Origin of the sequence: Streptomyces sp. NPDC093221 (genome assembly GCF_044753885.1) — a bacterium.
Taxonomy (GTDB): Bacteria; Actinomycetota; Actinomycetes; order Streptomycetales; family Streptomycetaceae; genus Actinacidiphila.
Map to the genome: position 1 here is coordinate 225,010 of NZ_JBIVOA010000007.1, position 56,760 is coordinate 281,769.

The window sequence follows — 56,760 nt, forward strand, 5'->3', positions numbered from 1 at the left end:
CTCCAGCGGCACCGACCGTTGGGCCGTCGCGCAGGCCGCGCCCTTCCGCCGGATCGACGTGCACGGCGGGCTCGCGCTCTACCCGGCCAGCTACGGCTACGCCAGCGGCGGCTACATCGCCGACACCAAGGTCAGCGGCCAGGCCGCGTCCGTCTCGCAGCAGCAGTGGTACACCCGCGACAGCAACCTCGGGAGCTGGGCGGGCGGCGTGTGGAACATGGTCTTCTCCGGCGTCAACGGCGCACCGGCCAACACCTTCCCGAACCCGCCGGAGACCACGCTGGCCACCACCCCGGTCTCCCGTGACGTGCCGTACCTGTACGTCGACAGCGCGGGCAAGTACCGGGTCTTCCTGCCGTCGCTGCGCACCAACGCGTCCGGACCGAGCTGGGCCAACGGCAGCACCCCCGGCACCTCGCTGCCGATGAGCCAGTTCTACGTGGTCAAGGCCGGGGACACGGCCGCGACCATCAACACCGCCCTGTCCCAGGGCTGCAACCTCTTCGTCACCCCCGGCGTCTACCACCTCAACCAGACGCTCAACGTGACCAAGGCCAACACCACCATCCTCGGCATCGGCTACCCGACGTTCGTGCCCGACAACGGCGTCAACGCCATGCAGGTCGCCGACGTGGACGGCGTACGCCTCAAGGGTCTGCTCTTCGACGCGGGCACCACCAACTCCGCCGCGCTGCTGACTGTCGGCCCCTCCGGCTCCACCGCGAGCCACGCCGCCAACCCGACCACCATCCAGGACGTCTTCTTCCGGATCGGCGGCCAGGTCGCGGGCAAGGCCACCACCAGCCTCATCGTGAACAGCGCCAACACGATCATCGACCACATCTGGGCCTGGCGCGCCGACCACGGCAGCGGCGTCGGCTGGACGTCCAACACCGCCGACACCGGTCTGATCGTCAACGGCGCCAATGTGCTTGCGACCGGTCTGTTCGTCGAGCACTACCAGAAGTACGAGGTCGTCTGGAACGGTCAGGGCGGCAAGACGATCTTCTTCCAGAACGAGATGCCGTACGACCCGCCGAACCAGGCCGCCTGGGTCAACCCCAACGGGCAGAACGGATACGCCGCCTACAAGGTCGGCGCGAACGTCACCACCCATGAGGCGTGGGGGCTCGGCAGCTACTGCTACTTCAACGTCAACCCGGCGGTGAACAGCTACCACGCGTTCGAGGTGCCCAACACCTCCGGCGTGAAATTCCACAGCGCGCTGACCGTCTCGCTCGGCGGCGTGGGCACCATCACCCACGTCATCAACGACACCGGAGCGGTCACCGCGTCCAACACCACCCCCAGCAATGTCGTGTCCTATCCCTGACCCGCTGATCCCCTCACCGTGAACCCACGGTGACGGCGGCCCGGTGCTCCCGCGCAGGCGGGAGCACCGGGCCGCCCCCGCGAACGGGTGAAGCAAGGCCCGTGACCCCCACCCGCGTGTGCGTCGGCGCCGCGCGCCGCCTACGCTGCGCCAGGGGAGTTACGTCACGGGAGGCCGACCCTGCTGGTGCTGTGTGTGTTCTTCGCGTTGCTCGGTGCGGCCAGCAACGCGGTGGGAACCGTCCTCCAGCGCAAGGCCGCGCTCGCCGTGCCGCCCAACGACGCGATGCGCCCGCGTCAGATGCTCGCGATGATCCGGCAGCCGGTGTGGCTGCTCGGCATCTGCGGAGTGGCGGGCGCCGCGGCCTTCCAGGCCCTCGCCCTGGTGGCGGGACCGCTGGCCCTCGCGCAGCCCGTCTTCATCCTGGAACTTCCGCTCGCCCTGCTCTTCAGCGTGCCGCTGCTCGGGCGCGCCCTGCCGCGCGCGGGCTGGAGCGGCGTCGCCTGCATGGTCGCGGGTCTGGCGCTCGCCCTGGGTGCCGCGGCGCCGGGCGGCGGCGGCGCGCAGGCGTCCATGGCGCACTGGGTGCCCGCCGTCCTGCTCTGCGTGGGCGCCATCGGCTGGGCGGTCGTCATCGCCCGCCACCGGCCCTCCGGTGCGCCGAGGGCCGCCCTGCTGGGCGCCGCCTCCGCGGTGGCCAACGCGCTCACCGCGGCGCTGATGAAGTCCGCCGCCGACACCTTCTCCGCGCACGGCGGCGTCGCCTTCCTGACCGCCTGGCAGACCTACGGCTTCGCGCTGTGCGGCGTCACCGCGATCTTCCTGCTGGAGAGCGCCCTCCAGTCCGGGCCGATCATCGCCTCGCAGCCCGCCCTCACCCTCGGCGACGCCACCGTCAGCCTGGCGCTGGGCATCACCGTCTACGGCGAGCACATCCGTACCGGCTGGTGGGTCGTGCCGCAGTTGGCGGCCGTCGGCCTGATCGCGTACGGCACCGTCCGGCTCTCCCGCGCGGTCCCGCTGATCAGGGAACTGGCGGGCTGACCGCACGGGCCGCCCGGCACCGACCTGACATCTGCCCGGCACCGGCTCGACAACGGCCCGGCAGCGGCCCGGCAGCGGCCCGGCAGCGGCCCGGCCCTGGCGCGGACCGCGAAGGGGAGCTTAAGAGAACCGGTAGCCGCTTCGGCTTCATCCCCGGAGCGGTTCGCCCAAGCATGGGGCCGTGACCGAACGATTCCTGCACCTCAACGTCAACGCCAACGGGCTGGCGAAACCGCCGAACAGCTGGCGGCACAGCTCTCCGCCCACCTGGTTCCTCGACGTCGCCTCCTGGGAGAAGCTCGGGCGGATCGCCGAGCGCGGCCTGCTGGACGCGGTCTTCCTCGCCGACCACCTCGGCGCCACCGACTTCAGCAAGCCGTGGCACGCCTTCGACCCGTTCATGCTCCAGACGGCGGTGGCCCGCGCCACCCGCCACATCGGTCTGGTGACGACCCTGTCCGCGACCTTCTACCAGCCGTGGGACATCGCGCGCCGCGCCGCGACGCTCGACATCGCCTCCGGCGGCCGGGCGGCGGTCAACATCGTCACCTCCGGCGAGGACGCGGCCGCGGCCCTGTACGGGCGGGGACCGCTTCCCGCACGCGAGGTCAGGTACGGGCGCGCCGAAGAGGTGCTGAACGCCGTCAAGCGGCTGTGGGACTCCTGGGACCCGGACGCCCTGGTCGCCGACCCCACGACGGGCGAACTGGTGGACGACGGCCGGGTCCCGACGGTGGACTTCGACGGCGAACACGTGGGCTTCAGGGGGCGGTTCCAGTTCCCGCGCTCCGTGCAGGGGCGGCCGGTCATCGTCCAGGCCGGAGCGTCGCCCCTGGGCATCGAACTGGCCGCGCAGCACGCGGACGCCGTGTTCTGCGCCTCCAACACCCTGTCGACCGGGCAGGAGTTCTACCGCGGGCTGAAGGCCCGCGCCGCCGCCCACGGGCGTGACCCCGACGAACTCCTGGTCCTTCCCGGCCTCAACATCACCCTCGGCGGCACCGAGGCAGAGGCGATCCGGCGCCGCGCCGAACTGGTCGGCCCCGTGGAGGCGGACGACGCCGCAGTGCGCGCGCTGGCCGTCCAACTCGGCGTCCCCGTCGACCTGCTGAGCCTGGACAAGGCCCTGCCCTGGGACTACATCAACTCGCCGCGGTGGAGCCCGCGCAGCGTCGGCGCCGCCAACGGCGTGCTGTCCGTGGCACGCCAGGGCGACCTCACCGTGCGCGAGGTCCTCGAACGCCGCGCGAACGCGCAGAACGCGATCGTCGGCACGCCCGAGCAGGTCGCCGACGAGATCGAGAGCTGGTTCACCCAACGCGCCGCCGACGGCTTCAACATCAACTTCGACATCTTCCCCTCCGGCCTGGAGCAGGTCGTCGACCACCTGGTGCCGGAGCTCCAGCGGCGCGGGATCTTCCGCAGGGAGTACGAGTCCACCACGCTGCGCGGCCACTACGGGCTTCCGCCCCTGGTGACCGACGCGAGCCGCGCCACCGCGCGCACGGCCTGATCAGGAGACCACCACCAGTGAGCACACGCCGACTGCACTTGAACGTCAACGCCAACGCGCTGGGCCGAGCACCGGGGGGCTGGCGCCTGCGCGACGACCCGCTCGGCTTCCTCGACATCGACGAATGGGAGAACCTCGGCCGGACCGCGGAACGCGGCCTGTTGGACGCGGTGTTCCTCGCCGAGACCCTCGGATTCTCCCAGCAGGACTTCACCAGGCCGTGGAACGCGATCGACCCGTTCGTCGTGCTGACCGCGATCGCCCGCGCCACCACGCACGTCGGCCTGGTGGCGACCGTGTCGTCCACCTACCGCCACCCGTACCACATCGCCCGGCTGGGCTCCTCGCTCGACCTGGTCTCGGGCGGCCGGGCCGCGGTCAACGTCGTCACCACGCAGTCGCCGCGCGCCGGGGCCCAGTTCGGCCTCGACGCGCACCCCGACCGGGACGCCCGCTACGGCCGCGCGGACGAGGCGATCGCGGTGATCAGGGCGCTGTGGGAGTCATGGGACCCCGACGCGCTCGTCGGTGACAAGGCGTCAGGTGAGCTGACCGACCTGACGAAGGTGCGGGAGGTCGACCACGTCGGCGAGCACCTGCGGGTCAAGACCTGGTACCAGGTGCCGCGTTCGCCGCAGGGCCACCCCGTCGTCCTGCAAGCGGGCGCGTCGGAGCAGGGCATCGACCTGGCCGCGAAGTACGCCGACGCGGTCTTCTGCGCCGCGCACAACCTCCAGCAGGGCAAGGACTTCGCCGCCAAGGTGAAGGCCCGGGCCCGCGACGTTCACGGCCGCGACCCCGACGACGTTCTGATCCTGCCCGGACTGTGGCCGGTCATCGGCAGCACCGAGGCCGAGGCGCGCGAGCGCCGCGACCTGCTGGCCGGTCTGAGCACCGACACCACCGACGCCCTGACGTCGCTGGCGGCGCAGCTCGGCCTGCCGGTGGACAGCCTGGAGCTCGACCGGCAGCCGCCCTGGGACCTGATCAACTCGCCGGAGTGGAAGCCGAGCAGCTACGGCTTCGCCAACTCCGTGCTCCAGTCCGCCCGCAACGAGAACCTGACGGTGCGCGACCTGCTCGACCGGCACATCGCCGGCGGCGGTCACCGCATGGTGGTGGGCACCCCGGAGCAGATCGCCGACGAGATGGAGGCGTACTTCACCGAGGGCGCCGCGGACGGGTTCAACCTGAACCACGACCTCTACCCCGACGGCCTCGACCTCATCGTCGACCACCTGGTGCCGGAGCTCCAGCGGCGCGGGATCTTCCGCAAGGAGTACGAGGCGAGCACGCTGCGCGGCAACCTCGGCCTGCCTGTCCCGGCGGCCACCCCGGTCTGAGGCCGCAGGGCAGCACGGCGCGACGGAGCCGCCCGGCGTACCGACCCCCATCCCACGGGGCCGGTACGCCGGGCGGCTCTTCGGGCTGCCGCCGGATCAGGAACCGCCGGCGTCCGGCAGGCGCGCCTCGGCCCCGATGGCGCCGGGCCGCAGCGCCCTGTCGCCCTCGACCCGCTCGGCGATACCGGCCAGCCGCGCGGCCTGCTCCGGTGTGAGCGTGACGTCGAACGCGCCGACGTTCTCCCGCAGATACGCGGCGTGCCGGGTGCCGGGGATCGGCACGACGTCCTCACCCCGCGAGAGCACCCAGGCGAGGGCCACCTGACCGGGCTCGGCGCCGAGTTCGGCCGCGACGGCGACGACCTCGTCGGCCAACTTCACATTCGTGTCGAAGACCTCCTCGGCGAACCGCGGGTGCTCCAGCCGACGGCCCGTCAGGTCCGCGCGGCTGCGCAGCCGACCGGTCAGCCACCCGCGGCCCAGCGGCGAGAACGGCACGATGCCGATGCCCAACTCCCGCGCGATGGAAAGCGTTTCGGCCTCGATGTCGCGGGTGAAGAGCGACCACTCGTTCTGGATCGCGGTGACCGGATGTGTGGCATGGGCGCGGCGCAGGGTCCGCGGACCCGGCTCCGACAGACCGATCCAGCGGACCTTGCCCGCCTCGACCAGCTCCTTCAGCGCGCCGACCGTCTCCTCGATCGGCACCGCCGGATCGACGCGGTGCTGGTAGTAGAGGTCGATGCGGTCGACGCCCAGGCGCCGCAACGAGCCCTCCACCGCCGACCGTACGTACTCCGGACGGCCGTCGATGGGGCGGGCGTCGGGGTTGGTGGCCCGGTCGAGCGGGTTGCCGAATTTGGTGGCGATGACCAGGCCGTCACGGCGGCCCTTGACCGCCTGCCCGAGCAGCGTCTCACTGATGGCCGGGCCGTAGATGTCGGCGGTGTCGAAGAAGTCGATGCCGAGGTCGATCGCCTCGCCCACCAACGCCGACGCGCTGTGCCGCTCGTCGGCGTCGGTGGAGCGCGCGAAGCTCATGAAGCCCAGGCCGAGGGCCGAGACCTCCAGCCCCTCGGTGCCGAGCCTGCGTCGAGTGATGTCGGTCAATGGTTACTCCTCAGCCGGTGGTTCGGGAGCGGCGCCGTGTCAGCCGGTCGTCACGTCGTCCAGCGCCGTGGTGTAGTTGAACCCGAGCTTGGACGTGACATTGGTCTTCAGCCCGCCGTACTTGTACGCGGCCTCGACGGTCGCCTGCTGGATCCGCAGGAACTCCGGGTCACCGATCTTGTAGAAGGTCGAGTGCCGGGCGTTCTCCCAGTTGACCTTGGCCACGTCGGGCGTCTGGCTGAGGACCTGCTGCTCGACCTTCTCGTACGCGGTCTCGTGACCGGGAATCCACTGCTCGTAGAAGGTCCGCAGCCGGCCGTAGAAGTCCTTGAGCGCCGCCAGCTTGGCCGGGTCGTCGAGCACCTCGGTCCTGGCGATCCAGCCGCTGCCGCCGAGGATGCCGAGCGTCGCGTTGTCGGCGATCTTGATCGCCTTTCCGGCGTCGACGGGCTTCTTCACGTTGCTGTAGCTGGTCACGACCGCGTCCAGGCGCCCGGCGTTGAAGGCGTTGGCCGCGGCCTGGTTGCTCGGGAACTGCACACCGTGGACGTCCTTGGGGCCGAAGCCGCCCTTCTCCAGCGCGACGACGTAGGCGGCGTAGATGTTGCCGCCGTAGTTGTAGCCGATCTTCTTGCCCTTCAGCTCGGCGAGCGTCGTGATACCGGAGCTCTTCGTCACGTACACGGCGGCCGGGTAGGGCGCGTCGGGCGTCCAGGTCACCGCGAAGCCCTGGATCGGGGCGCCGGTCTTCGTCCAGTCGGCCGAGGCGTTGGCGGCCTCGAAGGCGGCGGTGTTCTCACCGACCTGGCCGACGTCGATCTGCTTGCCGTACAGCGCCGCCAGTTGGTTCGCCGGGCCCGCGATGATCGGGACCTTGTACTTGTACGGGGTGTCCTCGAACAGGCCCGACTCCTTCAGCAGCGCGGGGAAGTCGGCGGTCTGGTAGCTGATCGTGAGGTTGACGCCGGACAGGTCGACCGCGGCGGCGGAGGAGGAACCGCCCGTCGAGCCGCCGTTCGACGCGGAACCCGCGTTCTTCGCGGAGGTCGAGGCGCCGCCGGAACCGCCGCAGGCGGTGGCGACCATGGCGAGGGCGACGGCCGCGAAGGCGGTGAACGTGCGCTGGACGAAGGGGGAGTGCTTGCCGGTGCTGTACATGTGCGATGACTTCCTCGGGATGTGTCGGGTGAAGACGGTTCGTGGTGCTCTGATCTGACGGGCCGTCAATGGCCGGCGGCCACCTCCTCGCCGCCGCCGCCGACGGTGCGGGCCACGCCGAGCTGGTCGAGCAGCGCCGCCCGCAGTTCGAGGAACCGCGGATCGTCGCGGTGGCGGGGCTTGTCGATCTCGACCCGCTGGTCCAGGGCGATCGAACCGCGCGAGAGGACCAGGACACGGTCGGCGAGCAGGATCGCCTCGTCCACGTCATGGGTGACCAGGACGACGGCGGGCTCGTGCTTGGCGCACAGCGCCGCCAGCAGGTCGTGCATCTTGATCCGGGTCAGCGCGTCCAAGGCCGCGAAGGGCTCGTCGAGCAGCAGCAGATCGGGCTCGGTGACCAGCGCGCGGGCGAGCGCGACACGCTGCGCCTCACCGCCGGACAGCGTCCGGGGCCAGGCTTTGGCGTGGCTCTCGATACCGACCTCGGCCAGCGCGTCGAGCGCTTTGCCGTACGCGGCTCGCGGACGCCGCGCGCCGAGCACGACATTGCGCCACACCTTCTGCGCGGGAACCAGCCGCGGCTCCTGGAAGACGGTCGACCGCACGCGGGGCACGACGACATTTCCCTCGTCGGCGGTGTCGAGTCCGCCGACGATACGGAGCAACGTCGTCTTACCGGTGCCGGACGCTCCGAGCAGCGCGACGAACTCCCCCTTCCGCAGCCGGAGATCGACCCCGTCGAGCACCGCACGGCCGTCGAAGACCCGTCGGACCCCCAGCGCGGTGACGGCGTATCCCGCGCTGTCCGCGGCGAGGTCGCCCGGCGATTCAGTTGATACCGACACGGGCCCTCCAGGGCAGGACGAGACGCTCGACGCCGCGCATGACGAAGTCGATGAGGATGCCCAGCACGGCGTAGATCCAGATGCCGGCGATGACGATGTCCGGGCGCTGGTTGTTCTGGGCGTTGATGATCAGATAGCCGATCCCGGCGGTGGAGTTGACCTGCTCGGCCAGCACCAGCGACAGCAGCGAGAAGGAGCAGGCGAAGCGCAGACCGGTGAGGATGCCGGGCAGCGCCGTCGGGAAGATGATCCGGCGGGCGATCCGGAAGCCGCTGAGCCCGAAGGTCCTGCCCGCCTCGATGAGCTTTTGGTCGACGCCCTTCACGGCGTGGAACGTGTTCAGGTAGAGCGGGAACAGCGCCGCCGCGGTGATGAGGGCGAGCTTGGACGGCTCGTCGATGCCGAACCAGGTGACGAACAGCGGGACCAGCGCGATGAACGGCACCGTCCGCAGCATCTGGAGGGTGGCGTCGAAGATCTCCTCGCCGATCTTCCACAGACCGGCGAAGATCCCGAGCACCAGCCCCGCGCTGCCGCCGAGCAGCAGCCCCTCACCGGCCCGCCGCAGCGACACCGGTACGGCGGCCTGGAGCGAGCCGTTGTTCCACAGGTACTGGTACGCCTCGACGATGGTCTTCGGCGAGGGCAGCACGTCCTCGGTGGTCCAGCCCCAGGTCAACGCGAGCTGCCAGAGGGCGATCAGTGCGACGGGCACGCCGACGCGCAGGGTCCAGCCGCTCCAGAAGCGGACCCGCTTGCGCACGCTCTCGCGCCCGCGGTTGCGCGGGCTGAGGTCGATGAGCCCCGCCGCGCCCCGCGGAGTCCTCGTGGCGGTCGGCGCACCCGGCGCGGGCGCGGTGTCGGTGACGGAAGCGGCGCCGGTCAACGCGTCACCTCGGCGGCGGTGTCGACCGGCCGGGTGGTGAGGGGCCTGGCGATGGCGGTCATGAGCGTGTCCTCACAGGGGGTCAGTGCCTCAGGCGAACTTCTTGAACGGAACGGTGTCGTCCTGCGCCAACTCGGCGACCAGGCCGAGCTCCCAGGACAGATAGCGGCGGAATCCGGCCTTGCGGTCCTCGGGGTCGCTCTCGCGCCAGCCGGAGGCGACGACGTCCTCCGGGGCGTGCAGCCACTCGGCCCGGTCGGTCTCCACGGGCAGACCGGCCGCGCGCCACGCCGCCGTGCCGCCGTCGAGCACCCGCACCGGACGGTCGGTGGCCGCCGCGAGGTCGGCGGCGGCGTAGCGCGCGAGCACCCCGTCGGAGGAGGTCAGCACGACCGGCCCGGTGCCGGGCAGCTCGGCCGCCGACGCGGCGAGGCGGGCGCGGATGGCGAACCGGGCACCGGGGACGTGGCCGATGCGGTACTCCGGGCTGGGCGCCACGTCGAGCACGAGCCGGGTGTCGGCCGGGGCGCCGTCCAGCTCCTGCGCGGTGACCGTCTCGAAGCCGCCGGACGGCGGGTCGAGGACGGGCCGCGGCACCGGGCCGGTCTCCAGGTCGACGCCTTCCAGGGCCCGGTCGAGGACGAACACCCGCGCCCAGCCGATCTGGGCGATCCAGGAGGCGGCGACCGCGGCCCGTACGCCGTCGTTGTCGACGAGGACCACACGGGAATGGTGCGTGCCGACGTGCCGGAACACCCACGGCGCGACATCCCAGCTCGGCGCCGACAGGGAGCCGGGCAGGTGCCCGGCCTCGAACTCCTCGGGCGTGCGCACGTCCAGGACGTACAGCGAACGCGTGTCGTCCTTGCCGAACGCCGCGAGCGCCGCCGCGTCGATGTGCTCGATCCCGAAGCGCTCGCCGAAGCGGACCGCGCTCTCCCGCGCCGCCTCCAGCGCCGCGCCGGTCGGCGGCGCCACCGAGGACGTCTCGCCGTGGTCGAGTTCGTGCCCCTCCAGCACCCAGGACTGGGTGCCGCCCTCCAGCGACACCACCCGGTTCGGCAGGCCCGCGTTGATGAGCACCTGGGCGCCGAGGATGCTCCGCGTGCGCCCGGCGCAGTTGACCACGACGAGCGTGTCGGGCGACGACACCGCCTCGGCCGCGCGGTAGACGAGTTCGGCGCCAGGTATCGACGTCCCGCCGGGCAGGCTGTGGTCGCGGAACTCGCCGATGGGGCGGCTGTCCAGCAGCACGATGTCCTCACCGGCCGCGCGGCGGCTCAGGAAGTCCGGCACGCTGATGTGCGGCGTCTGGTAGACCTCCTCGATCCACTCGCCGAAGGCCTGCCCGATGACGTGATCGCCGCCGCTGTGGACCTTGTGCCCGGCTGCGGCCCACGCGGCGAGGCCGCCGTCGAGCACCCGGACGTCGGTGTAGCCGAGCGCGCGCAGCCGGGCCGCGCCGCGCCCCGCCAGCTCCGCGTCGCCGCCGTCGTAGACGACGACCGGCGTGTCACGGCGGGGGACCAGCGCCCCCACCTTCAGCTCCAGGACGCTGAGCGGGATCGAGACGGCGAGCAGGATCGACCCCTGCGCCGCCGTGACGCCGGACTCACGGACGTCGACGAGCGCGTACTCCTGGCCGCCGTCGAGCAGCGCGCGCAACTCGTCGACGGCGATGGCGGGGGCCACGGATTCGGTCATGGGAACTCTCCTGGACTCTGGTCGGATCAGTAGTGGATGGCGCCGGGCACGCCGCCGCCGGCGTAGACGCCGTCGCCGACGACGGCCACGCTGCGCGGCGAGGCGAGGAAGGCGACCACCCACGCCACCTCGTGCGGCTCGATCACCCGGCCGATGACATTGCCCGGTGCGCCGTCGGCCGCGCCGCCGCTCTGAAGCTCGACGTACCGTTCGGTGCGGGTGGGACCGGGGTGGACGACGGTGACGTTGACGCCGTGCGGGCCGAGTTCGTCGGCGACGTTCTTGGTCAGCGCGATCACCGAGGCGTTGCGGACCGAGCCGATCACCGAGACGGTCGAACGGGCCCCGGTGCCGCTGATGTTGATGACACGGCCCCAGCCGTTCTCGATCAGCAGCGGCGCGACGGCCTTGATGGTGCGCAGATAGCCGATCACCTTGACGTTGAGCTGCCGTTGGAACCAGGCGTCGTCGGCGTCCTGGAAGCTCGGCCCCTTCTGCGCGGGCTGCTCGGCGGCGTTGTTGACGAGGATGTCGATACCGCCGAAGGCCGTTCTCACGGTGTCGACCAGCTCGCGCACCGAGTCGTCGTCACCGGTGTCGGCCCGCACGGCGAGCACGTCGGCGCCGGTCGACTCCCTGATCCGTACGACCGCGTCGTCCAGGACGTCCCCCCGCCGTCCGGTGATCGCCACCCGCACGCCCTCGCGCGCCAGTTCCTCGGCGATGGCGTAACCGATGCCCGTGCCGCCCCCGGTGACGACGGCGCGTTTTCCTTCGAGTTCGAGACCCATGGACTTCCCCGATCGAGTGCCCGACGGCGACGCCGAGCTGCGAATAGGGCCTCAGCCTGCGGGGACGGGAAGGGGCGAACAAGAAGATCTGGCTACAGCAATAGCCGGGACCTGGCTTAACAGTGGGGTGGGCGAGGGCGGCCGGGGCGGCACTGTGCGAATCGACACGATCTAGGACGTGGTGGGAATCGGGGTGGGTGTGCGATCCTCGGTGCGTGACCGGGACGGACCTCTTCGCGCGACGCCATGTCGATCTCATGCGCGTCTGCGTCGCCGCCTGTCGTCGTTGATCCGCACCACGCCGTTGGTGCCGAAGCGCGGCCTGCCCTCCTAGGAGCGCCGCCGCTCGTCAGAATCGAACCCAGACCGCCGCCGCCGGTACCGGCCGCGCCGCGCCTGGGCGTCGTGGGGGTCAACTCGACAACATCTGAGGTCAACCATGAGCATGCTCGACCTGCGTCGCATGATGCTGCTACGCGATCTCGCCGATCTCGGCACGGTCACCGCCGTCGCCGAACGGCGCAACATCACCAACTCCGCCGTCTCACAGCAACTTCGGGTCCTGGAGGTCGAGACCGGCTCGATCCTGTTCCGCAGGGACGGGCGCACCCTGGGCCTCACCCGCAGCGGCCGGATCCTCGTGGACCACGTACGCGTTGTGCTCGGCGCCGTCGACGACGCGATGAGCGCGCTGGCTGCCACCCGCGACCAGGTCTCGGGACAGATCGCGATGGTCTCCTACAACCTGGGCATACCCGTCCTGGCGGCGCCGCTGATCCACCTGCTGAGCGCCGAGGAGCCGCACTTGCAGATCCACCTCCAGCAGGCCGAGGCCGATGACGCGCTGCGCCTGCTGCGCCAGGGCGAGGTCGACGTGGCCGTCACCTACCGGTGCGACTTCGAGGCGCAGGACCTGCTCAACGGGCTGAGCCGGGAGGTGCTGCTGGTCGAGCCGTTCGTGCTCCTTGCGCCGACCGGGCTGCACGCGCGGGTCCGCAGCCTGGGGCTCGCGGCGCTCGCCGAACAGGTGTGGGTCACCGGTCTGGCCAACTCCACCCTGGACACCGCGCTGCTGCGGGCCGCCGAGCGGGCCGGGTTCACCCCGCGGATCACGCACCGGCTGGTGACCGCCCAGATCGTCTGCGACCTGGCCGCCACCGAGGTCGTCTCGGCGATCGTGCCCCGGCTGTCCGTACCGGCGCACCTGGAACACCTCATCGTCGAGGGCGTGCCGATCGGCTACCGCACGATCAGTTCGGTCACGCGCACCACCCGCAGGAACGACCCGAACATCGCGCTCGTCCTGCGCACGCTGCGCTCGATCGGTGAACAGGCGCTGCACAGACGGGTCCTGCGGGTCGCCTCCTGACCGCGCCGCCAGGACCGCGTAGCGCGCCGCGCGCCCGCGCGGTTCGGGACCGGGACCCGCGCCGCGGTGACGAGCGCACCTCGGCCCGACAGTTAAGCGCAGCCGCAACGACGCCGTAGCCGAACCTTGTTGATCGGCCACGCCGCCGGATCGACGCTGAGGTGCCACAGGAACCGGGCGCCACAGTGAGCAGGGGAGCACGCATGACGGAAACAGCCGAGGCCACGAGCGGTGTCACCTTCGGCTCGGCGCGACTGCGGGAGCTGATCGAGCACATCGGCGACGGCGCGATCGGGCGGGACGAGCGCGACGAACTGCCGTACGCGGCCGTCGAGGCGGCGAAAAGGGCAGGGCTCGGCGCTCTGCGGGTGCCGGTCGAACGGGGCGGGGGCGGCGCGAGCCTCACCCAGCTCTTCGAGGTGTTCATCGACCTGGGCGCCGCGGACTCCAATGTGGCGCACATCCTGCGCAGCCACTTCGGTGTGGTGGAGGGGCTGCTGCGCGGCGGCCGCCCCGAGGACGCGGTCTGGCTCGACCGTGTCGCGCGGGGCGAGCTGATCGGCTCCGCCTCCACCGAACTGGGCGCGAAGGCGGGGGCCACCGACTTCCCGTACCGGACCACCGTCAGCCGCACGGACGGCGGCCTGCGGCTGAACGGCACGAAGCACTACACCACGGGCAGCCTGTACATGGACTGGCTGGTCGTCGGCGTCACCGACGTGGACGGCGGGAGGGCCCAGGTCATCGTCCCCACCGACCGCCCCGGCGTGCTGCGCCCCAACGACTGGGACGGCTTCGGCCAGCGCTTCACGGGCAGCGGCACGGTGACCTTCGACGACGTCGCCATCACACCCGAGGACTACTTCACCCGGGCGACCGACGCCCGCGAATCCGTCCCGTACCCCGCGACGTTCTTCCACATCCAGCTCAACGCGATGATCGCGGGCATCCTGCGCCGGGTGGCGGCCGACGCCGTCGCACACGTCCGGGCCAAGAAGCGGGCTTTCTACCACGCGCCCGCCGACGCGCCGACCGAGGACCCGATCGTGCAGTACAGCGTGGGGCTGCTGCACAGCCAGGCGTTCGCCGCGCAGGCCCTGGTCCTGACCGCCGGACGCGCGTTGGAGGACGCCTACGCGGCGCACGGCACCTCCGAGGAGGCCGAGCTGTCCGCGCGCGCGTCGCTGCTCAACGCCAAGGCCAAGGTCGTCGTGGACGAACTCGCCAACCGCGCCGCGTCCGAGCTCTTCGACATCGGCGGCGGCTCGCTGGTCCGCCGCGGCGCCCACCTCGACCGGCACTGGCGCAACATCCGTACGATCGCCGCCCACAATCCGAAGACGCTCAAAGCGGTCGCGGTGGGCCGCTACGAACTCAACGGAACGCCGCTGCCGAACCAGGGCTTCTTCTAGGAACCGCCCCGACACGTCCGGGGCCGCGGCGCTTGCGCTGGAGTCCACTCCAGCTCCTAGCGTGTGAGGCATGACAACGACTCAGCACGCGATCGGCTCGGGATTCGGCGCACAGACCACCGCGCGGGAGGTGCTGGAGGGGATCGACCTGACCGGCAGGCTCGCCCTCGTCACCGGCGGCTACTCCGGCATCGGCCTGGAGACCACCCGCGCGCTGGCCGCGGCGGGCGCCCACGTCGTCGTACCGGCCAGGCGGCCCGCGACCGCCAAGGACGCGCTCGACGGCGTCGACGGCGTGGAGGTCGACGAGCTCGACCTGGCCGACCTCGACAGCGTCCGCGGTTTCGCCGAGCGCTTCCTGGCCACCGGGCGCGGCATCGACATCGTCGTCAACAGCGCCGCCGTCATGGCCTGCCCCGAGACGCGGGTAGGACCCGGCTGGGAGGCGCAGTTCGCCACCAACCACCTCGGGCACTACGCGCTGGTGAACCGGCTGTGGTCGGCGATCGAGGACGGCGGCGCGCGCGTCGTCGCGGTCTCCTCGGCCGGTCACCACTACTCCGCCATCCGCTGGGACGACCCGCAGTTCGCGCGCGGCGGCTACGAGAAGTGGCAGGCGTACGGCCAGGCCAAGACGGCCAATGTGCTGTTCGCGGTGCACCTCGACCAGCTCGCCGCGCGGCGCGGGGTGCGGGCCTTCGCGCTGCACCCCGGCGGCATCCTCACCCCGCTCCAGCGCCACCTGCCCCAGTCGGAGCTGATCGAGCGCGGCCTGATCGACGAGAACGGCGAGCCGCTGGAGTCCGCCGGTCTCAAGAGCACCGAGCAGGGCGCCGCCACCCAGGTCTGGGCCGCCACCTCGCCCATGCTCGACGGCAAGGGCGGCGTCTACCTGGCGGACTGCGAGATCGCCGAGCCCGCGCCCGCGGACGGCACCAGGATCGGTGTGAAGGACTACGCGATCGACCCGGACCAGGCCGCCCGGCTGTGGACGCTGTCCGCCGAACTGACCGGCGTGGACGCCGTCACGCCCCGGTAGGCCGCCCGCTCACGCCCCGCCCGCACCCGCGACCCCGCACCCCCCAGCAGCCGGTAGGGGGTCGCGGCACCGGGCGGCGTAATGTTGCCCAAGGCAAACAGAGCAGCATTACGGGAGAGGAAGCAGCACCATGAGTGCTCAGGCAGACGCCGCGCCGGCCGGCACCGCGGCGCCCCCGACGGAGTACACACACCGGCAGATCATGGTCATCCTCTCGGGGCTGCTGCTCGGCATGTTCCTGGCGGCACTGGACCAGACGGTGGTCTCCACGGCCATCTACAAGATCGGTGAGAGCCTCAACGGCCTGACCGCCCAGGCGTGGGTGACCACCGCCTTCCTGATCACCTCGACGATCAGCACACCGCTGTACGGCAAGCTCTCCGACCAGTACGGGCGCAAGCCGTTCTTCCTCTTCGCCATCGCGATATTCATCGTCGGCTCGGCGCTGTGCATGCTGTCGACGTCGATGTACATGCTCGCGGGCTTCCGCGCCCTCCAGGGCATCGGCGCGGGCGGGCTGTTCTCGCTCGCGCTCGCCATCGTCGGCGACATCATCCCGCCGCGCCAACGAGCCAAGTACCAGGGCTACTTCATGGCCGTCTTCGGCACGTCCAGCGTGCTCGGACCGGTCATCGGCGGCGCGCTGGCCGGGCAGGACTCGCTGCTCGGCATCGACGGCTGGCGCTGGATCTTCCTGATCAACGTCCCCATCGGCATCCTCGCCCTGTTCGTGGTCGCCAGGGTCCTGCACGTGCGCCAGGAACGACGGCCGCACCGGATCGACTACCTCGGGGCGACCGCGCTGATCGTGGCCCTCGTACCGCTGCTGATCGTGGCCGAACAGGGCCGCGAGTGGGGCTGGGGCGCCGCGTCCTCGCTGTCCTGCTACATCATCGGCGCGGTCGGCATCGTCGCCTTCCTGCTGGCCGAGCGCCGGGCGGGCGAGGAGGCGCTGCTGCCGCTGCGGCTCTTCCGCAACGGCGTCTTCGCGGTCGGCTCCGCGCAGTCCGCGATCATCGGCATCGGCATGTTCGGCGGCATCACGCTGCTGCCGCTCTACCTCCAGCTCGTCAAGGGCAACTCGCCGACCAAGGCCGGTCTGCTCACCCTGCCGCTGGTGCTCGGCATCATGATCTTCTCGATGGTGTCCGGCCAGATCACCTCGCGCACCGGCCGCTACAAGATCTTCCCCATCATCGGCTGCGCCCTGCTGGTGGGCGGCATGCTGATGCTGTGGCAGATGTCCGCCGACAGCAGCCTGTTCTACGTGGACGTGTCGATGTTCGTCGTCGGCGCCGGACTCGGCCTGAACATGCAGACGATCGTGCTGGCCATGCAGAACGCGGTGCCGCCGCGCGACATCGGGGTCGCCACCTCCTCGACGACCTTCTTCCGGCAGATGGGCGGCACGCTCGGCGTCGCCGTCTTCCTGTCGATCGTCTACTCCGTCGTGGGCGGCAAGATCGGCTCCGCCTTCGCCGCCGCCAAGGGAGGAGAAGCGTTCCAGCAGGCCGCCGCCGCGCACCCGGACCAGCTCAAGACGCTCACCTCGGCATCCTCGGGCAGCACGGGCACGCTCAACGACACGTCGTTCCTCAGCCATGTCGACCCGGCGCTCGCCCACCCCTTCAAGACCGGCTTCACCGACGCGATCAACGTCGCCTTCCTCGTCGGCGCGGGCGTCCTGGTGATCGCCTTCGTGCTGTCGCTGCTCATCAAGGAGGTCCCGCTGCGCACCACGGCGGGGGACTTCTCGCAGGAGGAGAAGGTGGAGGCGGCGACCTCCTGAGTCAGGGCGTGTCCCTCGGCTCGCCGCACAGCCGGTACAGCAGCGCGTAGGCCGTCTTGACGATGCGGCAGCCGCGGTCGTGCCGGGTGGCGCATCCGGCCACCGCCGTACCGGTGGCCGGGTGGAAGCCGAGGAACGTCTGCTGCCCGAAGGTGGCCCCCGCGTGGAAGAGCAGGGGGCCACCCGGCCCCGGATGGTGGTACCAGGTCAGCGTATGCGTGTTCCGGTGACCGAGCCCCCGGCGCAGTTGCGGGACCTGGACGTCGTGCAGCGCCGCCTCCAACGCCGTGCCGCCGGGCCGCAGGTGCGCCTCGGCGTAGCGGAGCAGGTCGGTCGGTGTGGACCGGACCCCGCCCGCCGCCGTGAAGGCCGCCATGTCGGTCGGCGGCAGCGGCGTACGCCCGTCGGTCCGGTAGCCGACCGCCGCGAGGACACCGCCCGGCCCCGTCGTGGTGCCGTGCAGCCCCAGGGGCGCCAGCACCCGCCCCGCCAGCAGCGTGCCGTAGTCCGCTCCCGTGGCGTGTTCCATCGCGGGTCCGAGCAGCGCGATGCCGAGGTTGGAATAGTGCCAGCGGCTGCCGGGGGCGTGGCGGGTACGGGTGTCCGCGAAGGCCCGCAGCAGCCGTCCGGTGTCGTAGCGGGCGTAGCTGTTGGTGTACGGCCGCAGCACCGCGCCCGCCACCAGGTCACGCGGCACGCGCGGCAGCCCCGAGGTGTGGGTCGCCAGGTGCCGCAGCGTGATCCGCCGCGCGTACGGGTGGGGGAGCGGCAGGTCCGGCAGGTGCGCGGCGAGCGGGTCGTCGAGACCGAGTACGCCGTCGCGGGCGAGTGCCGCCAGCAGCAGCACGGTGAACGTCTTGGAGAGCGAGCCGAGTTCGTACCGCGCCTCCTCGCGCGCCGCCCGCGGCGGCGCGCTGCCGCCGCCCACCAGCGTCCGCCGTCCCGCGCGGGAGACGGCCAGCACGACATCGGGCGCCCTGACCTCGGTGACCGCCCGCTCCAGCAGGTCGCGGACCGGCGCGCCGTCGGCCGTACGGTCCTCGGCCTCGTCCGGCGCGAGGTCCACCGCTGTGGCGCTCACGCGACCGCGTCCGCGTCCGCCGACAGCGCGCGGGAGGTGGCCATCGCGGAGGCGAAGGCGGCGACCAGCGTCGGGTGGTGCACCTGGTCGAAGACCTCGGCCGCGTTCCCGTCCGGCATCCCGTTGCGCACCGGCATCGCACCGCTGTCGGACTGCGCGGCGGCGTACCGCTCCCACACCTCGCCGTCGAGCGCCGGGCGCGGCAGACAGGCGTCCACGACCAGCAGTTCGCCGAGCAGGTCCCAGTGGGCGAGGTCGGCCCAGTCCTCGGTCCAGGCCGGGAGATACCGCGTCAGATAGTCGACGATCGCGGGCGGGATGCGGTCCGGCGCCTCGCCCCAGTTGGTGAGGTGGAAGACGGTGTGCGTGAGGTCGTACGCGATGTGGAACTGCACCGTCCAGGGCTCCGGCGTCTGGCCCAGCCAGGTGCGCTCCACGGCCAGGTCGAAGTCACCGCTGGGCACCAGGCCCAGCTTGCGCTCGGCGTTGAGCAGGCCCAGGCGCCGGTTGGGCACCATCTCCAGGGCCCGCCAGGACGCCGTGCGGCGCGAGAGGGCGACCGCGTCCTCCACACCGGGGTGCCGGTGGCCCAGTTCGTAGAAGGTCGCGTAGATCTCCAGCGGCACGGGGGAGAGCGGTTCGTCGCGCTGGAGCGCCGCCAGTACGTTGCCGCCGTCCAGCAACTCGCGCCAGGCGAAGTCCAGCAGCCGCAGCGACCGGTCGCGCTGCCGTGACCCGGCCACGCCCTCGCGCGAGAGCACCCGCATGTTGATCGCCAACTCGCCGATGGGCTTGAGGCGTTCGATGACCGCGCCGCTGGTGGCGCGGTCGTCGTCGGTGAGCCGGAAGTGCTCCCGGTTCGCGTCGAGCCAGGCCAGCGCGCGCTCGCCCACCTGGTGCAGGAGCGCGGGGGATGCGGCCGTCGTCATCACGATGCTGCCTCGCTTTCCAGGACCGGGCGCCGTACGCCCGCGGTCGGGCCCGCCGGCCGCGTCGGGCCGATCCGGGCCAGGGTGGCCGCGAAGGCGGTCACCAACGTGGAGTGGTAGCAGGCGGTGAACGCCTCGGCGGCGGCCGTGCCCGGCGGCGGCGCGGCGCCGATCTCGGGCACCGCGCCGTCCGCGCCCTGCGCCCCGGCCAGCAGCCGCCAGGCCGCCGCGTCCGGGACGGGCGCGGGCAGGCAGGCCGCCACGGCGAGCAGTTCGCCGACCAGATCCCACAGCTCCTCCTCCAGCCAGCTCTCCAGCCAGGACGGGATCCACAGCCGCAGATACTCGGCGCGGTCGGCGGGCATCCGGTGCGGGGCGCGGCCCCAGTCGGTGAGGTGGAAGACGTCGTGCGTCACGCCGTAGGCCGCCTTGCGGTCCAGCGTCCACGGCTCGACCGCCCGGCCGAGTCCCGTCATGGCCAGCACCGCGTCGAAGTCGGCGTGGTGGCGCAGCCCGATCCGCCGCTCGGCGTTGAGCACGCCGAGGGTACGGGTGTGGTCCTCGCGCGCCACCCGCCAGCCGCGCAGCCCGGTCATGGTGCGCACCAGTTCCTCGACGCCCGGATGGCTCAGCCCGGTCTGCGCGAAGACCCCGTACAGCTCGACCGGGTAGGTCGCGCGCGGCTCGCCGCGGATCAGGTCGCCGAACAGCTCACCGTCGCCCGTCTCACGCCAGGCGAAGCGGAAGAGGCCGTCCGCGAGGTCGCGGACGGCGGGCAGCGGGTGGTGCGTACGGATGAGGTGGCTGAGTTCGGCCAGCTCGCCGAGGGGTTTGAGCGTGGTGTTGGGATCGGCGTCGGTCGTCACGTCCGGGGGCAGCCGGAAGCACGGGCGCATGCCGTCCAGCCAGGTGAGCGCCGAGACGGCCATGCGGTCCAGCGGCTCCGGGCCGGCGCCCGCCGCGGGGACCCGGCCGCCGGTCACGAACCGCGCCCGTGGAAACGCGCCGCCGCGGTGATGTGCAGCGCCACGCGGGGGTCGTCGCCGCTCATCTGACGGACGAACACCAGGCCGCTGTCCAGACCGAGCGAGTCCGGAACGTCCGGCAGGCCCGCCAGCCAGCGGCCGAGCCCGGCCGCCTGGAGCCAGTCCCGACGGCGGACCGCGCGGACGAAGCCGCGGGCCAGGTCGTCGGTGCGCTCCGCCAGGCACCCGGCCAGCGGGGTGTCGAGCCCCGGCAGCGACAGCGAGGCCAACTGCGAGGCCCGGTGGGCCAGTCGCGGCCACGCGTCGGTGGCGGCCCACCGCGTCGCGGCGGGCGGCTCCGGCGGCCGGCCGCCGGCGTCCGCGGGCAGGAAGGCGCGCGCCGCCGCCGCGAGCCCCCGGTAGCTCCACACCGACACCTCGGAGGCGTCGGCCCCCGGCGGATAGGCGGCGAGCGCGGCGCGGACGAGGGCCTGATCGGCCGTGCCCGCCGCGCCGCCCGTGTCATGGGAGGGGCCGCGGTCCAGCGCGTACGGCGCCAGTACGTCGGCGCCCAGTACCCGGATCGCGGCCGATGCCACCGCTTCGCCCTGCGGGAGTACGCGCGACAGCGCATAGGAGCCGCCCCCGCCCCGAAGGGCGAGGGCGACTGCCTGTGCGACGTCGGCGACCACAGCGCTCAGCGGGGATGTCCCCTGCGCCTGCTCTGCCAACGTGACCCCTCAGTTCAGGACGCGTCCGTCTTCGTCGGACGGGGGGTCGGGGGCGAGATCAGCAGAAGTCCTGCGAGGAGCAGACCGCCGCCGCACTCGCGCGTGTCGCGGTAGATGCCCTCGGGTTCCGCGGAGTCCAGCAGTCCTTCGACCTCAGCGGCGAGGACCGCCGACTCGACCGGGGCTGTGAGATCCGAGTTCATGGAATCATCTCCTTGTTCGGCTGGATCTCCTTCAGCATGGCCGAGGTTCCAAAGTGCCGCAAACGGAACAAATCGCCCAGGCGGTGACCCGTATCGCGGCCCGCGCGACACCGGCGCGTACGGCCCGGTCCGCGCCCCGGACACCGCGGCTCTTTCCTCGCCCGCGCGGCATCCGTCGTGGCCCGACGCTCCCGTACGACCGGGCGGGGAAGGGGAGTTCACGGCCATGAATATTGTCTGACAAGTGAGGTCTGGTGCCCGACGCTGCCCGACGCGGGCCCTCTGACCTGCGCCGGGACGCGGTCATGCGGCGCGCGTACGGCGGTATCCGGGCCGTCCGCGCGGGGCGCGGAGGTGGGGGCGGGTAGGACACGGGTCGGTCACGGGATATCTTGATGTCGAGCAATGTTGCAGACCTGGACGGAGTGACCGGTGGCTGACTCGACCATCATCTACACGCATACCGACGAGGCTCCGGCCCTGGCGACGTACTCGCTGCTGCCGGTGATCGAGGCGTACGCCTCCACCGCCGGTGTCACCGTCGAGACCCGCGACATCTCGCTGTCGGGGCGGATCATCGCCGTCTTCCCCGAGTACCTGCGCGAGGACCAGCGGATCGACGACGCGCTCGCCGAGCTGGGCGAACTGGCCAAGACGCCCGCCGCGAACATCATCAAGCTGCCGAACGTCTCGGCGTCGATCCCGCAGCTCAAGGCCGCCATCGCCGAGCTGCGCGAGCAGGGCTACGCGCTGCCCGACTACCCGGACGACCCGAAGTCCGACCAGGACAAGGACGTCCGCGCCCGCTACGACAAGGTCAAGGGCAGCGCCGTCAACCCGGTGCTGCGCGAGGGCAACTCAGACCGCCGCGCCCCCGCCTCGGTGAAGAACTACGCCAAGGCGCACCCGCACCGCATGGGCGCCTGGACGCCGGAGTCCAAGACGAACGTCGCGCACATGGACGGCGACGACTTCCGTTCGACCGAGAAGTCCGCGGTCCTCTCCGAGGCCGGATCGCTCCGCATCGAGCTGGCCGGGGACGACGGCAGCACCACCGTGCTGCGCGAGTCCGTACCCGTACTGGCCGGTGAGGTCGTGGACGCCGCCGTCCTGCGGGTCGCGGCGCTGCGTGAATTCCTCACCGCCCAGATCGCCCGCGCCAAGGCCGAGGGCGTGCTGTTCTCGGTGCACCTCAAGGCCACCATGATGAAGGTCTCCGACCCGATCATCTTCGGCCACGTCGTACGCGCCTTCTTCCCCAAGACCTTCGCCGAGCACGGCGCGACGCTCGCCGCGGCCGGTCTCACCCCGAACGACGGCCTCGGCGGCATCCTCAAGGGCCTGGAGTCGCTGCCCGAGGGCGCCGCGATCAAGGCGTCCTTCGACGCCGAACTCGCCGAGGGCCCCGAGCTGGCCATGGTCGACTCCGACCGCGGCATCACCAACCTGCACGTGCCCAGCGACGTCATCGTGGACGCGTCCATGCCCGCCATGATCCGCACCTCGGGTCACATGTGGGGCCCGGACGGCCAGGAGGCCGACACCCTCGCGGTCATCCCGGACCGCAGCTACGCGGGCATCTACCAGGTCACCATCGACGACTGCCGCGCGCACGGCGCCTTCGACCCGGCCACCATGGGCTCGGTGCCCAACGTCGGCCTGATGGCCCAGGCCGCCGAGGAGTACGGCAGCCACGACAAGACCTTCGAGATCCCCGTCACCGGTACGGTGCGCGTGGTCGACGGAGCCGGCCGGGCCGTGCTGGAGCAGGCCGTCAGCGCGGGCGACATCTTCCGCATGTGCCAGACCAAGGACGTGCCGATCCAGGACTGGGTCAAGCTCGCCGTCACCCGCGCCCGCGCCACCGGCACCCCCGCGGTGTTCTGGCTGGACGAGGACCGCGCGCACGACGCCAACCTGATCGCCAAGGTCGAGCGGTACCTGCCCGAGCACGACACCGACGGCCTCGACATCCGGATCCTGCCGCCGGTCGACGCCATCGCCTTCTCGCTGGAGCGGATCCGCCGCGGCGAGGACACCATCTCCGTGACCGGCAACGTGCTGCGCGACTACCTCACCGACCTCTTCCCGATCCTCGAACTCGGCACGAGCGCCAAGATGCTCTCGGTCGTCCCGCTGATCAACGGCGGCGGACTGTTCGAGACCGGCGCCGGCGGCTCCGCGCCCAAGCACGTGCAGCAGCTCGTCAAGGAGAACTACCTGCGCTGGGACAGCCTCGGTGAGTTCCTCGCCCTCGCGGTGAGCTTCGAGCACCTCGCGCAGAGCACGGACAACCCGCGCGCCCAGATCCTCGCGGACACCCTCGACCGGGCGACCGGCACCTTCCTCAACGAGGACAAGTCGCCCAGCCGCCGCCTCGGCGGCATCGACAACCGCGGCAGCCACTTCTACCTGGCCCTCTACTGGGCCCAGGAGCTGGCCGCGCAGACCGACGACATCAAGCTCGCGGAGGCGTTCGGCGCGCTCGCCACGACGCTGGCCGAGCAGGAGCAGGCCATTGTCGGCGAGCTGATCGCGGTCCAGGGCTCGCCGGTCGACCTCGGCGGCTACTACCGGCCCGACGCGGCCAAGGCCGCGGCCGTCATGCGGCCGTCGCAGACGCTGAACCAGGCGCTGTCGACCCTGGGCTGACGCCGCCGCCACCGGGCTGACCTGTACGGATCGACCCCGGCGGACATCACCGCATCGCACATCCCCGCGCCCCGACCGGCATGTCCGGCCGGGGCGCGGGCACGAGTCCCGGTGCTTTGCGATAGTTGAGATGTCCCGCTTGTACGCGGACCCCTTCCGATCCACGGGGTCCCTGTCCGATCCGAGCCTGGTGAGGAACGCATTGACGACACAGGAGAGCGGCGTGCCCGCGGCACCGTCCCCGGCGGCGGAACCGCAGGCGGTGCTGAGCCCGCTGACCACCGCGGCGACCTTCCTGGTGGTGACCGTCGACCCCGGCGGCGAGGCCGTGGCGCGCGACCTGCTGGCCGACCTCGCGGGCTTGCAGCGGTCGATCGGCTTCGGCAGCCCCGAGGGCAGGCTGAGCTGTGTCGCGGGCATCGGCTCCGAGGCGTGGGACCGGCTCTTCGCCGGACCGCGCCCCGCCGGGCTGCACCCCTTCGAGGAACTGCGCGGCGCCCGGCACCGGGCCGTCTCCACCCCCGGCGACCTGCTCTTCCACATCAGGGCCACCCGGATGGACCTGTGCTTCTCGCTCGCCACCGAGATCATGAACCGGCTGCGCGGCTCGGTCACCCTCCGCGACGAGACCCAGGGCTTCGTCTACCGCGACGCCCGCGACCTGCTCGGCTTCGTCGACGGCAGCGAGAATCCGGTCGGCCCGGCCGCCCACCGGGCCGTGCTCATCGGTGACGAGGACGCCGACTTCGCGGGCGGCAGCTACGTCATCGTGCAGAAGTATCTGCACGATCTCGACGCCTGGAACGCGCTGCCCGTCGAGGAGCAGGAAAAGATCATCGGCCGCCGCAAGCTGAGCAATGTGGAGCTGGACGAGGACGCCTCGCACGTCGCGCTCAACACCATCACCGAGGCCGACGGCACCGAGCGCAAGATCCTGCGCGACAACATGCCCTTCGGCAGTCCGGGCAGGGGCGAATTCGGCACCTACTTCATCGGTTACGCGCGCACCCCCGACGTCACCGAGCAGATGCTGCGGAACATGTTCCTCGGCCTGCCGCCCGCCACCCACGACCGCATCCTGGACTTCTCCACGGCCGTCACCGGGACCCTGTTCCACGCCCCGGCCGCCGGTTTCCTGGACGACCTCCCCGACCCGCCCGCCCGCGCGTCCGCGCCGGGCACCGCGACCCTGGCCGCACCCGCCCCCGGCACGGTCCCCGTCGAATCCGCCACCGTCGAATCCGCCCCCGCCGTACCCGACGACTCACTGGGTATCGGCGACCTGAAGAGGAGCACCACGCCGTGAACAACCTGCATCGTGAACTGGCCCCCATCTCCGCCGCCGCCTGGGCCGATCTGGAGGACGAGGCGCGACGCACGTTCAAGCGCAACGTGGCGGGGCGCCGGATCGTGGACGTACCGGAACCGGCCGGATCCGAGCTGTCCGCCGTCGCCACCGGGCACCTCGACGCCATCGAGTCGCCCGCCGACGGCGTCGCCGCGCACGTACGGCGCTCGCAGCCGGTGGTCGAACTGCGGCTGCCCTTCAGCGTCGACCGCCGCCAGGTGGACGACGTCGAGCGCGGCGCGAAGGACGCGGACTGGCAGCCCGTCAAGGACGCCGCCCGGCAGCTCGCCTTCGCCGAGGACCGGGTGATCTTCGAGGGTTACCCGGCCGCCGGTATCGACGGCATCCGCGCCGCCTCCTCCAACCAGGCGATCACCCTGCCCGACGACGTACGCGACTACCCGAACGCCGTCAGTCAGGCGATCACCGCGCTGCGCCTCGCGGGCGTCGACGGCACCTACCACCTGGCGCTCAGCGCCGACGCGTACACCGCGGTCAACGAGACCTCGGACCACGGCTACCCGATCCACCAGCACCTGGCGCGGCTGCTGGACGGCGACATCATCTGGGCGCCCGCCATCGACGGCGCGTTCCTGATCGCCGGCCGCGGCGGCGACTTCGAACTGCGCCTCGGCCAGGACCTGTCCATCGGCTACCTGTCCCACGACGACACCAGCGTGCGGCTCTACTTCCAGGAGACCCTGACCTTCCTCGTCCACACCGCGGAAGCCGCCGTCTCCCTGAAGTCCGCCCCGCGCGCCATCGCGGTCTGAGTCAGGGCGACCGGGTCCGGTCGGGTTCCAGGAACGCCAACGACTCCCGGAGGTTGTGCTCGACGATGCCCAGCATGAAGTCGCGGTCGGGGAAGTCGCCGTCGAGCAGGCGCAGCGGCCCGGCGACGAGCGACAGCCGCATGGCGAGCGCGTAAAACCGCAGCCGCCGCCCGTCCAATTCCGCCCCGCCCCGGTCCGGACCTCGGCCGGGCGCCGGGCGGCCGGGCAGCAGCCGGGCGTAGTGGTCGCCGAAGCGGATGCGCAGGAAGGCGTGCTCCCACTCGACGTCGAAGTACATCAGCCCCTCGACGTCGATCAGGACCGGCCTGCCTCGGGCGTCCACGAGTACGTGGTCGGGACCGAGTTCGCCGTGCACGACGGCGAACCGCTCGCGCGCGGGCACCGCGGCGTACGCCGTCCGCACGACGTCCTCCAGCCGGTCGCGGACGACGGCGATACGGGTGTCGCGCCGGGCGGCCTCGTACAGGTCGTCGAGGGCGCGGTCCAGGACGGCCCCCTCGCACGAACCGCCTTTCGACACACCGCCGTTGTCGACCAGCGCGACCTTGCCGAAGCCCGGAGCGGTGTGGTCCGCCATCAGGCCGAGCGCTTCGGCGAGGCGGTCCATGACCGGGGCCGCGCTCCGGGGGTCGGCGCGCAGCATCTCCTCAAGGGTCGGGCCCCGCACGTCCTCGACCACCGCGATGTCGGCGGGGTAGTGCGCCTTGCTGGTATCGGTCAGACGGATCCGCGGTGAGCGGACGCCGAGGGCGTGAAGGCGCCCGTGCGCGGCCTCGAAGAGGTCGATGCCGGAGGCGTGCGAGAACGGGTCGGTGTGGTCAGCGTCCGTGCCGTCGCTCGGCCAGTAGTCCTCGGTGTCGTCCCAGATGTAGACGATGACCGTCGAGTCGTCGTCGAGCGTCAGCCGGTAGACGCCCTTCTTGCTGCCGCCGCGCAGTCGGTCGACCCGTGCGATGCGGCGGCCGGGTCCGAGGGCGGCCCGTGCCACCCCTTCCAGCCGCTCGCGGTCCGGAAATCCGCGTTCCGTGTGCATGCCCCACCCCTCGCGATCGACCGTGCAGTCTCCCACGGGCGGCGGTGACGATGCGTATTCCCTTGTCCCCGTACTCCCGTGCCGCGTCGCGGAGACCTGGCCCATCCCGGATAGCCGGCCGTGCGCGGGGGCATACGCCGAACACAGGAGCGACGAGGACGGCGTACGGGGAACGGTGGCAACGACCGCACAGGGCTGAACTCCGGCTGAGGAGGGGGACGATGGTGGATCTGCGCCGGGTCTGGGAAGGCTCGGCGGCCGGACGGGTGTGGCGCAAGGGCGCCGAACTGGAGCTGCTGCAACGCTCGATGGGCTTCGCCGCGCTCGGCCTGGTCACGTTGATGCCGCTGCTGATCGTGGTCGCCGCGGCGGCGCCCTTCCAACGCACCGGCTTCGCCCAGTGGGTGGTCGACGGCATGGGCCTGTCCCCGCACCCGGCCGAGTCCGTGCAGCGCCTGTTCGCCACACCACGGCGGGTGTTGAGCACCACCAGCGCGCTCAGCCTGGCCTCGCTCGCGATCTTCGGACTGTCCTTCGCGGCCAGCGTCGAGACCGGCTACCGCAAGGTCTGGGAGCTGCCCGCCAGCCCCTGGCACAGCGTGTGGCGGCGCGCGGTGTGGCTCGCGGGCCTGACGGCGTATCTCTTCGCCGAGGCCCAGAGCGGCGCCTTCCTCAGCCACGGCTGGCGGCAGGCCGTGGTGCGCATCACCCTCACCCTCGTCTTCGGCGTCCTCTTCTTCTGGTGGGGCCAGCGCTTCCTCCTCGGCGGCCTCATCACCTGGCGCGCGGCCCTGCCCGGCGCCGTCCTCACCATGGCGGGCCTCGTCGGCCTGCGGGGCTTCTCCTGGCTGGTCTTCTCGCCGCTCATCGTCACCAACGCCGTCACCTACGGCTCGGTCGGCACCGTCTTGATGGTGCAGTGCTGGCTGATCGGCGTCGGCTTCGTCTTCTTCGGCGGCCCCCTCATCGGCTGCGAGATCCAGCAGACCCGCGCCCGCCGGGCGGCCGGCCCCCAGCAGACGGGGACGGAAGCGGAGACAGCGACGGAAGCGGAGACAGAGACGGAAGGAGAGGCGGTGGCGGACGGGGAGGGCCGCGTCGCCGGGTGGCGGCGCGGCCCGTAGGCGTCGGACGGTTCAGCCCCAGGGCTGGGAGACGACCCAGCTCGTGTCGTCGCTCCAGGACGTGGCGCTGTCCCAGGCGTTGGAGCCCCCGTTGCCGCCGATGTAGACGGTGTTGTTGTAGTGGCGGATGTCCTTGTCGGTGTAGTTGACGGACTGGAAGGTGTTGCCCTGGCCGTTGTTGCCCGGCTGCGGGCAGAAGGTGGCGTCCTGGGCGTAGAGGGAACCACCGTCATTGGCATTGAGCTTGAGCTGGAAGTTGGAGTGGCGCAGGTACTGCCCCGAGGTGTTGGCGGACTCGAAGGAGAGGCAGGCGCTGTTGGCCAGACCCGCCCGTACGATCCAGGTCGCGTCGGCCTTGTCGGTCGCCGAACTGGACGCGGACACCGGGGAGATGACCACATTGGCGTCGCTGTCGTCGTGCCGGATGTAGTCGGTGGTGCAGCACGCGGTCGTGGCCCGCAGCGAGATCCGCGAGCCGGGGGTCAGCGAACCGGAGCCCGACGACTGCGTCGTGTACCCGACGGAGGCGATGTTGGTCTGTACCGCGTTCTCGGTGGCGTCGGAGGGGTAGCCGGACGTCATCACGCCCTCGTAGAACGTACCGGCGGAGCCCTTGCTGTTGTCGCCGCCGATGCCGAGGATGATCGCGCCCTCCTTGTGCATCGGGTTGTAGCCCGAGACGTTGGGGCGTACGCCGCTGTAGTACGTCGACAGGCCGCCCGACTGCGCGTTGCCGCCGCGGATCGCCCACTGGTTCGGGCCGCCCTTGACCATGGCGGTCAGGTAGCGGAAATTCACCGTCGGGTCGTTGGCGTTGTAGTGCTGGTTCACGCCGGAGAACAGGCCGTTCTCCAGGTCGGCCATGACCCAGGGGCCGTTGCCCGCGCCGTAGCCCCAGACCTTGATGTTCCCGAAGTAGATGGCCTCCATGTGGCCGTTGCCGGTGTCGTTGTTACTGGTCTCGGCGTTGCCGTAGTCGAAGCAGCAGCCGCCGTTGTAGTGCGTGCCGTCGAGGATCGCGTACATCCCCTCCGGCTGGTCGCCGGTCGCGATCCCGCTGGTGTGGTCGTTGCGGTAGCCGGTGCCGGGCGCCACGTAGACGCCGTACGCCTTGTGGCCGCCCACCGTGGTCGGCGCCGCGGTCGCGTTCGCCAGATTGTCCGGTCCGCCCGCGGCCCCGCCGCCGGGCGCCTGGGTGAGGTTGTTGCCGCGTCCCGACTGGTCGTAGATGACCGTGATCACGCAGGTCGTCCCGGAGCAGAACGAGTCCTGTGCGGCGGCGTTGGCGTATCCGCCCGTGCTCAGCACGCCGATGTTCTGTGTGGCGTTGTCGGAGGCGCGCCTGACCTGGTAGAGCGAGCCGTTGTACGTGGAGTACAGCGCCCGTGTGGTGCTGTGGGCGGCCACGCAGGGGGTGCCGCCCGCGCTGTACGCGTCGCAGGGGAGCGAACCCGCCGCGTGGGAGGTGCCCGTGCCGCCGATCAGGAGACCCGCGACGAGGGTCGCCGCGGCGGCGAGGCAGAGCGCCCATTTCCTGAAGCGGCCCGCTAAGGGATTCGTTGCGGTCAGGGACATGAATGTCCTCCTCGATGTGAGTGGGGGGACCGCCGCCCGGCAGCGGGCGGCGGCGCATCGCACCTGGCCGCACGGCGGATCCGTGACGGTTGCGGTGGGCTTGTATTGTGATCGCTAACAACGCGACATGGTCCTGTGCTGCGGCAACGCGAAGGCGGCACGCGGCGGGTCCCGCACGCCGAGGCGCGCCGACCGTGCGTGAACGGTCCTGGCCCGCGCCGTCCCTGGCGGCGGCGGGATACCGGAGGGCCGTTCGCCCCTCCGACGCGCTCCCGACTCCTGGGTCCGTCCGTGGCGGCTCGGCCTGGACGCAGAGCGCGAGAGCGCGTCACGCGGGGGTCCGACCCTCTATCGCTTGGCCGTTATTGTTAGCGCTCACTGTGGCGGCGTCAAGGCGTTGGGCAGAAGAAATCCCGCCCTGGGTGCCCCGGCCTCCGTTCGTCGGGCGCCTCTGGGGGACGGGGGCGGCGGTGCATGGGAGACGTCAAGATCCCGCACCGGAGTCGGCCGGGCCGCACGGTCCGGGGCGCGGGGGAGGACCATGGAGGGGAGGGCGGCTTTTGTCGCGATTTGCGCGGTGCGCGGTGGGCGGGGGCTGGAGGTGCGATGAACGGATCGGTGCGGTTGGGCCGGATCGCCGGTGTGCCGCTGCGGATGCACTGGAGCGCGCCCCTGCTGATCGTCTTCGTCAGCGTCGCCCTGGGCGGCGGCGTCCTGTCCGCCTGGGCGCCGGGCCACTCCGCGGCCGCCTACCGCACCGGGGCGCTGATCGGCGCCCTGGCGCTCGCCGTGAGCCTGGTCGCGCACGAGGCGGCCCACGCCCTGGCGGCGCGCCGCGCGAAGATCGAGGTCAAGGACGTGACGGTCTTCGCGCTCGGCGGCGTCACGCGGATGGGGTCGGCGACCACGCCCCGCGACGAGGGCCGGGTGGCGGCGATCGGGCCGTTGACCAACCTGGTGCTCGGCGGGCTGTTCCTGGCCGCCGCCGTGGCGGTCGACGACACGCTGCACTGGGCCGTGGCCGCGGCCGTACTCGCCTGGGTCGCGTGGGCCAACGGACTCCTCGGCGTCTTCAACCTGCTGCCCGCCGCCCCGCTCGACGGCGGCCGGGTCCTGCAGGCGGTGATCTGGCGGATCCGCGGCGACCGCGAGCGCGCGGCCAGGATCTCCGGGCGCTGCGGCCAGGTGTTCGGCGTCGCACTGCTCGCCGGCGGCTGGCTCGAAGTCCTCATGGGCCAGGCCGCGGGGCTGTGGCTGGTCCTGCTCGGCGCCTTCATCTCCTTCACCGCCTACGCGGAGGTCCGCCGCTCGGTGCTGTACGAGACCCTGCGCGGCGTCCGTGTCACCCAGGCGATGCACCCGGCCGTCGCGGGCCAGGACTGGCACACCGTGGACGAATTCCTGGCCACCTCGGCCTCCGGCGTCGGCGTCCGTACGGTGATTCCGCTGACCGACCTCGACGGCAGGCCCAGCGGCGTCGTCACCGCGTCCGCGCTCCTGTCCGTCCCGCCGGTGCGCAGGCGGGACACCCGGGTACGGGACGTCGCAATGCCATTGGACCGCTGCCTGCTGGTCGACCCCGACGACCGGGTCACCGACGTCTTCGACCGTCTCGCCACCACCTCGGGCAGCCCCGTTCTCGTCCTGCACGACAACCGCGTCGTCGGCGTGGTCACCGCCGAGGACATCGCCGGGCTGACCCGGCGCCACCCGCACCCGCCGGCCCGGCCCCCTGCCGCCCACGGAGCGGGCCACACCACCTGACCGAAGGCCGCACCCACGCGGCGGCACGGGGGAGAGGCGACGGAAAGAAGGACTTCTGCCATGGATCCTGAACGCATCGAGCGCATGGTGACCGCCCTGCGCGCACGAGGCGTCATGGCCCACCGAGCCGACGCGGGCGTCTACGAATTCGGCATCGGCGTGGCGCTGGGGGACGGCAGCGAGGCTCAGTGGAACCTCGGCGGAGCCGCCGGGCTGGACGCGGTGGTGACGCGCGACGGCGTCCTCATCGGCTTCCTCCCGCACGTCCTCGGCGGCGCCGCCTTCACCGACGACCAGATCGTCGACGCCATCGCCACCGCCCGCTACCCGGAGGAGGGCCTCTACCCGGTCCAGGACGCCGGCCCGCGGCCCGACGGTCTGACGCCGCCCGGCCCGCCCATGCCCGCGACCTCCCGGCCGTCCACCGCGGACCGCCGAACCTCCACCCGGCCCGCGAATCCCCAGCCGTCCCCCGCGGACCCTCGGCCGTCCCCCGCGAAGAACGTGCCGACCGCACGGCACCGCACGCTCCTGGCCAGGCTCCGCCGCCTGCGGCGCCTACAGCGGCTCCGCCGGGCCTCGCGCTGACGACGACCGCTGACCGGCCACTGACTGACCGCTCACGAACGCTGTCGCCCGCTGACGGCGCCCACGACGGACATCGAGGGCGCGCACGCGTGCGACGGGGCACCGCCGTGGTGGCGGTGCCCCGTCAGGCGCGGGTGGTGCGGGGCTCACACGAGCCAGCGGTGGCGGGCGACGAGAGGGACGCGGGCCCAGGCCCGGCCGAGCCCCCAGGTGGTGCCCGCCGCGGCGAAGGCGAAGAGGATCATCGCGAGGGCGTAGATGAGGTGGTAGTCCACGAACGGGTTGGAGGACATGCTCGGCGCGCCGGTGGACAGGTGCTGCGCGGGCGGCCATTCGGCGGCCCACATCATGGCCATCAAGACGGTGCCCGCGGCGGCGGTCAGACGCAGGGCGACGCCGCTCATGAGGGCGACGCCGATGCCGAGCAGGCCGAGCATGAACAGCCAGTCGGTCCAGCCCTTGCCCGCGATGTCGTGGAAGAACGACTCCAGCGGACCGGCGGAGACACCCGACAGGAACCCCTTGGTGGGCGACCCGCCGTCGATCCAGCCCTTGCCGGAGCCGGTCGCGTAGTGCCAGCCGAAGGTCTTGTCGAGGAAGGCCCACAGGAAGACGAAACCGGTCGCGATCCGTACGGTGGCGAGCGACTTGGCGACGAGCGCGGAGTCGGTGCCGACGGCCGTCGCGTCGCCGCCGCGGTCGGCGGACGCCTTGTTCCGAGCGGGGAGGCGGAACCCTGCGTGCTGCCGGGTGTGGTCGTGGACTGCCATGACGGCTCCCAGTTCAATGGGGGTTGACGTTCGGTCAGACACCACTGTGCCGCGCGGTGTTGGCCGCACGCTGGGGGCTCACGGCCCGACCCGCAGGGCCGAACGGCTCTGCCCGGCGGCCCGGTTGGGCCGAGAGCCCCGAGGCGTCACGTGCCGAGGCGTCGAGGCTCCGAGGCGGCAGGCGTCCCACGGCGGGCCCGTCGGCCACCCTCCGCCGCTGATACCTTCCGGCGCGCCCCGACAGACCTCACCCGTCCGGCCGTCCCGCGACCACTCACCGTGTGCTCATGACCGCTCCGTTTCGGTGACGGGTGGCCGAAGCGCTCATCCGGTCCGGCCGCGGAGCCCGGCGGCGTCCCACGCGGTCCGGTCCACCCACCCGACAGGGCCGTTCGGCCCTCCGCAGACGGCGCGGGAGGCGGGAGCGTGGAGACACGGGGTCAGTCGGCCCCCGTCGTGTCGCTCGACGAGGAGGGACCGACCATGGAACGCGGAATCTGGCTGTGGCGTCTGCGGAAGAATCCGCTGCGCCGACGTTCGTACGCCGTGGAGGCGTGGGCCTTCCTCGCGGCGGCCCTGGCCGCGCTGGTGGTCGCGGTGCTGGTCGGAGTCTCGACCGCGCACGGTCTCCAGCGCGAGTACGCGCAGCAGCGTCTCGACCGGCACAGCACCAGCGCGGTCCTGACCCAGAAGGCCCCGGACGGCTACCGGCTGTCCCGGGTGGACGTACCTGCGCAGTGGAAGGCGCCCGACGGCACCGTGCTCACCGGCATCGTCACGGCCAGTCCCGGCACCTCCCGCGGCGCCGTCGTTCCGGTGTGGACCAACAGCCAGGGTGTCGAGGTCGCGCAGCCGCTGTCCCCCTCCTCCGGGGAATTCCAGGCCGATGTGATCGGTGCGGGAGCGGCCTTCGCCATCTGCGTCGGCGTCCTGATCGGCTGCGGGATCACCACCAAACTCCTCGACCACCGCCGGTGTGCCCGCTGGGACGCCGAGTGGACGGAGGCCGACTCGCGCTGGGGCCACCACAGCGTGTGACCGACGGTGCTGGCCCGGCCACGGTCCCGCCAGTACGGTGAGTGACCCGCCGGTCCTTCCGTCTGCCAGGAGACCCCGCCTGTGAGCTTCGCGACGCTGGCCGTCCTGTCCCTGGCCGCCCTGCTGGGCCCGCTGCTGGCCCTGCCGAAACAGTGGCACCTGCCCGTCGTCCTGGGCGAGCTGGCCGCCGGTGTCCTGCTCGGACCCACCGTGATCGGCTACCTGCACGCCGACGATCCGACGTTCGCCTTCCTCGCGGACATCGGCTTCGCCCTGATCATGTTCGTCGCCGGCGCACGGGTACCGGTGCGTGACCCGCAGTTGCGCGCGGGACTGGGCAGCGGGGCTGGGCGCGCCCTGGCCGTCGGCGTCCTGGCGGCGGTCCCCGCATTCCTCCTGGCGCGGGGCTTCGACACCGGGCACACCGCTCTCTATACGGTGCTGATGGCGTCGTCGTCCGCCGCGCTGATCCTGCCGATCGTGGACTCGCTGTCGCTCGGCGGCCCGCAGATCCTGCGCATGCTGCCCCAGGTCGCGGTCGCCGACACGGCCTGCATCGTCGCCCTGCCCCTGGTGATCGACCCGCGCCACGCCGCCCGCGCGGCGCTCGGCGCGTGCGCGGTCATCGCCTGCGCGGCGGCGCTGTTCCTGGTCCTGCGCCGGTTCGAGCGCGACGGCCTGCGGCGCAGAATGCACCGGCTCTCCGAGGAGCGGCGGTTCGCCCTGGAACTGCGGATCAGCCTGGTCATCCTGTTCGCACTGGCCGCGCTCGCCGTGCGGACCCATGTCTCGATCATGCTGGCGGGCTTCTCCTTCGGCCTGGTCGTTTCCGCGATCGGCGAACCCCGCCGCCTGGCGAAACAGCTCTTCGCCCTGACCGAGGGCTTCCTCGGCCCGCTGTTCTTCCTGTGGCTGGGGGCGTCCCTCGATCTGCGCGCCCTGGCCGGTCACCCCTCCTTCGCGGTGCTCGGCGTGGCGCTCGGGCTGGGCGCGGTCGCGGTGCACGCCGCGCTGCGGGTCACCGGCCAGCCCTTCGCCGTGGGCGTCCTCGCCTCCGCCCAGCTCGGCGTCCCGGTGGCCGCCGCGACCCTGGGCACCCAACTGCGCCTGCTCGAACCCGGTGAGGCCGCGGCCCTCATGCTCGGCGCCCTGGTGACCATCGCCGCCGCCACCCTCGCGACCTCCCTCACCGGCCCGAGCACCCCGAAGGACGCCCTCGCGGCACCGGCCGCCCCTTGACCGCGAGCCCCGCGCAGCGACGGCGGGCCTCCCGGAATCCGGAAGGCCCGCCGTTCCCACCTCTAATCGTTCCCGGCCCTCAGCCGGTCCAGGACCAGTCGGCGACCTCGGGGAGGTCGACGCCGTGTTCGCGGATCCAGTCGTGGTGGCGCAGCCGGGTGTCCTCCATCTTCTGACGGACGGGCGCCGCCGCCACCGCGAGGCCGGGGACGCGGTCGATGACGTCCATGACCAGCCGGTAGCGGTCGAGGTCGTTGCGGACCACCATGTCGAACGGCGTGGTGGTGGTGCCGTTCTCCTTGTAGCCGCGCACATGCATATGGGCGTGGCCGGTGCGGCGGTAGGTGAGCCGGTGGATGAGCCACGGGTAGCCGTGGTACGCGAAGATCACCGGCTTGTCGGGGGTGAACAGCGCGTCGTACTCGGCGTCGGGCATGCCGTGCGGGTGTTCGTCCTTGGGCAGCAGCCGCGCCAGATCGACCACGTTGACGACCCGTACCGACAGGTCGGGAAGGTGCTCGCGCAGCAGGGACACGGCGGCGATGGTCTCCTGCGTGGGGACGTCACCGGCGCAGGCCAGGACCACATCGGGTTCCGCGCCGTCCTCGGAGCTCGCCCATTCCCAGATGCCGGCGCCGCGTGCGCAGTGCGCGCGGGCGGCCTCCAGATCGAGCCAGTCGAAGCAGGGCTGCTTCCCGGCGACCACGACGTTCACGTAGTCCTTGGAACGCAGCACGTGATCGGCCACGGACAGCAGGGTGTTGGCGTCCGGCGGCAGGTAGACCCGCACGACCTCGGGGGACTTGTTGAGGACGTGGTCCACGAAGCCGGGGTCCTGGTGCGAGAAGCCGTTGTGGTCCTGCCGCCAGACATGCGACGTCAGCAGGTAGTTGAGCGACGCGATGGGCCGCCGCCACGGCAGCGGCCGTGAGGTGCGCAGCCACTTGATGTGCTGGTTGGCCATCGAGTCGACGATGTGCACGAACGCCTCGTAGCACGAGAACAGGCCGTGACGGCCCGTCAGGAGATAGCCCTCCAGCCACCCTTGGCAGGTGTGCTCGGACAGGATCTCCATCACCCGGCCGCCGCGCTCCAAGTGCTCGTCGGTGTCGAGTACCTCGGCCTCCCACGCCTTCCCGCTCACGTCGTAGACGGCTTCGAGCCGGTTGGAGGCGGTCTCGTCCGGGCCGACCAGCCGGAAGTCCCGGTGCTCCGCGGTGTCGGCCATGATCTGCTTGAGCAGCCCGCCGAGCACCCGCGTGGGCTCGTGCAGATTCACCCCCGGCTTGTCGACCGCCACCGCGAAGTCCTCCAGCGGCGGCACCGGCAGGTCGCGCCGGAGCAGACCGCCGTTGGCGTGCGGGTTCAGACCCAGCCGCCGCTCGCCGTCCGGCGTGCAGCTCAGCACCTGGGCGCTCGGGCGGCCGTCCCGGTCGAAGAGCTCCTCGGGGCGGTACGAGCGCAGCCACTGCTCCAACTGGCGCAGGTGCTCCGGGTTGTCACGGACCCCGGCCAGCGGCACCTGGTGCGCCCGCCAGGTGCCCTCCACCGGCAGCCCGTCGACCTCGGCGGGTCCCGTCCAGCCCTTCGGTGTACGGAGCACGATCATCGGCCACCGGGCCCGCTCGCCGTCGTCGCCCGCACGCGCCGCGTCCTGGATGGCGGCGATACGGTCCAGCGCGGTGTCCATGGCCGCGGCCATCGCCCGGTGCACGTCGTGCGGGTCGTCGCCCGTCACGTGGATCGGGTCGTGGCCGTAGCCGCGCAGCAGTTCGTCCAGCTCGTGCTCGGGGAGCCGGGCCAGCACCGCCGGGTTGGCGATCTTGTAGCCGTTGAGGTGCAGGATCGGCAGGACGGCGCCGTCGTGCACCGGGTCGAGGAATTTGTTGGAGTGCCAGGAGGTGGCCAGCGGACCGGTCTCCGCCTCGCCGTCGCCCACGACACACGCCACCAGCAGGTCCGGGTTGTCGAAGGCCGCGCCGTACGCGTGGGACAGCGAATATCCCAGCTCGCCGCCCTCGTGGATCGAGCCCGGCGTCTCGGGCGCGACGTGGCTGGGGATGCCGCCGGGGAAGGAGAACTGCCGGAACAGCCGGGCCATGCCGTCCGCGTCCCGCCCGATGTCGGGATAGGTCGCGGAGTAACTGCCGTCGAGCCAGGAGTTGGCCACCACCGCGGGGCCGCCGTGTCCGGGGCCCCACACGCAGAGCGCGTCCAGCCCGCGGGTCCTGATCACCCGGTTGAGGTGGGTGTGCACGAGGTTGAGGCCGGGGGAGGTCCCCCAGTGGCCGAGCAGCCGCGGCTTGATGTGCTCGGGGCGTAGCGGCTCCTCGAGCAGGGGATTGGCGAGCAGGTAGATCTGGCCGACGGACAGGTAGTTGGCCGCCTTCCAGTGGGCGACCAGGGCGGCCAGTTCGGTGTCGTCAAGAGCGCTGCCCGGCTGGGCCGGGGGTGCCTGAGACATGTCTTCCTCCGCGGAGTCGAAGTCGTCGTCCCAGACTCGGAGGTCTCGCCCGCGGTCCGACAGAGCCGACCGGGCAGCGATCGGGGGCCGTTCGGGCCAGCGCCCCCGGGTCGGGACACGGCGTTCCTCGCGCGAGTCTGCCACGAGGTGCCGGTCGGCCGGGGTAACCGCCCGGGGCGTGTGGCGCGATCCGGGCGGACACGCCTTCCGCATCGCTCCCGGAGCAACCGCCCCGGCCGCGTGGTGCCGACGCCCCGTCGGGCGGAGCGCCGCGCGTGACTCAGCCGTCCTGCCTGGCCTGGTGGCCGCGGAGCAGCCGGCCGTGGGCGGCACGGGAATGGGTGACGACGCATACGTCGATGTCGTCGCCCGAGCCCTCGACGATGATCTCGCCGACACCCCGGCTGAACAGCCTCTGGAGGCGGGTGCGCCGGGTCGCGCCGATCAGGATCTGGCTGGCGCTCACCCGCCGGGCGAAGTCGAGGACGGCGCGGGCCGGGTCGCCGCTGGTGAGCGTGTGGTACGTGCCGCCGAGCTCTTCCACCAGCGCGCGCTGTTCGGTCGGCAGGTGAGCGGAAGGGGACGTCGACGCGTCGTCGGGCTCGACGTGGACGGCGAGGAATTCGCCTCCCGCGCCGCGGGACGCGGTGCGCTTGGCGCGCCGGATGAGGGTGTCGCCCTCCGCGCCGCCGGAGAGGGCGACCAGCACCCGCTCGCGCGCGGACCAGGGCTGCTGGATGCCGTGGCCCTCGCGGTAGCGCTGAAGAGCCTCCTCCACCCGGTCGGCTGCCCACAGCAGGGCGATCTCGCGCAGGGCGGTGAGGTTTCCGGCGCGGAAGTAGTTGACCAGTGCCAGCTCGGCCCGCTCCGGCGGATAGATGTCGCCGTCGGCCATCCGCTGCCTCAGCGCCTCGGCGGACATGTCCACGAGCTCGATCTGGTCCGCGCCGCGGACCACGTCGTCCGGAACGGTCTCGCGCTGTTTGGCTCCGGTGATGTGCTCCACCACGTCGTTGAGCGATTCGAGATGCTGGATGTTGACGGTGGAGATCACGTTGATGCCCGCGTCGAGCAATTCGTGGACGTCCTGCCAGCGCTTCTTGTTCCGTGCGCCGGGGATGTTGGTGTGGGCCATCTCGTCGACCAGCGCGAGCTGCGGGCGGCGGGCGAGGACGGCGTCGAGGTCCATCTCCGTGAAGGCGCAGTCGCGGTATCCGACGGTCCGGCGCGGCACCTGCTCCAGGCCCTCCGCCATCCGGTGGGTCAGCGGCCTGCCGTAGTCCTCCACGAAGGCGATGACCACGTCGGTGCCCTGGTCGGCACGCAGGTGGCCCTCGCCGAGCATCGCGTACGTCTTGCCCACCCCTGGGGCCGCCCCGAGATACACCCGCAGGCTTCCGCACGCCATGGCCGTTCCCTTCTCGCCGCCGAGGCCGAACCGGCCCGCACATCGACCGGACGCCCCGAGATCTCACCGTTTTATCCTTTATCTTCCCATTCTCCTGGTTATACATATAAAAGGGGGTTTCGCCGCGGGCTCCGTGCCGGTACCTGGCCGACGTGGAGCGGAACCGGGCGGCGGCGCGAGCCGGCCCACCGGCCCCGGCGCCGGGACCTCGCGAGGGCCGGTCGGCCGGGGCGGCCACCCCTTGTGGCCCTGGAACACGGAGTGCGCGCGCCGCACCGTGAAGGGAGAGGGGCGGCAGGCGAGCGCGTCCGCGGAGGAGTGGGTCATGAAGCAGCGTGAGGTCGGGATCGTGATGACGAGTGACGTCGTCAGCGTCCGCCCCGCGACACCGTTCAAGGACATCGCCGGGCTGCTCGGGAAGCACCGGGTGAGCGGTGTGCCGGTGGTGGACGACGACGAGAAGGTGATCGGGGTGATCTCCGCGACCGACCTGATGTTCCGCCAGGCGGAGCAGGCGTGGAACGTCCCCGCGCGGCGCATGTTTTTGAACCGTGCCGCGTACCGGAAGGCGGCCAAGGCCCGCGCCCGCACCGCGGGTGAGCTGATGTCGGCCCCGGCCGTCACCGTCCAGGCGTACGAGTCGGTCGTCGGCGCCGCGCGCACCATGCTGGAGCACGGGGTGGAGCGGCTGCCCGTCCTCGACGAGGAGAGCCGCCTGGTCGGCATCGTGACCCGGCGCGACCTGCTGCGGGTCTTCCTCCGCCCGGACGACGAGATCCGCGCCGAGGTGATCGACGAGGTCTTCGTCAAGACCTTCTGGGCGCCGTCGGACGCGGTGGGGGTCACGGTCACCGGCGGCGTGGTCACCCTGGAGGGCCGGCTGGAGCGGGCGGACCAGGTTCCGGTGGCCGGCTGGATGACCGGACGGATCGACGGGGTCGTCGGCGTCGTCAACAGACTCACCTCACGCTTCGACGACTCCCTCGCCGAAGCGACGCGACCGGAAGGGGCACGGTGATGAGAACCGCTACCACTGGCCTGTTCAGCTCGCTCCCGTCCCCCGGACGGCAGCGGCTGGAGAGCCTTGCCCGAGAGGTGTCGTTCCCCGCGGGCACCCGGATCTACGAGGAGGGCGAGCGGGCCGACCGGTTCTGGGTCGTGCGCACCGGCGCCGTCACCCTCGACCTCCGGCGGCCCGGACGCCCGGCCCCCGAGGTGGAGATGCTGGGCCCCGGAGACCTGCTCGGCTGGTCCTGGCTGTTCCCGCCGTACGTCTGGCAGATGGGCGCCCAGGCCCAAAGCCCCGTGCGGGCACAGGAGTTCGACGCCACCGTGGTACGGGCGCTGGCCGAAGCGGACCCGGTGTTCGGACGAGCCCTGGCGATGAAGGTCGGCGAGGTCGTCGCCCACCGGTTGCAGAGCACCCGGGCCAGACTGCTCGAGCGGTGAGCAGCCCGTGAGCCGCGGAGAGCGCGGAAGCGAAGGAGGCTGAGCGGCCTCCCGGCCGTGGGCCCGCGATGGGCGACAACTGCGCTCCAGACCCTGCCCCGACGTCCGATACCGGCCAAGGGACCGTTCGGCCCTAGCAACGGGTCCGTACGACCGTTCATGATCAGAGGACCGGGCGCGGCACACGACAGGGCGAAGGATCGGCGCACATGACCGAAGTACGGCAGTTCTCACCGCAGGCGCCGATCAGGGTCTTCCTGCTGGACGACCACGAGGTCGTCCGGCGCGGCGTCCACGACCTGCTCGACTCGGAACCTGACATCGAGGTGGTCGGCGAGGCCGCGACCGCCGCACAGGCCGAGGCCCGCGGACCGGCCCTGCGGCCGGACGTCGCCGTCCTGGACGTCCGGCTGCCCGACGGCGACGGCATCACCGTCTGCCGCGAGCTGCGGTCGCGGATGCCCGGTCTCGCCTGCCTGATGCTGACGTCCTTCGACGACGACGACGCGCTGCTCGACGCGATCATGGCGGGCGCGGCGGGCTATGTGCTCAAGCAGATCAAGGGCTCCGACCTGGTCGCCGCCGTGCGGACCGTCGCCTCGGGGCAGTCGATGCTCGACCCGGCCACCACCTCCCGGCTGATGAGCAATCTGCGCGGCGGCGGCCCGACAGCGACGGCGGAACCCGAGGTCGAGGCGCTCGCCTCGCTGTCACCGCGCGAGCGCGAGATCCTCCAACTCGTCGGTGAGGGACTCACCAACGGCCAGATCGGCAAGCGCCTGTACCTGTCGGAGAAGACGGTCAAGAACAACGTCTCGCGGCTGCTGGCCAAGCTCGGTGTGGAGCGCCGCATCCAGGCGGCCGTCATGGCCACGCACGACACCGCCCAGCACTCCGGGCCGGAGCACGGCCGCCGCTGAACACGGGGCCGACCGGCCCTCCGGCCGGGCACCAACGGCCCCTCCCGCCGCCCGTCGTGCTCCGTCAGCCTTGAAGCAGGACGGCCGGGAGGAGAACACGATGCGGACCGCACCACTGGACGCGGAGACCCTGGAGAAGCTGATCTCCGCGGCGGGCGCGGCGCCTTCGATCCACAACACTCAGCCGTGGCGGTTCCGGCTCGACCCCGACACCAGCACGCTGGAGGTACGGGCGGCCGTCGACCGCGGGCTGCGGCACGTCGACCCGATGGGACGCGCCGTCCACCTGTCGGTCGGCGCCGCCCTGTTCAACCTCCGGGTCGCGGTCGCCCACTTCGGCTGGGACCCCGTGCCGCGGCTGCTGCCCGACCCCGCCGAGCCCGACCTGCTGGCCTCCGTACGCCTGGCCGGACCGCTGCCGACCGGTGCCCGCCGCGACCGGCAGGACCTGTACGACGCGATCTGGCGGCGGCACAGCAGCCGTCTGCCGTTCTCCGAGCAGGCGCTTCCCGCCCAGGTGCTGACCGAACTGGCCGAGGCCGCGGACGCCGAGGGCGCCCGGCTGGTACGGCCCGCGGCGGAGGAGACGGCCCGCCTGCTGGAGTTCACCACGGAGGCCGAGCGGCGCGGCATGAGCGATTCCGACCGCCGGGCCGAGAGCCGGAGCTGGATCCGTGAGGGGAGCGCGGACGGCCTGCCGGGCCGGGCGCTCGGCCCGCAGGACAGCGCGGGCCGACTGCCGCTGCGGGACTTCTCCGCGCTGCGCCCGGAGAACTACCAGCCTTCCGCGGCCTTCGAGCGGCACCCGGTGATCGCGGTCCTGTCCACCTGCCACGACCGCCCCGCCGACTGGCTGCGCGCCGGTCAGGCGCTGGAGCACGTCCTGCTCGTCGCGACCGCTCACACTGTCCGCGCGTCACTGCTCCATCAGGCGCTGGAATGGGACGACCTGCGGTGGCTGCTGCGCGACCCGCGCGGCGGCATGGAACACGTACAGATGCTGATCCGCCTCGGCTACGGACCGGAGGGCCCGGCCACACCCCGGCGCCCCGGCGCCGACGTCACCGATGCCGGAACGCACACGCCCGAGGGCCTGTCCGGCGGATCACGAACGGCCCCTTCGACCCCTGGCACGCACGCCCGCCGCGTTGCCGGAATACCCGAATAGCTCCGCTATGAGGCCATCCCGGCGCCTTGCGCTCGCACGCGCCAGGCGCCGCCTGGACCGCCCATGATCCGCCGGACAGGCCCAAGGTGTATTGACCCGGAGGGTCGTTGACGCGCGCGGCGCCCGGCTACGCCTTGGGCCCCGCCGAGGGCGGGGCGGCCGGCACCCGCCAGACCAGGCGGGTGCCGCCGCGGGGGCTGGCGGAGAGGGACAGCTGGCCCCCGAGCCGCGCGGCCCGCTCCTCCAGATTGCGCAGCCCGCTGCGGTGCCCGCCGGAAGGGGCGCCCACGCCGTCGTCGTCGACCGTGACGGTCAGGGTCCCGGAGGCGACGACCAGGGAGACCTCGGCGGAGGTCGCCCGGGCGTGCCGTCCGACGTTGGAGAGGGCTTCGACCAGGACGGCGACGGTCTCCTCCGCGACCGGCGTGGGCACATCGGTGTCGATCAGCCCCTCCATCCGCAGGGCGGGGGTGAAGCCGAGCGTCGGGACCGCGTCCTCGACCGCCATCGAGGCACGTATCCGAAGGCCGCGCGCGGTCCGCTCCCGGTCGTGCGAGCGCAGCCCGAAGATCGTCGAGCGAATGATCTTGATGGTCTCGTCCAGGTCGTCCACCGCGCGCAGCAGCCGCTCGCTCGCCTCCGGATGCTGGACGAAGCGCACCGCGCTCTGCAAGGTCATCCCCGTGGCGAACAGCCGCTGGATGGCCAGGTCGTGCAGGTCACGGGCGATCCGGTCGCGGTCCTCCAGCAGCGCGAGCTGCTCGGCGCCGCGCCGCCGCTCGGCCAGCTCCAGCGCCAGCGCGGCCTGCCCGGCGAAGCTCAGCAGCGGCGAGGACTCCGCCTCGGTGAAGGGGACAGAACCCAGCTCGCGGGCGAGCAGCAGCACACCGCGCACCGCGCCGTCCGCCATCATCGGTACGGCGATCGTCGGCCCCAGGCCGTTCCAGCGCGGCGGCCCCGATGTCACCCGCGGGTCCTTGGCGATCTCCACCGTGGTGATCGGCCGCGCCGCGGCCATCGCGGCGCCCATGAACGAGCCCTCGCACGGCAGCACCAGACCGCGGTGGGTCTCGGCGTCCACCCCCACGGCGATCATCACCTGGAGGTCGGTGGTCCCCTCGACCGGCAGCGCCACCACGCCCAGGTCCGCGGCCAGGATGTGCCGGCCGTGCTCGACGATCAGCCCGAGCACATCCATCTCACCGGCGCCCGACAGCAGCTTGCTCACGATCTCCGCGTTGGCCGCCATCCACCGCTGCCCCTCGCGGGCGGTCTTGTACAGCCGCGCGTTCTCGATCGCGACACCCGCCGCGACCGCCAGGGTCGACAGCAGCGTCTCGTCGTCGCCGTCGAACTCCCGGCCACCGCGCTTCTCGGTGAGGTAGATGTTTCCGAAGACCTCGTCGCGGACCCGGATCGGCACCCCGAGGAAGGAGCGCATCGGCGGATGGTTCGCCGGGAAGCCGTACGACGCCGGGTGATCGGACAGCTCAGCGAGCCGCAGCGGCTCCGGGTGGCGGATCAGCTCGCCGAGCAGACCGTGCCCCGAGGGCAGCGGCCCGATCGCGCGGGCCTCCTCCTCGGACACCCCGACGGTCAGGAACTCCGAGAGCCGCGCGTCGTCGCCGATCACGCCCAGCGCGCCGTACTCGGCGTCCACCAGGGCGACCGCGGTCTCCACGATCCGCCGCAGCACATGCGCGAGGTCCAGCTCCCGGCCCACCGACAGCACGGCCTCCAGCAGGCTGTGCACCCGATTCTGCGTGCCGCGCACCGCCCCGATGCGGACCTGCAACTCGTCCAGCAGCTCATCGAGCTGCAAACGGGGCAAACGCCCGCCCGAGCTGTCGCCGTCCTCTCCCACCGGTCCTCCACGCGCACCGCGAACCCCGAGCATCAGCCCCTGCGTCCTACCGTATCGGCTGGGGTGCCGGGCCGGTGGTCGAGTGCCGGTGGTCGAGCGCCGGGGCCTCCTGCACCCTGCGGTCAGATGACAACGGTGCCTGCCCCCTCCCGCAGCTCTTCCGCGACCGAGCGCGCCCACGCGCGGATCCGCTCCGGGTCGCGAAAATCGCCGCCGCGTCCCTGCTGGAGGATCTGCCGGGCGACGAAGCCGCGTGCGCCCTCGGTCAGCCGTCCGCCGAAGGTGACATGTGCGCGGGCGTCGATCCGGTCGGCGAGCCGGGCGACCGCGGGTGTCGCGGGCAGATCCCCGGCGGTCGCCGAGGAGTCCAGCGGGCCGCTGCTGAACAGCCACACGGGCCTGTGGGCGAGCCGCGCCCGCTGCCGACGTGCCAGCCGGACCGCGTCGCGCTGCCAGCGGCCCGCGTACACCCCCGCGCCGAGGATCACGGCGTCGTAGGCGCCGACGTCCCTTACCTCGCCCGCCGCACGGACGTCGGCCGCGATACCGCGCTCGCGCAGCGCCTCGCCGATCCACTCGGCGATCTCGGCGGTGGAGCCGTTCCTGGTCCCGTACGCCACGAGAACGCGGATGGTCTTCACCCTGCTCACCTCGATCGATCGGTGCGGATCAGCGCGGCCATCGCGGGCACGGGCCGGATACCTGACCGGTCCGCCCGGCGGCCCCGGTACCGGCGGCGTGCGGTATCCGAGACGGCCCGCGCTCTTCTGCTCGTGGGCTGCCCCTTCCACGGTCCGCCGGTCGCCGCGCGGCCCGCCGGTGCCGTCCGGGGCGCAGCCGAGGGCCGATCGGCCCTGCTCCGGGAGAGTCGGCCATGCCGCGTCGGCGTCCGACCGCTCAGCAGGACTGCGCGACGTCCCGCGACACCCGAAGGCGCGGGGTCATGGGCGCCTGGTTCGCGGTGCGGCCGAGGAATTCCCGCACGCCCGCCACCAGGTGTTCGACCGCGACGTGCGGGCCCGCGCCGGTGTCGGCGGGCGTTCCCGTCGCGGCGCCGACGGCGAACACCTCGGGAGCGGCGCGGGACTGGAGGGTACGCGGGTCCACCCGGACGAGACCGCACGCGTCGCCGAGCCCGGCGGAGCGTACGACGTACCTGGCGCCGCCGTACAGCACACCGTCCGGCGTCGGTACGGGCCGCGCTCCGGTGGCGACCACGAGGACGTCGTATCCGATCGAGGAGCCGTCGGTGCAGCAGACCTCCCGCCGGGCCACGTCGACACTGCCGATCTCCGTGTGACGGAAGTCGATCCCGGCGCGGAGCCGGCCGTCCTCCGGCGGCAGGAGGGTGCGCGAGCCGAGGACACCGATGGCCATGAGAAGTTCGACCTCGTGGTCACGCGTGTCGTATTTCCCGACCACGACGATCTGGAATTCGCTCTCGTCGTACCGGCGGCGCAGTCTGTTGGCCGCCAGGATTCCGGTACTGCCGTTTCCCAGGATGACGATTCGCTTCTTCATACCCGCACTGTCCGGCAGCCCCGGTCACGTCCACCACGGGCCAACCGGCCTTCCCCCCGAGGCCGTTCGGGCACCGAACGCCCGGTTTCCCGAGCCGACGGTGCGGGAGCCGTCGTGGACGACCGTCCACCGGCCCGTGGACCGGGACCGTTCGGCCCTGCCGACGCCGCTCGACACGCGGGAGGCTGGAGTCGGACCCAAGGAGGCGTGCCCTCGTGCCGAACGCCCGGATCACGGACCTGTACGGGGTTCCCATGGCGCGCTCGTACCAGGCCGACCACACGACGACGCCTGCCGCGTTCGACCCGCACGTGCGGTGCCGTACCGGAGTGCGGGGGAGCCGAAGCGGGCGGAGGAGCAGCGCATGAACCACCACAAGAGCCATCGCATGAGCGCACCGTCGCCAGGTGACCCGGGTATCGCGGGCCGTGTGGCCGAGCGCGGGCGCGCACTCGGGCTGAGCATGGGCCAGGTGGCCAGACGAGCCGGTATGGCCCCGCGCTATCTGAACGACCTGCTGCGGCAGGACACCGACTTCGATCCCGACGGGCTGTTGCGCGTCGCGGCGGCCCTGAGCATGTCCTACCCGGAACTGCTCCACGGCCCCAGCCACCCGCCTCCCGGGCAGGCCGCGCCCGCTCCGCGTCCGTCTCTTCGGAGCCTGACCACGGCGGAGTGCTGGGATCTGGTCGGCGGGCATGGGGTGGGCAGAATCGCGCTGGCCGGAGCCGCCGCGCCCGTGGTGATCCCGGTCAACTACACGGTCGACGCGCGCACGGTCGTCTACCGGACCAGCCCCGGGAGCGCCGCCTGTCCGGAGAGCGGGCAGGCCGTCTCCTTCCAGGTGGACAGGGTGGACGACCGTCTCAGCCAGGGCTGGAGCGTCCTGATCACCGGCACCGCGGAGCGCGTGCGGGACGAGGAGACCGAACGGCGCCTCGCGGCCGCAGAGGGCGAGGGTCCCTGGGCGGGAGGCCCGCGGCCCGTGTGGACGCGTATCCGACCCGGCGCCGTCTCGGGACGGCGCGTCGAGAGCGGCCTGGAGCCGGAACCCGGCGGCGGGGCCGCGCGGAGTGAGGCAACGTACCGTCCACAGTGACGTCCCGCTACCGCTCCGACCGTGTGGGCACGGCCCCGCCCCGGCTCGGGCTGCGGGTGTCCGCCCGAGCCGCGACCATGGAGGGTGACACGGGAAGGGACCGCCGATGGAGCCCGAGTGGACCTGGCGCTACGCGGGCTACGACCCGTCGCGGGAGCGGTTGCGTGAGGTGCTCTGCGCTCTGGGCAACGGATACTTCGCGACAAGGGGGGCGTTCGCGGAGGCGGCAGCCGGTCCTGTGCACTACCCCGGCACATATGCGGCGGGCTGCTACAACCGTCTGACGTCCGAGGTGGCGGGACGCGAGGTCGACAACGAGGACATGGTCAACCTTCCGAACTGGCTGCCTTTGCGGGTACGCGCGGTCGGTGGTCCATGGTTCGGCCCCGAGACCAGCACCGTGCTCGCCCACGAACAGACCCTCGACATGCGCCGGGGCGTCCTGCACCGGCGGACACGGATGCGCGACCGCGAGGGGCGCGAGCTGACGGTGGAGGAAACCCGCCTGACCCACATGGGCGACGCGCACCTAGCAGCGCAGCGGGCGCGGTTCACCACCCACGGCTGGTCCGGCGAACTGGAGATCGAAGCCGGAATCGACGGCGACGTGCGCAACACCGGAGTGGAGCGCTACAGCGACCTGGCGGGTGCTCACCTCACCGACCACCGTACGGGGACCACCGGCACGGACACGGTCTGGCTGACCTGCCGTACCTCCTCCTCCCGCATCGCCGTCGCCATGGCCGCCCGCGTCCGTGTCAGGGAGCACCCTTGCGAGGCGACGCCGCTCGCGCCCGGCGGAAGGGCCAGCTTCCACCGGATGACACTCCCGGTCGTCCCCGGGCGGGTGATCACCGTCGAAAAGGTCCTCGCGCTGCACACCTCGCGCGACCCGGCGATCGGCGGTCCCCGGCAGGCCGCCCTGGACCGTGTGGCCCGCGCGCCCGCGTTCCCCGCCCTGCTCAGCGCGCACACGGGCGCGTGGGACCGGCTGTGGAAACGCACGGAGATCGAGGTGGCCGGTGAGGCCGGACACGTGCTGCGCCTGCACCTGTTCCACGTCCTCCAGACACTGTCGCCCCACACGGCGGGCCTGGACGTCGGAACACCGGCGCGCGGGCTGTACGGGGAGGCGTACCGAGGGCATGTCTTCTGGGACGAGCTGTTTGTGCTGCCCTTTCTCGACGTACACCTGCCGGAGGTCTCCCGTGCGCTGCTGATGTACCGTCACCGCAGGCTCGGCGCCGCCTGCCGGGCCGCGGACGCCATCGGCAGACCCGGGGCGATGTACCCGTGGCAGAGCGGCAGTGACGGACGCGAGGAAACGCAGCGGCTGCACCTGAATCCCGTCTCCGGCCGGTGGCTGCCGGACCACACCCACTTGCAGCATCACGTCGGCTCTGCCGTGGCGTACAACATATGGCACTACTGCCTGGCCAGCGGCGACACCGCGTTCCTGCACACCGAAGGCGCCGAGATGCTGTTGCAGATCGCCAGGTTCTGGGCGCACACCGCGGCATGGGACCCGGCGTACGAGCGCTACCGCATACGTCAGGTCGTCGGCCCCGACGAATATCACGACGCGTACCCGGACGCGGAGATCCCCGGCATCGACGACAACGCCTACACCAACGTCACAGCGGCCTGGGTGCTGGCCCGCGCGCTTGAACTGGCCCGCTCCCTGCCGGCTCCCCGCAGGGACGAACTGTTCGAGCGCATCGGGCTCGACCCGGCGGAACTGTCCTTGTGGGAGGACGTGTCACGACGCCTGCGTGTGCCGTTCCACGAAGGCGTCATCAGTCAGTTCGACGGCTACGGCGACCTCGCCGAACTCGACTGGGCGGACTACCGGGCCAGATACGGCGACATCCGCCGTCTCGACCGCGTCCTGGAGGCCGAGGGCGACAGCGTCAACCGCTACCAGGCGTCCAAGCAAGCCGACGTGCTGATGCTCGGCTACCTCTTCCCGCCCGCCGAACTGGCCGCTGTCTTCGAACGGTTGGGGGAGCGGCTCGACGACGCGACCTGGTCGGCGACCGTCGACCACTACCTCGCCAGGACCAGCCACGGCTCCACGCTCAGCGGGCTGGTGCACGGATGGGTGCTCGCTCGCTCCCGCCGCGACGACGCATGGACCTACGTGCACGAGGCGCTCGTCGGCGACGTGGCCGACGTGCAGGGCGGCACGACCGGTGAGGGTATCCATCTGGGGGCCATGGCCGGCACGCTCGACCTCGTCCAGCGGGGCCTGACCGGCCTGGAACCACTGGGTGACGCGCTGCGACTGGATCCGGTGCCGCTGCCGCAACTGTCCCGCTTCCGCCTGTCCTTGCGGTACCGGGGCCACTGGGGCGTGGGCCTCACCCTGCGCTCCGGCCGCCTCCACATCTCCGTCCCGCTCTCCGGCCAGGAGCCCGTCCGTTTCGTCGTCGGCGACCGGACGGTGACCGTGGCCCCGGGCGAGGAGGTCGTGACCGAACTGCCCGGGTGATTCGCCTCAGGTGGCCGCCGGGGCGTGCGGCACGATCGCCACCGGCAGCGTCACCCGGCGGAGAACGGCGTGCGCGGTCGAACCGAGATGCGCGCTGACCGGGGTGGTACGGGGGCGGCGGCCCAGGACGAGGAGCGCGGCGTGCGATGCCGCCGCCGCGAGCCGCGCGGCGGCCCCCGCGACCACGGCCTCGGTGACCACCGGGGTACGGGGGTGCTTCTCGGCCCAGGGGCACAGGGCAGCCGCGAGCGCCTGATCGGGATCATCGGGACCGGCGCCGTCGCGGAGCGGCTCGCTCCAGCCGTGGACGACGCGCAGCCGCGCGCCGCGCCGGGCGGCTTCGGCGAAGGCGAATTCGACCGGTCGGCCGTCCGGCGCGGCCAGGTCGAGGCCGAGGACGACGTCACCGGCGCCGTCGGCTCCCGATGGAGCACCCGTGCCGGAAGCGGCGCTCACCAGGACCACGGGGACCGGTGCCCGGCCCGCGACGGTGAGCGTGGTCGAGCCGAGCACAAGCTCCTGCACCGCCCCCGCGCCTCGTGTGCCCAGCACCATCAGCTCGGCGCTGTCGGCGGCGGAGAAGAGCACCGGAAGCACCTGCTCGGCGATCTGGTCGACGGTGACGGACAGGTCCGGATGCCGGCGGCCGATCTCGTCCGCGGTCGGGTGGGCGGACCCTGCGGGACGCGGCACGCGCTCACGGGGACCCGCCGACGTGACCGGTCCCGTACGGACGTGTCCGGGCGGGACCGCCTGTACGAGACGCAGCGGGAGTCCGCGGCGCACGGCGTCGTCCGCGGCCCAGTCCGCCGCCGCGAGGCTCTCGGCCGAGCCGTCCGTCCCCGCGACGACGGCGCCCTTGACGATCGCGCGGATCATGAGTGGACCTCCTTGGCGTGTTCCGCCCCCCCTGCCTCCAGCATCCCCGCTTTCGGCGCTCGGCGTGCGGGACCGACGGCCCCGTACCCGGACCGAACGGGCCGGAGCCGTGCGATTGCGGCGGGGTCGGCCGAGATTCGCCGACGAGAACGCCGGATCAGAATGTCGGATCAGTAGGCCGGACCAGGACGTCGGATCACATGGTCGGATCAGAAGATCGTGCTACGCCGATCCGGCGGGATGTACGGCGGGCGGGTGAATTCGTCGTCGCGCGTACATCCATCGGGTCCGCCCGCGCATCCCCTGGTCGAGTCGCGTTCTTGAACGCCCGCGCAGGGTTGACCGTTGGAGTATTCGTCGTGAAAACCGGCAGTAATATCATTCGTCGCATGTCCGTGGCGGCCCTCACGGCAGGGGCCGTTCTGGCGTCCACCGGGCTCGCGGTCCCGGCCCGCGTCGAAGCGACCCCGGCGCCCGTGGCGACGGCGTCCCGGACCGGCGCCCCCGCGATCGTCGCCAAGGGCGGCTTCGTGATGGACGACGGCACCGGCCGGACACTGTTCACGAAGGCCGCGGACACCCGCCGTTCCACCGGATCGACCAGCAAGGTCATGACGGCCCGGGTGGTGCTGGCCGACAGACGCCTCGACCTGAACGCGCAGGTCACCGTCCAGAAGGCGTACCACGACTACGTGGTGGCCAAGCGCGCGTCGTCGGGCGGTCTGGTCGTCGGCGACCGGCCCACCGTCCGGCAGTTGCTGTACGCGATGATGCTGCCGTCCGGCTGCGACGCGGCGTACGCGCTGGCCGACACCTTCGGCAGCGGCCGGACGCGGGCCGCCCGCGTGAAGTCGTTCATCGCGAGGATGAACTCCACGGCGAAGGGCATCGGTCTGAGGAACACCCACTTCGACTCGTTCGACGGCGTCGGCAACGGATCGAATTACTCGACTCCGCGCGATCTGACGAGGATCGCGAGCAGCGCGATGCGATACCCCACGTTCCGTGCCGTGGTGAAGACGAAGTCGGTCCGGCAGAGCGTCGCGATGAAGAACGGCGGCCACCGCACCATGACGTGGACCAATACCGACACGCTGCTCGGGAGTTATCGCGGCGCCGCCGGGGTCAAGACCGGATCCGGGCCCGTGTCCCTGTTCTGCCTGGTCTTCGCGGCCACCCGCGGCAAGAGGACCGTCATCGGCACGGTGCTCGCCGCCCCGACGCAGGCGGCCCGCACCGCGGACGCGCGGAAGCTGATGGACTACGCGCTGAAGGGGTAGCGGTACGGGGGCGGGAAGCCTCCCGCCACCTGCCCGGCATGGCGTTCGCGGGCGGGGGTAGGGGACGTTCATCCCCCGCAGGGGACTCGCAGGGGACCGCGCCCGGCCGCCCATCGCCCCACCGGCATGGCGGCCGGGGGCCCCGACCGTCACCGGAGCCGGGGCTCGGTCGGCGAGCACACAACGACTCGGTGCGGGAGCGTGCGAGATGTCCGTGAAAGCAGTCGGCTGGGCCAGGTCGTTCCCTGTCTCGTACGGCGTCAGGGCCGGGCGCGAGTGGGCGCGCGAGCACCTGGACGTGCTCGGCTGGAGCACGCAGGCGCCCGACACGGCGGACTCCGTCGTCCTGACCGTCTCCGAACTCGTCACCAACGCCCATGTGCACGCGCACAGCGAGGCCCAGGTCGTCATGGTCTGGGACGGCTGCTGCCTGCACCTGAGCGTCAGCGACTCCTCCGACATGCTGCCCGCCGAGAAGGCGCCTGACGAGGAGCGCACCCACGGCCGGGGCATGGCCATCGTGGACGCGCTCGCCGACGAGTGGGAGGCCCACCCGCGCCCCGACGGGAAGACCGTCACCGCCTGCTTCCACGCGCCCGGCGGCACCTGCACGCACTCCTGGTGAAGCGCCCCGCCGCGGGTGAACTCCAGTCAACTCCTGGGAACTCCCGTGAACGCCGCCCCATTTCGGTATCAGTGCGGCGACGCATTCGCAGGGCGATAATCCGACCGCAAAGCCGCAAAAACGGCGTTTTCGCGCTGTACAGACCGTCCCCCGCACGGGCATACTCGGTCACCGGCCAACAGGCCGATCATCGTCGGCGGCGAGACTCCATCGCAGGCCACCGGGCACGAGTCTCGCGCACGGCGTAGGGTCCGACCCGCTCCGCCTGCCTCCGCTGCCCGTTCACAGTGCAGGGAGCAGATTCAGTGCAGCGTTCCATCACCAGACGAGCCATAGGCGTGGTCGGCCTCGGCTCGCTCACCGCCGCCGTCACGCTGGCGGGCGTCGGTACGGCGCAGGCGTCCGGCAACGACAAGAACAACTGCGGCCGGTCGCACATCGAGCACTCCGAGGACGGCGGGAAGACCTGGTCCGACAACGGCCGGATCAACGACCCGGCCCCGACGAAGATCACGGTCCGGCTGACGGACAAGGTCAACAAGGGCTGCACGTACGTCGTCTCGCTCGCCTCCTACAGCGCCGAGGGCCCCACCTGGGACACCTCGGGCACGCAGGCGTTCCTCGGCTGGGACACCACCCAGCTCGACCACAAGAACACCCGGGCCACCCTGGACGTCGGCGCCTACGCGCCGTCCTGCTTCGGCCAGATCGACCTGTACGGCAACGGCATCAAGTACGACGGCGGCGAGGGCAAGGGCCACGGCAAGCTGCCGCGCTTCCCGTACTCCGCGACCCCCGAGAACCTGATCACGGCGTGGAACGGCAGCGCGCCGTGCTCCACCCCGTCCCCGTCGCCCAGCGACTCGGTGACCGACTCCCCGTCCCCGTCCCCCAGCGAGACGACGGACAGCCCCGAGCCCAGCGACTCGACCACCACCTCGCCCGAGCCCTCGGACAGCGAGACCACCAGCCCGTCCCCGACGGACTCCGTCACCGACACCCCGTCGGAATCGCCGTCGGACACCCCGTCCGACACTCCGTCGACGACGCCGAGCTCCAGCGCCCCGGTCGTCGACGACACCACGTCACCGACGGCGTCGCCCACGAACTCCGCGGGCCCGGTCGGCTCGCCGGTCGTGGAGCCGGCCTCCGACACCTCCAGCGGTGACCTGGCCGAGACCGGCGGCAACGGCTCGCAGACCGTGGCCTTCGCGGGCGGCGGCGCCGCCCTGCTGGTCCTCGGCGCGGGCGCGGTCTACTTCACCCGCCGCCGCAACAGCAGCGCCCACCGCTGACGGATCCGGCGTACGCGGGCCGGGAGCACGCCGTGACGGCGTGCTCCCGCCCGACGTACGCCGGTCCGCGCGGTACGCCGACTCGGCGCGTCCGCCGCTCAGTTGAGGTGGGCGCGCCAGTCCGCCGGGACCCGGCCGGCCGGGCCCGGCACCGGCTGGTCGGCCGGACGGCTCTGCGGCGGGGCCAGCGCCACGTCGGTCTCGACGTACGCGTCGGTCGTGAAGTCCCAGAACCAGTCCTCGCCCGGCTCGAAGGTCCGCATGATCGGATGGCCGGTGGCCGCCGAGTGCGCGCTCGCGTGCTGCGCGGGCGACGAGTCGCAGCAGCCGATGTGCCCGCACTGGGCGCAGCGGCGCAGATGGAACCACCAGCCGCCCGCCGCGTCGCAGTCGGCGCAACCGGCCCCGCTGGGCCGGGCGGTGGGGTCGATACCTGGGGTGGTCGTCATGACGGCTCCCGCTGATTGTCGGACGGACTGTCGGAGCTGGCCTGCGGTGCCGCCTCCGGCCGGGCGTCGGACGCGGCATCAGGTGCGGCCTCCGTCTGCTCCGCCGTGAGCGGCAGGCGGACCAGGAAACGGGTGTCGCCGGGCACCGACTCCGCCTGGAGGTCGCCGTGGTGCTTGTTCACCACGATGCGCCAGGAGATGTCGAGTCCCAGCCCCGTGCCCTCGCCCACCGGCTTGGTGGTGAAGAACGGCTCGAAGATCCTTTCCCGGATCTCCGGCGCGATACCGGCTCCGGTGTCACGGAACTCGACCAGAAGCTGCTCGCGGTCCAGCGCCGTACGCACCGTCAGCGTGCCCGTCCCCTCCATCGCGGCCACCGCGTTGTCGATGAGATTGGTCCACACCTGGTTCAGCTCACCCGGATAGCCGGGGATCTTCGGCAGCGTACGGTCGAAGTCCTTGACCACCTTGATGCCCGGACCGAATTTGCCGGTCAGCATGTGCAGCGTGCTCTCCAGCAACTCGTGCACGTCGACCACCTGGTACGGCGCCCGGTCGAGCTGCGAATACTGCCGCGCCGCGTTGACCAGGGTCGAGATCCGGGCCGTGGAGTCCTGGATCTCGTTCATCAGCAGCTCGGTCTCGACGGTGTAGTTCAGCCACCGCATCGCGCTGTCGAGGGTGTCGGGCGTGACCGTCGCGGCCACCCGCTCCAGCCAGTCCGTGTCGAGCCCGGCCTGCACGAAATTCGGCGCGAGGTCCCACCCGGCCGTCACGCCGTGGTCGTCGAGCCAGTCGGAGATGGCGTCCTCGCGGTCCGAGGTCTCCATCGGGGTGAGCTGCACGGCCTTCGCGGACTGCTCGACCGCCCGCTCCTGGAGCTCGATCAGCGTCGCGAGCGTGGCCCGGTCGAGCGGCCCCCCGGCGATCATGCCGAGCTTGTGCCGCATCCCGGCCACCCGCTCGCGCAACGTGGCCGTGGCCCGCAGCGCCGCCGCGGCCGGATTGTTCAACTCGTGGGTGAGACCGGCCGACAGCGACCCCAGGGCCAGCAGCCGCTCACGCTGGCCGATGGCCTGCTTGGTGCTGCGGTTGCCGAAGAACAGCCCCTCCAGCATGTGCACGGCCATCGGGAACCACTCGCGCATCAGCTCGGCGAAGTGGTCCGCCGACAGCACGTAGAAGCGCGACGGCTCGGTGACCCGCAGCGAGCTGTTGTAGACCTGCGGCACCCGGTCGCCCAGATACGACTGGAAGGCGCCCGCGTAGACCCCGCGGTCCGAGGTGCGCGAGACCTCCACGTCGTCGGCGCCCACCCGGCGCGACATCACCACCGTGCCTTCGAGCAGCACGTAGAAGCAGGTCGCGGGCTCGCCCTCCAGATAGACGGCGCCCGGCTCCTCCATCTGCACCCGGCCCTTGCGGCACAGCCAGTCCAACTGGTCGTCGGTCAGCTTCTCGAACAAGAAGAGCGAGCGCAGCTCGGCCACGTCGCACGGCAGGTACTGGACGCTCATAGCCGCTCCAGGTATCGGTGGACGAGCATGACGGCCATGGCGCCCTCGCCGACCGCGGACGCCACCCGCTTGGCGGACTCGGCGCGCGCGTCACCGGCCACGAACACCCCCGGCACGCTGGTCTCCAGGTGGTACGGGGGCCGCTCCAGCGGCCAGTCCACCGGGCGTTCGCCCGGCGGCGCCAGATCGGGACCGGCCACGACGAACCCGCGTTCGTCGCGCAGCACCACCCCGTCCAGCCAGTCCGTCAGCGGGGCGGCGCCGATGAACACGAAGAGCCAGCCCGCGTCGACCGTCTCGGTCAGGCCGGTCGTGGTGTCGCGCAGCGTGATCCGCTCCAGATGGTCCTCGCCCTCGGCGGACACGACCTCCGTGCGCGTACGCACCTTGATCGCCGGGGTGGCCCCGATCTGCTGCACCAGATAGTGCGACATGGACGAGGTCAGCGAGTCGCCCCGGACCAGGATCGTCACGGACTTGGCGCCCCTGGCCAGATACACCGCGGCCTGCCCGGCGGAATTCGCCCCGCCGACGATGTACACGTCCTGCTCCTGGCAGCGGGCCGCCTCGGTCAGCGCGGAACCGTAGAACACACCGCGTCCCGTCAGCTCCGACACGCCGGGCGCGTCGAGCTGCCGGTAGGACACGCCGGTCGCCAGGATCACCGTGTGCGCCGAGACCGCGGAGCCGTCGGCGAAGGTCACGGTCCGCGCCGAGCCGCTGACCTCGAGCCCCGTGACCTCGCACGCGGTCAGGATCTCGGCGCCGAAGCGGGTGGCCTGCCGGTGCGCGCGGTCGGTGAGCTGCCCGCCGGAGACCCCGTCGGGGAAGCCCAGGTAGTTCTCGATCCGGGAGCTCTGCCCCGCCTGCCCGCCGGTCGCGGTGCGCTCCACCAGCACGGTCCGCAGCCCCTCGGACGCGCCGTAGACCGCGGAGCCGAGACCGGCGGGGCCGCCGCCGATGACCACCAGGTCGTAGAAGCGCGCCGAGGGCGTCGTCGCCAGACCGACACTGCTGGCCAGATCCTGGTCGGTGGGCTCCACCAGCGGCTTGCCGTCCGGGGTGATCACCACCGGCAGCCGTACCCCGTCCTCGTCCGCGGCGGCCAGCAGCTTCTGGCCCTCCGGCTCGTCCGAGGCGTACCAGTGATACGGCACC

General features: G+C 72.0%; 48 protein-coding genes (2 of these 48 cut by a window edge). 25 read left to right on the plus strand and 23 right to left on the minus strand.

Annotation, left to right across the window (positions count from 1 at the left end; genetic code table 11):
* The 4 genes from ACIQCJ_RS25795 to ACIQCJ_RS25810 form a co-directional block, all read left to right on the plus strand.
* Positions 1-1,333, plus strand: partial view of a chitobiase/beta-hexosaminidase C-terminal domain-containing protein gene (locus ACIQCJ_RS25795; protein ID WP_391164289.1) — the 3' portion only. The gene continues 545 nt to the left of window position 1, outside the view; only the last 1,333 of its 1,878 coding nucleotides appear in the window; its start codon lies beyond the left edge, outside the window; the stop codon is at positions 1,331-1,333.
* A gap of 180 nt (positions 1,334-1,513) precedes the next feature.
* Positions 1,514-2,377: a DMT family transporter gene (locus ACIQCJ_RS25800; protein WP_355347646.1), complete on the plus strand. Its 864-nt coding sequence runs from the start codon at positions 1,514-1,516 to the stop codon at positions 2,375-2,377.
* A gap of 181 nt (positions 2,378-2,558) precedes the next feature.
* Positions 2,559-3,890, plus strand: coding sequence for an NtaA/DmoA family FMN-dependent monooxygenase (locus ACIQCJ_RS25805; protein ID WP_355347528.1), 1,332 nt, complete (start codon positions 2,559-2,561; stop codon positions 3,888-3,890).
* Between the two features lie 17 nt (positions 3,891-3,907).
* Positions 3,908-5,233 carry an NtaA/DmoA family FMN-dependent monooxygenase gene (locus ACIQCJ_RS25810; RefSeq protein ID WP_355347525.1) on the plus strand — a complete coding sequence of 442 codons (1,326 nt, stop codon included), beginning with the start codon at positions 3,908-3,910 and terminating at the stop codon, positions 5,231-5,233.
* A gap of 96 nt (positions 5,234-5,329) precedes the next feature.
* On the opposite strand, the gene ACIQCJ_RS25815 is transcribed toward ACIQCJ_RS25810, so the two are convergent.
* The 6 genes from ACIQCJ_RS25815 to ACIQCJ_RS25840 form a co-directional block, all read right to left on the minus strand.
* Positions 5,330-6,334, minus strand: a complete 1,005-nt coding sequence (locus ACIQCJ_RS25815) for an aldo/keto reductase (RefSeq protein ID WP_402712739.1) — start codon at positions 6,332-6,334, stop codon at positions 5,330-5,332.
* Between the two features lie 48 nt (positions 6,335-6,382).
* Positions 6,383-7,501: an ABC transporter substrate-binding protein gene (locus tag ACIQCJ_RS25820; RefSeq protein ID WP_402712653.1), complete on the minus strand. Its 1,119-nt coding sequence runs from the start codon at positions 7,499-7,501 to the stop codon at positions 6,383-6,385.
* Between the two features lie 65 nt (positions 7,502-7,566).
* Positions 7,567-8,349, minus strand: coding sequence for an ABC transporter ATP-binding protein (locus ACIQCJ_RS25825; protein ID WP_401858084.1), 783 nt, complete (start codon positions 8,347-8,349; stop codon positions 7,567-7,569).
* Entirely contained in the window at positions 8,333-9,235 is a 903-nt protein-coding gene (locus ACIQCJ_RS25830) for an ABC transporter permease (protein ID WP_355347516.1), read from the minus strand. The genes ACIQCJ_RS25825 and ACIQCJ_RS25830 overlap by 17 nt, the downstream gene beginning before the upstream one ends.
* Before the next feature lie 90 nt (positions 9,236-9,325).
* A complete protein-coding gene (locus ACIQCJ_RS25835; RefSeq protein WP_402712654.1) occupies positions 9,326-10,939 on the minus strand; it encodes a rhodanese-like domain-containing protein in 1,614 nt (537 codons plus the stop codon).
* Positions 10,940-10,965: 26 nt separating this feature from the next.
* The gene (locus ACIQCJ_RS25840; protein WP_391164252.1) at positions 10,966-11,730 is read right to left on the minus strand and encodes an SDR family oxidoreductase; all 765 of its coding nucleotides are present in this window, start codon (positions 11,728-11,730) and stop codon (positions 10,966-10,968) included.
* Between the two features lie 439 nt (positions 11,731-12,169).
* On the opposite strand from ACIQCJ_RS25840, the gene ACIQCJ_RS25845 reads away from it, so the two are divergent.
* From ACIQCJ_RS25845 to ACIQCJ_RS25860, 4 genes are all read left to right on the plus strand, one after another.
* Positions 12,170-13,099, plus strand: coding sequence for a LysR family transcriptional regulator (locus tag ACIQCJ_RS25845; protein ID WP_355347507.1), 930 nt, complete (start codon positions 12,170-12,172; stop codon positions 13,097-13,099).
* Between the two features lie 203 nt (positions 13,100-13,302).
* The gene (locus ACIQCJ_RS25850) at positions 13,303-14,511 is read left to right on the plus strand and encodes an acyl-CoA dehydrogenase family protein (RefSeq protein ID WP_402712655.1); all 1,209 of its coding nucleotides are present in this window, start codon (positions 13,303-13,305) and stop codon (positions 14,509-14,511) included.
* A gap of 70 nt (positions 14,512-14,581) precedes the next feature.
* Positions 14,582-15,550: an SDR family NAD(P)-dependent oxidoreductase gene (locus ACIQCJ_RS25855; RefSeq protein ID WP_402712656.1), complete on the plus strand. Its 969-nt coding sequence runs from the start codon at positions 14,582-14,584 to the stop codon at positions 15,548-15,550.
* Between the two features lie 130 nt (positions 15,551-15,680).
* Entirely contained in the window at positions 15,681-17,339 is a 1,659-nt protein-coding gene (locus ACIQCJ_RS25860) for a DHA2 family efflux MFS transporter permease subunit (RefSeq protein WP_391052099.1), read from the plus strand.
* A gap of 1 nt (position 17,340) precedes the next feature.
* Here the strand turns inward: ACIQCJ_RS25860 and ACIQCJ_RS25865 are convergent, their stop codons facing one another.
* From ACIQCJ_RS25865 to ACIQCJ_RS25885, 5 genes are read right to left on the minus strand one after another with little or no spacing between them, the layout of a single operon-like run.
* Entirely contained in the window at positions 17,341-18,420 is a 1,080-nt protein-coding gene (locus tag ACIQCJ_RS25865; RefSeq protein WP_402712657.1) for a serine hydrolase domain-containing protein, read from the minus strand.
* The gene (locus ACIQCJ_RS25870) at positions 18,417-19,349 is read right to left on the minus strand and encodes a DUF6895 family protein (RefSeq protein ID WP_401858068.1); all 933 of its coding nucleotides are present in this window, start codon (positions 19,347-19,349) and stop codon (positions 18,417-18,419) included. The genes ACIQCJ_RS25865 and ACIQCJ_RS25870 overlap by 4 nt, the downstream gene beginning before the upstream one ends.
* A complete protein-coding gene (locus ACIQCJ_RS25875; protein WP_402712658.1) occupies positions 19,349-20,332 on the minus strand; it encodes a DUF6895 family protein in 984 nt (327 codons plus the stop codon). Before ACIQCJ_RS25875 ends, ACIQCJ_RS25870 begins: the two co-directional genes overlap by 1 nt.
* The gene (locus tag ACIQCJ_RS25880; protein ID WP_402712659.1) at positions 20,329-21,045 is read right to left on the minus strand and encodes a hypothetical protein; all 717 of its coding nucleotides are present in this window, start codon (positions 21,043-21,045) and stop codon (positions 20,329-20,331) included. The genes ACIQCJ_RS25875 and ACIQCJ_RS25880 overlap by 4 nt, the downstream gene beginning before the upstream one ends.
* 14 nt (positions 21,046-21,059) lie before the next feature.
* Positions 21,060-21,248, minus strand: a complete 189-nt coding sequence (locus ACIQCJ_RS25885) for a hypothetical protein (RefSeq protein WP_188280008.1) — start codon at positions 21,246-21,248, stop codon at positions 21,060-21,062.
* Positions 21,249-21,680: 432 nt separating this feature from the next.
* Here ACIQCJ_RS25885 and ACIQCJ_RS25890 point away from each other — a divergent pair, with 432 nt between their 5' ends.
* The 3 genes from ACIQCJ_RS25890 to ACIQCJ_RS25900 all read left to right on the plus strand — a co-directional run bounded on the left by ACIQCJ_RS25890 (position 21,681) and on the right by ACIQCJ_RS25900 (position 26,021).
* A complete protein-coding gene (locus ACIQCJ_RS25890) occupies positions 21,681-23,900 on the plus strand; it encodes an NADP-dependent isocitrate dehydrogenase (RefSeq protein WP_402712660.1) in 2,220 nt (739 codons plus the stop codon).
* A gap of 223 nt (positions 23,901-24,123) precedes the next feature.
* Positions 24,124-25,206 carry a Dyp-type peroxidase gene (locus tag ACIQCJ_RS25895; RefSeq protein ID WP_402712661.1) on the plus strand — a complete coding sequence of 361 codons (1,083 nt, stop codon included), beginning with the start codon at positions 24,124-24,126 and terminating at the stop codon, positions 25,204-25,206.
* Complete coding sequence (locus ACIQCJ_RS25900) at positions 25,203-26,021, plus strand: family 1 encapsulin nanocompartment shell protein (RefSeq protein WP_355347477.1); 819 nt, start codon at positions 25,203-25,205, stop codon at positions 26,019-26,021. Before ACIQCJ_RS25895 ends, ACIQCJ_RS25900 begins: the two co-directional genes overlap by 4 nt.
* A 1-nt stretch (position 26,022) precedes the next feature.
* Here ACIQCJ_RS25900 and ACIQCJ_RS25905 read toward each other — a convergent pair whose 3' ends face one another.
* Positions 26,023-27,075: a phosphotransferase family protein gene (locus tag ACIQCJ_RS25905; protein ID WP_402712662.1), complete on the minus strand. Its 1,053-nt coding sequence runs from the start codon at positions 27,073-27,075 to the stop codon at positions 26,023-26,025.
* A gap of 221 nt (positions 27,076-27,296) precedes the next feature.
* On the opposite strand from ACIQCJ_RS25905, the gene ACIQCJ_RS25910 reads away from it, so the two are divergent.
* Positions 27,297-28,199 (plus strand): ribonuclease BN, encoded by a 903-nt coding sequence (locus tag ACIQCJ_RS25910; RefSeq protein WP_391052115.1) that lies wholly within the window; start codon positions 27,297-27,299, stop codon positions 28,197-28,199.
* Between the two features lie 12 nt (positions 28,200-28,211).
* Here ACIQCJ_RS25910 and ACIQCJ_RS25915 read toward each other — a convergent pair whose 3' ends face one another.
* The gene (locus tag ACIQCJ_RS25915) at positions 28,212-29,774 is read right to left on the minus strand and encodes an alpha-L-arabinofuranosidase B (RefSeq protein WP_401720674.1); all 1,563 of its coding nucleotides are present in this window, start codon (positions 29,772-29,774) and stop codon (positions 28,212-28,214) included.
* A gap of 606 nt (positions 29,775-30,380) precedes the next feature.
* Between ACIQCJ_RS25915 and ACIQCJ_RS25920 the strand changes: the two genes are divergently transcribed.
* On the plus strand, positions 30,381-31,538 hold the full coding sequence (locus ACIQCJ_RS25920; RefSeq protein WP_402712663.1) for a site-2 protease family protein: 1,158 nt from the start codon (positions 30,381-30,383) through the stop codon (positions 31,536-31,538).
* Between the two features lie 60 nt (positions 31,539-31,598).
* Positions 31,599-32,126, plus strand: coding sequence for a hypothetical protein (locus ACIQCJ_RS25925; RefSeq protein WP_402712664.1), 528 nt, complete (start codon positions 31,599-31,601; stop codon positions 32,124-32,126).
* A gap of 146 nt (positions 32,127-32,272) precedes the next feature.
* On the opposite strand, the gene ACIQCJ_RS25930 is transcribed toward ACIQCJ_RS25925, so the two are convergent.
* The gene (locus ACIQCJ_RS25930; protein WP_355347459.1) at positions 32,273-32,896 is read right to left on the minus strand and encodes a hypothetical protein; all 624 of its coding nucleotides are present in this window, start codon (positions 32,894-32,896) and stop codon (positions 32,273-32,275) included.
* Between the two features lie 483 nt (positions 32,897-33,379).
* Between ACIQCJ_RS25930 and ACIQCJ_RS25935 the strand changes: the two genes are divergently transcribed.
* Together ACIQCJ_RS25935 and ACIQCJ_RS25940 are read left to right on the plus strand one after the other, a co-directional pair.
* Positions 33,380-33,934 carry a hypothetical protein gene (locus ACIQCJ_RS25935; RefSeq protein WP_402712665.1) on the plus strand — a complete coding sequence of 185 codons (555 nt, stop codon included), beginning with the start codon at positions 33,380-33,382 and terminating at the stop codon, positions 33,932-33,934.
* An 81-nt stretch (positions 33,935-34,015) separates the two neighbouring features.
* Positions 34,016-35,173 carry a cation:proton antiporter gene (locus ACIQCJ_RS25940; RefSeq protein WP_402712666.1) on the plus strand — a complete coding sequence of 386 codons (1,158 nt, stop codon included), beginning with the start codon at positions 34,016-34,018 and terminating at the stop codon, positions 35,171-35,173.
* Between the two features lie 79 nt (positions 35,174-35,252).
* Here the strand turns inward: ACIQCJ_RS25940 and ACIQCJ_RS25945 are convergent, their stop codons facing one another.
* Positions 35,253-37,637, minus strand: a complete 2,385-nt coding sequence (locus ACIQCJ_RS25945; RefSeq protein ID WP_355347450.1) for a phosphoketolase family protein — start codon at positions 37,635-37,637, stop codon at positions 35,253-35,255.
* 280 nt (positions 37,638-37,917) lie between these two features.
* Positions 37,918-39,045 carry a universal stress protein gene (locus tag ACIQCJ_RS25950; protein WP_391164239.1) on the minus strand — a complete coding sequence of 376 codons (1,128 nt, stop codon included), beginning with the start codon at positions 39,043-39,045 and terminating at the stop codon, positions 37,918-37,920.
* Between the two features lie 325 nt (positions 39,046-39,370).
* On the opposite strand from ACIQCJ_RS25950, the gene ACIQCJ_RS25955 reads away from it, so the two are divergent.
* The 4 genes from ACIQCJ_RS25955 to ACIQCJ_RS25970 all read left to right on the plus strand — a co-directional run bounded on the left by ACIQCJ_RS25955 (position 39,371) and on the right by ACIQCJ_RS25970 (position 42,582).
* Complete coding sequence (locus ACIQCJ_RS25955; protein WP_402712667.1) at positions 39,371-40,063, plus strand: CBS domain-containing protein; 693 nt, start codon at positions 39,371-39,373, stop codon at positions 40,061-40,063.
* The gene (locus tag ACIQCJ_RS25960; protein ID WP_355347441.1) at positions 40,063-40,494 is read left to right on the plus strand and encodes a cyclic nucleotide-binding domain-containing protein; all 432 of its coding nucleotides are present in this window, start codon (positions 40,063-40,065) and stop codon (positions 40,492-40,494) included. The genes ACIQCJ_RS25955 and ACIQCJ_RS25960 overlap by 1 nt, the downstream gene beginning before the upstream one ends.
* Before the next feature lie 209 nt (positions 40,495-40,703).
* Positions 40,704-41,414, plus strand: coding sequence for a response regulator transcription factor (locus ACIQCJ_RS25965; RefSeq protein WP_355347438.1), 711 nt, complete (start codon positions 40,704-40,706; stop codon positions 41,412-41,414).
* A 100-nt stretch (positions 41,415-41,514) separates the two neighbouring features.
* Positions 41,515-42,582, plus strand: coding sequence for an Acg family FMN-binding oxidoreductase (locus tag ACIQCJ_RS25970; protein ID WP_402712668.1), 1,068 nt, complete (start codon positions 41,515-41,517; stop codon positions 42,580-42,582).
* A gap of 127 nt (positions 42,583-42,709) precedes the next feature.
* On the opposite strand, the gene ACIQCJ_RS25975 is transcribed toward ACIQCJ_RS25970, so the two are convergent.
* The 3 genes from ACIQCJ_RS25975 to ACIQCJ_RS25985 all read right to left on the minus strand — a co-directional run bounded on the left by ACIQCJ_RS25975 (position 42,710) and on the right by ACIQCJ_RS25985 (position 45,967).
* A complete protein-coding gene (locus ACIQCJ_RS25975) occupies positions 42,710-44,479 on the minus strand; it encodes a GAF domain-containing protein (protein WP_401314484.1) in 1,770 nt (589 codons plus the stop codon).
* 89 nt (positions 44,480-44,568) lie between these two features.
* On the minus strand, positions 44,569-45,087 hold the full coding sequence (locus ACIQCJ_RS25980) for a flavodoxin domain-containing protein (RefSeq protein WP_402712669.1): 519 nt from the start codon (positions 45,085-45,087) through the stop codon (positions 44,569-44,571).
* 256 nt (positions 45,088-45,343) lie between these two features.
* Entirely contained in the window at positions 45,344-45,967 is a 624-nt protein-coding gene (locus ACIQCJ_RS25985; protein WP_402712670.1) for an FAD-dependent oxidoreductase, read from the minus strand.
* Positions 45,968-46,331: 364 nt separating this feature from the next.
* Between ACIQCJ_RS25985 and ACIQCJ_RS25990 the strand changes: the two genes are divergently transcribed.
* Positions 46,332-47,066: a pyridoxamine 5'-phosphate oxidase family protein gene (locus tag ACIQCJ_RS25990; RefSeq protein WP_391052146.1), complete on the plus strand. Its 735-nt coding sequence runs from the start codon at positions 46,332-46,334 to the stop codon at positions 47,064-47,066.
* A 106-nt stretch (positions 47,067-47,172) separates the two neighbouring features.
* Positions 47,173-49,557, plus strand: coding sequence for a glycoside hydrolase family 65 protein (locus ACIQCJ_RS25995; protein WP_402712671.1), 2,385 nt, complete (start codon positions 47,173-47,175; stop codon positions 49,555-49,557).
* Positions 49,558-49,563: 6 nt separating this feature from the next.
* Here the strand turns inward: ACIQCJ_RS25995 and ACIQCJ_RS26000 are convergent, their stop codons facing one another.
* Positions 49,564-50,436, minus strand: a complete 873-nt coding sequence (locus ACIQCJ_RS26000; protein ID WP_402712672.1) for a universal stress protein — start codon at positions 50,434-50,436, stop codon at positions 49,564-49,566.
* A gap of 389 nt (positions 50,437-50,825) precedes the next feature.
* Here ACIQCJ_RS26000 and ACIQCJ_RS26005 point away from each other — a divergent pair, with 389 nt between their 5' ends.
* The 3 genes from ACIQCJ_RS26005 to ACIQCJ_RS26015 all read left to right on the plus strand — a co-directional run bounded on the left by ACIQCJ_RS26005 (position 50,826) and on the right by ACIQCJ_RS26015 (position 53,636).
* Positions 50,826-51,716, plus strand: a complete 891-nt coding sequence (locus tag ACIQCJ_RS26005; protein ID WP_402712673.1) for a D-alanyl-D-alanine carboxypeptidase family protein — start codon at positions 50,826-50,828, stop codon at positions 51,714-51,716.
* Between the two features lie 208 nt (positions 51,717-51,924).
* Entirely contained in the window at positions 51,925-52,341 is a 417-nt protein-coding gene (locus ACIQCJ_RS26010) for an ATP-binding protein (RefSeq protein WP_355349754.1), read from the plus strand.
* Positions 52,342-52,646: 305 nt separating this feature from the next.
* Complete coding sequence (locus tag ACIQCJ_RS26015; RefSeq protein ID WP_402712674.1) at positions 52,647-53,636, plus strand: LAETG motif-containing sortase-dependent surface protein; 990 nt, start codon at positions 52,647-52,649, stop codon at positions 53,634-53,636.
* Between the two features lie 98 nt (positions 53,637-53,734).
* Here the strand turns inward: ACIQCJ_RS26015 and ACIQCJ_RS26020 are convergent, their stop codons facing one another.
* The 3 genes in view from ACIQCJ_RS26020 to ACIQCJ_RS26030 are tightly spaced (each overlapping or abutting the next) and all read right to left on the minus strand, a layout consistent with a single transcriptional unit that may run on beyond the window.
* Positions 53,735-54,085, minus strand: coding sequence for a UBP-type zinc finger domain-containing protein (locus tag ACIQCJ_RS26020; RefSeq protein ID WP_355349748.1), 351 nt, complete (start codon positions 54,083-54,085; stop codon positions 53,735-53,737).
* Entirely contained in the window at positions 54,082-55,602 is a 1,521-nt protein-coding gene (locus ACIQCJ_RS26025; RefSeq protein WP_402712675.1) for an ATP-binding protein, read from the minus strand. The genes ACIQCJ_RS26020 and ACIQCJ_RS26025 overlap by 4 nt, the downstream gene beginning before the upstream one ends.
* Positions 55,599-56,760 carry the 3' portion of an FAD-dependent oxidoreductase gene (locus ACIQCJ_RS26030; RefSeq protein WP_355349742.1) on the minus strand. 521 nt of this gene lie beyond the right edge of the window, so only the last 1,162 of its 1,683 coding nucleotides appear in the window; the start codon falls outside the window, past its right edge — the gene reads right to left on this strand; it ends in the stop codon at positions 55,599-55,601. Before ACIQCJ_RS26030 ends, ACIQCJ_RS26025 begins: the two co-directional genes overlap by 4 nt.

What these genes read in the sequence shown, in the direction of transcription:
- ACIQCJ_RS25820 (WP_402712653.1), bottom strand. Translation starts at nt 7,501, where the DNA reads ATGTACAGCACCGGCAAGCACTCCCCCTTCGTCCAGCGCACGTTCACC.
- ACIQCJ_RS25835 (WP_402712654.1), bottom strand. Translation starts at nt 10,939, where the DNA reads ATGACCGAATCCGTGGCCCCCGCCATCGCCGTCGACGAGTTGCGCGCG.
- ACIQCJ_RS25840 (WP_391164252.1), bottom strand. Translation starts at nt 11,730, where the DNA reads ATGGGTCTCGAACTCGAAGGAAAACGCGCCGTCGTCACCGGGGGCGGC.
- ACIQCJ_RS25845 (WP_355347507.1), top strand. Translation starts at nt 12,170, where the DNA reads ATGAGCATGCTCGACCTGCGTCGCATGATGCTGCTACGCGATCTCGCC.
- ACIQCJ_RS25850 (WP_402712655.1), top strand. Translation starts at nt 13,303, where the DNA reads ATGACGGAAACAGCCGAGGCCACGAGCGGTGTCACCTTCGGCTCGGCG.
- ACIQCJ_RS25855 (WP_402712656.1), top strand. Translation starts at nt 14,582, where the DNA reads ATGACAACGACTCAGCACGCGATCGGCTCGGGATTCGGCGCACAGACC.
- ACIQCJ_RS25860 (WP_391052099.1), top strand. Translation starts at nt 15,681, where the DNA reads ATGAGTGCTCAGGCAGACGCCGCGCCGGCCGGCACCGCGGCGCCCCCG.
- ACIQCJ_RS25870 (WP_401858068.1), bottom strand. Translation starts at nt 19,349, where the DNA reads ATGACGACGGCCGCATCCCCCGCGCTCCTGCACCAGGTGGGCGAGCGC.
- ACIQCJ_RS25885 (WP_188280008.1), bottom strand. Translation starts at nt 21,248, where the DNA reads ATGAACTCGGATCTCACAGCCCCGGTCGAGTCGGCGGTCCTCGCCGCT.
- ACIQCJ_RS25905 (WP_402712662.1), bottom strand. Translation starts at nt 27,075, where the DNA reads ATGCACACGGAACGCGGATTTCCGGACCGCGAGCGGCTGGAAGGGGTG.
- ACIQCJ_RS25910 (WP_391052115.1), top strand. Translation starts at nt 27,297, where the DNA reads ATGGTGGATCTGCGCCGGGTCTGGGAAGGCTCGGCGGCCGGACGGGTG.
- ACIQCJ_RS25915 (WP_401720674.1), bottom strand. Translation starts at nt 29,774, where the DNA reads ATGTCCCTGACCGCAACGAATCCCTTAGCGGGCCGCTTCAGGAAATGG.
- ACIQCJ_RS25920 (WP_402712663.1), top strand. Translation starts at nt 30,381, where the DNA reads ATGAACGGATCGGTGCGGTTGGGCCGGATCGCCGGTGTGCCGCTGCGG.
- ACIQCJ_RS25925 (WP_402712664.1), top strand. Translation starts at nt 31,599, where the DNA reads ATGGATCCTGAACGCATCGAGCGCATGGTGACCGCCCTGCGCGCACGA.
- ACIQCJ_RS25930 (WP_355347459.1), bottom strand. Translation starts at nt 32,896, where the DNA reads ATGGCAGTCCACGACCACACCCGGCAGCACGCAGGGTTCCGCCTCCCC.
- ACIQCJ_RS25935 (WP_402712665.1), top strand. Translation starts at nt 33,380, where the DNA reads ATGGAACGCGGAATCTGGCTGTGGCGTCTGCGGAAGAATCCGCTGCGC.
- ACIQCJ_RS25945 (WP_355347450.1), bottom strand. Translation starts at nt 37,637, where the DNA reads ATGTCTCAGGCACCCCCGGCCCAGCCGGGCAGCGCTCTTGACGACACC.
- ACIQCJ_RS25950 (WP_391164239.1), bottom strand. Translation starts at nt 39,045, where the DNA reads ATGGCGTGCGGAAGCCTGCGGGTGTATCTCGGGGCGGCCCCAGGGGTG.
- ACIQCJ_RS25955 (WP_402712667.1), top strand. Translation starts at nt 39,371, where the DNA reads ATGAAGCAGCGTGAGGTCGGGATCGTGATGACGAGTGACGTCGTCAGC.
- ACIQCJ_RS25960 (WP_355347441.1), top strand. Translation starts at nt 40,063, where the DNA reads ATGAGAACCGCTACCACTGGCCTGTTCAGCTCGCTCCCGTCCCCCGGA.
- ACIQCJ_RS25965 (WP_355347438.1), top strand. Translation starts at nt 40,704, where the DNA reads ATGACCGAAGTACGGCAGTTCTCACCGCAGGCGCCGATCAGGGTCTTC.
- ACIQCJ_RS25970 (WP_402712668.1), top strand. Translation starts at nt 41,515, where the DNA reads ATGCGGACCGCACCACTGGACGCGGAGACCCTGGAGAAGCTGATCTCC.
- ACIQCJ_RS25975 (WP_401314484.1), bottom strand. Translation starts at nt 44,479, where the DNA reads ATGCTCGGGGTTCGCGGTGCGCGTGGAGGACCGGTGGGAGAGGACGGC.
- ACIQCJ_RS25985 (WP_402712670.1), bottom strand. Translation starts at nt 45,967, where the DNA reads ATGAAGAAGCGAATCGTCATCCTGGGAAACGGCAGTACCGGAATCCTG.
- ACIQCJ_RS25990 (WP_391052146.1), top strand. Translation starts at nt 46,332, where the DNA reads ATGAACCACCACAAGAGCCATCGCATGAGCGCACCGTCGCCAGGTGAC.
- ACIQCJ_RS25995 (WP_402712671.1), top strand. Translation starts at nt 47,173, where the DNA reads ATGGAGCCCGAGTGGACCTGGCGCTACGCGGGCTACGACCCGTCGCGG.
- ACIQCJ_RS26000 (WP_402712672.1), bottom strand. Translation starts at nt 50,436, where the DNA reads ATGATCCGCGCGATCGTCAAGGGCGCCGTCGTCGCGGGGACGGACGGC.
- ACIQCJ_RS26005 (WP_402712673.1), top strand. Translation starts at nt 50,826, where the DNA reads ATGTCCGTGGCGGCCCTCACGGCAGGGGCCGTTCTGGCGTCCACCGGG.
- ACIQCJ_RS26010 (WP_355349754.1), top strand. Translation starts at nt 51,925, where the DNA reads ATGTCCGTGAAAGCAGTCGGCTGGGCCAGGTCGTTCCCTGTCTCGTAC.
- ACIQCJ_RS26020 (WP_355349748.1), bottom strand. Translation starts at nt 54,085, where the DNA reads ATGACGACCACCCCAGGTATCGACCCCACCGCCCGGCCCAGCGGGGCC.
- ACIQCJ_RS26025 (WP_402712675.1), bottom strand. Translation starts at nt 55,602, where the DNA reads ATGAGCGTCCAGTACCTGCCGTGCGACGTGGCCGAGCTGCGCTCGCTC.